This is a genomic window from Mycobacterium sp. FW102-FHT13B02 (assembly GCF_058790275.1).
Window position 1 is genome coordinate 1 of the sequence record NZ_JBYTCM010000032.1, and the last position, 43,631, is coordinate 43,631.

At 63.8% G+C, this 43,631-nt stretch carries 34 protein-coding genes and 4 pseudogenes; 24 read left to right on the top strand and 14 right to left on the bottom strand.

Annotation, left to right across the window (positions count from 1 at the left end; genetic code table 11):
• Positions 1-965: 965 nt before the first annotated feature.
• The 3 genes and pseudogenes from AC3WTE_RS30440 to AC3WTE_RS30450 form a co-directional block, all read left to right on the top strand.
• Positions 966-1,625 (top strand): annotated as a pseudogene (locus AC3WTE_RS30440) (DUF1906 domain-containing protein); the annotation flags it as partial.
• Between the two features lie 87 nt (positions 1,626-1,712).
• Complete coding sequence (locus tag AC3WTE_RS30445) at positions 1,713-3,779, top strand: DUF4185 domain-containing protein (protein ID WP_492443219.1); 2,067 nt, start codon at positions 1,713-1,715, stop codon at positions 3,777-3,779.
• Between the two features lie 503 nt (positions 3,780-4,282).
• The gene (locus AC3WTE_RS30450) at positions 4,283-4,741 is read left to right on the top strand and encodes a cupin domain-containing protein (protein ID WP_492443177.1); all 459 of its coding nucleotides are present in this window, start codon (positions 4,283-4,285) and stop codon (positions 4,739-4,741) included.
• 614 nt (positions 4,742-5,355) lie between these two features.
• On the opposite strand, the gene AC3WTE_RS30455 is transcribed toward AC3WTE_RS30450, so the two are convergent.
• Positions 5,356-8,064 (bottom strand): hypothetical protein, encoded by a 2,709-nt coding sequence (locus tag AC3WTE_RS30455; RefSeq protein ID WP_492443178.1) that lies wholly within the window; start codon positions 8,062-8,064, stop codon positions 5,356-5,358.
• A 680-nt stretch (positions 8,065-8,744) separates the two neighbouring features.
• Here AC3WTE_RS30455 and AC3WTE_RS30460 point away from each other — a divergent pair.
• Both AC3WTE_RS30460 and AC3WTE_RS30465 read left to right on the top strand, forming a co-directional pair.
• Positions 8,745-9,035: a hypothetical protein gene (locus tag AC3WTE_RS30460; protein ID WP_492443179.1), complete on the top strand. Its 291-nt coding sequence runs from the start codon at positions 8,745-8,747 to the stop codon at positions 9,033-9,035.
• A gap of 103 nt (positions 9,036-9,138) precedes the next feature.
• Positions 9,139-10,523: pseudogene (locus tag AC3WTE_RS30465) on the top strand (LLM class flavin-dependent oxidoreductase); the annotation flags it as partial.
• A 790-nt stretch (positions 10,524-11,313) separates the two neighbouring features.
• Here the strand turns inward: AC3WTE_RS30465 and AC3WTE_RS30470 are convergent.
• Positions 11,314-11,895, bottom strand: a complete 582-nt coding sequence (locus AC3WTE_RS30470) for a TetR/AcrR family transcriptional regulator (protein ID WP_492443180.1) — start codon at positions 11,893-11,895, stop codon at positions 11,314-11,316.
• Between the two features lie 315 nt (positions 11,896-12,210).
• Here AC3WTE_RS30470 and AC3WTE_RS30475 point away from each other — a divergent pair, with 315 nt between their 5' ends.
• Entirely contained in the window at positions 12,211-13,128 is a 918-nt protein-coding gene (locus tag AC3WTE_RS30475; protein WP_492443181.1) for an alpha/beta hydrolase fold domain-containing protein, read from the top strand.
• Between the two features lie 29 nt (positions 13,129-13,157).
• Positions 13,158-14,099 carry an NADP-dependent oxidoreductase gene (locus tag AC3WTE_RS30480; RefSeq protein ID WP_492443182.1) on the top strand — a complete coding sequence of 314 codons (942 nt, stop codon included), beginning with the start codon at positions 13,158-13,160 and terminating at the stop codon, positions 14,097-14,099.
• A 7-nt stretch (positions 14,100-14,106) separates the two neighbouring features.
• Here the strand turns inward: AC3WTE_RS30480 and AC3WTE_RS30485 are convergent.
• The 4 genes and pseudogenes from AC3WTE_RS30485 to AC3WTE_RS30500 all read right to left on the bottom strand — a co-directional run.
• Positions 14,107-14,261, bottom strand: a pseudogene (locus AC3WTE_RS30485) (nitroreductase family deazaflavin-dependent oxidoreductase); the annotation flags it as partial.
• A gap of 106 nt (positions 14,262-14,367) precedes the next feature.
• Complete coding sequence (locus tag AC3WTE_RS30490; RefSeq protein ID WP_492443183.1) at positions 14,368-16,239, bottom strand: GMC family oxidoreductase N-terminal domain-containing protein; 1,872 nt, start codon at positions 16,237-16,239, stop codon at positions 14,368-14,370.
• Positions 16,236-16,565 carry a hypothetical protein gene (locus tag AC3WTE_RS30495; RefSeq protein WP_492443184.1) on the bottom strand — a complete coding sequence of 110 codons (330 nt, stop codon included), beginning with the start codon at positions 16,563-16,565 and terminating at the stop codon, positions 16,236-16,238. Before AC3WTE_RS30495 ends, AC3WTE_RS30490 begins: the two co-directional genes overlap by 4 nt.
• Positions 16,562-17,518 carry a tocopherol cyclase family protein gene (locus AC3WTE_RS30500; RefSeq protein WP_492443185.1) on the bottom strand — a complete coding sequence of 319 codons (957 nt, stop codon included), beginning with the start codon at positions 17,516-17,518 and terminating at the stop codon, positions 16,562-16,564. The genes AC3WTE_RS30495 and AC3WTE_RS30500 overlap by 4 nt, the downstream gene beginning before the upstream one ends.
• Positions 17,519-17,543: 25 nt before the next feature.
• On the opposite strand from AC3WTE_RS30500, the gene AC3WTE_RS30505 reads away from it, so the two are divergent.
• The gene (locus tag AC3WTE_RS30505) at positions 17,544-18,272 is read left to right on the top strand and encodes a FadR/GntR family transcriptional regulator (protein WP_492443186.1); all 729 of its coding nucleotides are present in this window, start codon (positions 17,544-17,546) and stop codon (positions 18,270-18,272) included.
• A gap of 60 nt (positions 18,273-18,332) precedes the next feature.
• Here AC3WTE_RS30505 and AC3WTE_RS30510 read toward each other — a convergent pair whose 3' ends face one another.
• A complete protein-coding gene (locus AC3WTE_RS30510; RefSeq protein ID WP_492443187.1) occupies positions 18,333-18,542 on the bottom strand; it encodes a hypothetical protein in 210 nt (69 codons plus the stop codon).
• Between the two features lie 263 nt (positions 18,543-18,805).
• Between AC3WTE_RS30510 and AC3WTE_RS30515 the strand changes: the two genes are divergently transcribed.
• From AC3WTE_RS30515 to AC3WTE_RS30535, 5 genes are all read left to right on the top strand, one after another.
• Entirely contained in the window at positions 18,806-19,039 is a 234-nt protein-coding gene (locus tag AC3WTE_RS30515) for a hypothetical protein (protein WP_492443188.1), read from the top strand.
• Positions 19,029-19,340 carry a type II toxin-antitoxin system PemK/MazF family toxin gene (locus tag AC3WTE_RS30520; protein WP_492443189.1) on the top strand — a complete coding sequence of 104 codons (312 nt, stop codon included), beginning with the start codon at positions 19,029-19,031 and terminating at the stop codon, positions 19,338-19,340. The genes AC3WTE_RS30515 and AC3WTE_RS30520 overlap by 11 nt, the downstream gene beginning before the upstream one ends.
• Positions 19,341-19,700: 360 nt before the next feature.
• A complete protein-coding gene (locus AC3WTE_RS30525; RefSeq protein ID WP_492443190.1) occupies positions 19,701-19,907 on the top strand; it encodes a DUF2191 domain-containing protein in 207 nt (68 codons plus the stop codon).
• Complete coding sequence (locus AC3WTE_RS30530) at positions 19,898-20,323, top strand: PIN domain-containing protein (protein ID WP_492443191.1); 426 nt, start codon at positions 19,898-19,900, stop codon at positions 20,321-20,323. Before AC3WTE_RS30525 ends, AC3WTE_RS30530 begins: the two co-directional genes overlap by 10 nt.
• 568 nt (positions 20,324-20,891) lie before the next feature.
• Positions 20,892-21,686 (top strand): HAD family hydrolase, encoded by a 795-nt coding sequence (locus tag AC3WTE_RS30535; protein WP_492443192.1) that lies wholly within the window; start codon positions 20,892-20,894, stop codon positions 21,684-21,686.
• A gap of 24 nt (positions 21,687-21,710) precedes the next feature.
• Here AC3WTE_RS30535 and AC3WTE_RS30540 read toward each other — a convergent pair whose 3' ends face one another.
• The 6 genes from AC3WTE_RS30540 to AC3WTE_RS30565 form a co-directional block, all read right to left on the bottom strand.
• Complete coding sequence (locus AC3WTE_RS30540; protein ID WP_492443193.1) at positions 21,711-24,089, bottom strand: glycoside hydrolase family 65 protein; 2,379 nt, start codon at positions 24,087-24,089, stop codon at positions 21,711-21,713.
• 67 nt (positions 24,090-24,156) lie between these two features.
• The gene (locus tag AC3WTE_RS30545) at positions 24,157-26,991 is read right to left on the bottom strand and encodes an aconitate hydratase (RefSeq protein ID WP_492443220.1); all 2,835 of its coding nucleotides are present in this window, start codon (positions 26,989-26,991) and stop codon (positions 24,157-24,159) included.
• 348 nt (positions 26,992-27,339) lie between these two features.
• On the bottom strand, positions 27,340-29,208 hold the full coding sequence (locus AC3WTE_RS30550) for a transketolase (protein ID WP_492443195.1): 1,869 nt from the start codon (positions 29,206-29,208) through the stop codon (positions 27,340-27,342).
• On the bottom strand, positions 29,205-29,501 hold the full coding sequence (locus AC3WTE_RS30555; RefSeq protein ID WP_492443196.1) for an oxidoreductase C-terminal domain-containing protein: 297 nt from the start codon (positions 29,499-29,501) through the stop codon (positions 29,205-29,207). Before AC3WTE_RS30555 ends, AC3WTE_RS30550 begins: the two co-directional genes overlap by 4 nt.
• Before the next feature lie 4 nt (positions 29,502-29,505).
• The gene (locus tag AC3WTE_RS30560) at positions 29,506-29,631 is read right to left on the bottom strand and encodes a hypothetical protein (protein ID WP_492443198.1); all 126 of its coding nucleotides are present in this window, start codon (positions 29,629-29,631) and stop codon (positions 29,506-29,508) included.
• A gap of 34 nt (positions 29,632-29,665) precedes the next feature.
• Positions 29,666-31,414 (bottom strand): molybdopterin-dependent oxidoreductase, encoded by a 1,749-nt coding sequence (locus AC3WTE_RS30565; protein ID WP_492443200.1) that lies wholly within the window; start codon positions 31,412-31,414, stop codon positions 29,666-29,668.
• Between the two features lie 342 nt (positions 31,415-31,756).
• On the opposite strand from AC3WTE_RS30565, the gene AC3WTE_RS30570 reads away from it, so the two are divergent.
• From AC3WTE_RS30570 to ctaD, 10 genes and pseudogenes are all read left to right on the top strand, one after another.
• Positions 31,757-32,089: a cupin domain-containing protein gene (locus AC3WTE_RS30570; RefSeq protein ID WP_492443202.1), complete on the top strand. Its 333-nt coding sequence runs from the start codon at positions 31,757-31,759 to the stop codon at positions 32,087-32,089.
• A gap of 67 nt (positions 32,090-32,156) precedes the next feature.
• Positions 32,157-32,660, top strand: a pseudogene (locus AC3WTE_RS30575) (DUF488 domain-containing protein).
• Between the two features lie 240 nt (positions 32,661-32,900).
• Positions 32,901-33,161 carry a DUF488 domain-containing protein gene (locus AC3WTE_RS30580; protein ID WP_492443204.1) on the top strand — a complete coding sequence of 87 codons (261 nt, stop codon included), beginning with the start codon at positions 32,901-32,903 and terminating at the stop codon, positions 33,159-33,161.
• Between the two features lie 48 nt (positions 33,162-33,209).
• Positions 33,210-34,148, top strand: coding sequence for a bifunctional DNA-formamidopyrimidine glycosylase/DNA-(apurinic or apyrimidinic site) lyase (gene mutM, locus AC3WTE_RS30585; protein WP_492443205.1), 939 nt, complete (start codon positions 33,210-33,212; stop codon positions 34,146-34,148).
• 84 nt (positions 34,149-34,232) lie between these two features.
• Entirely contained in the window at positions 34,233-34,961 is a 729-nt protein-coding gene (locus AC3WTE_RS30590) for a succinate dehydrogenase cytochrome b subunit (RefSeq protein WP_492443207.1), read from the top strand.
• Positions 34,962-34,981: 20 nt separating this feature from the next.
• Positions 34,982-36,919, top strand: coding sequence for a fumarate reductase/succinate dehydrogenase flavoprotein subunit (locus AC3WTE_RS30595; RefSeq protein ID WP_492443222.1), 1,938 nt, complete (start codon positions 34,982-34,984; stop codon positions 36,917-36,919).
• Positions 36,916-37,665 (top strand): succinate dehydrogenase/fumarate reductase iron-sulfur subunit, encoded by a 750-nt coding sequence (locus AC3WTE_RS30600; RefSeq protein ID WP_492443208.1) that lies wholly within the window; start codon positions 36,916-36,918, stop codon positions 37,663-37,665. The genes AC3WTE_RS30595 and AC3WTE_RS30600 overlap by 4 nt, the downstream gene beginning before the upstream one ends.
• Before the next feature lie 172 nt (positions 37,666-37,837).
• Positions 37,838-38,194 carry a DUF488 domain-containing protein gene (locus tag AC3WTE_RS30605; RefSeq protein ID WP_492443210.1) on the top strand — a complete coding sequence of 119 codons (357 nt, stop codon included), beginning with the start codon at positions 37,838-37,840 and terminating at the stop codon, positions 38,192-38,194.
• Between the two features lie 126 nt (positions 38,195-38,320).
• On the top strand, positions 38,321-38,731 hold the full coding sequence (locus AC3WTE_RS30610) for a VOC family protein (protein WP_492443211.1): 411 nt from the start codon (positions 38,321-38,323) through the stop codon (positions 38,729-38,731).
• A 348-nt stretch (positions 38,732-39,079) separates the two neighbouring features.
• Entirely contained in the window at positions 39,080-40,774 is a 1,695-nt protein-coding gene (gene ctaD, locus AC3WTE_RS30615; RefSeq protein WP_492443213.1) for an aa3-type cytochrome oxidase subunit I, read from the top strand.
• Between the two features lie 93 nt (positions 40,775-40,867).
• Here the strand turns inward: ctaD and AC3WTE_RS30620 are convergent, their stop codons facing one another.
• Positions 40,868-41,425: a universal stress protein gene (locus tag AC3WTE_RS30620; protein WP_492443215.1), complete on the bottom strand. Its 558-nt coding sequence runs from the start codon at positions 41,423-41,425 to the stop codon at positions 40,868-40,870.
• A gap of 721 nt (positions 41,426-42,146) precedes the next feature.
• Here AC3WTE_RS30620 and AC3WTE_RS30625 point away from each other — a divergent pair.
• Positions 42,147-43,046 carry a hypothetical protein gene (locus AC3WTE_RS30625; protein ID WP_492443217.1) on the top strand — a complete coding sequence of 300 codons (900 nt, stop codon included), beginning with the start codon at positions 42,147-42,149 and terminating at the stop codon, positions 43,044-43,046.
• The last annotated feature ends 585 nt before the right edge of the window (positions 43,047-43,631 follow it).

Consider the following 43,631-nt stretch of genomic DNA (forward strand, 5'->3'; position numbering starts at 1 on the left):
GATCACCCATCCAATCTGATTGGGTGGCCTACTTTTCAGCCGTCGCGACTGGCCGGATTTTCAACCGTCGTTAACACTCGATCGACTTTGTGCACCAACTATCCGGACCATTCCGGCGAACCTGTACTTATTTGTTCTTGCGGCGACGAGGACGCCTCGTGTCGTGTCGAACCGACTGGTGCGAGGAGCGGAGTGAAGGTTCTTTGTGGTCGGTTCTTCTTGGCGCCTGCTAGCGCGCAATTCGCCGGGCGCGAGTTTCGGCCCAATCCACCTGTGGGATTGGTCGCGATGGACGATCATCATGCCCCGGCACTACTCGGGTGGCGGGGCCGCGCAACATCGCTGGCAAGTCAACAAATCGGCGACGCGGGCGATCTCCTGAATGTCGCGCGCCAGCGGTTTGGGCAACGTCCTCCGCAGCACCATGCACCGATTGATGTCGGCAGGCGCATCAATAGACTAACGACAGCGAATTGGTAGCCAGTCGCCGTAGGCATGTTGGACACAAACGCAAGTCGCACTCGCCGGCACCGCATCTGAAAGTGGTACTCACAGCCGATAATTGGGGACTTTCGACCCTTTTTCGCCGATCCGGCAGGTGGTCGGATCGGAATCGGTAACGGCTTTAGATTACCGGGGGATTAATGGTTCACTGGTTGGAGACGCTCCAGGGATGTCGTGGTGAAGAACGGCATGGGCGGTGGCTTCCGAACCGCCGCGGTTGCGAAATTCTTCGGAGACAGCGAGCCATGCGTCGCGATGGGGATGGACCCGGGCGCAAGTACATTGCCCGGTCTGGAGCTGTGCGTTCGCAAGTCATTACCACAAAATCAACGCCGCGGCGCATTCGGGAGAGGTGCGCTGCCGGTTCGTTGTCCCGCACGTCGGCTCGTGTGGCCGAAGCGTGGGCGGCAACTCCTTACGGCGCCGTCCGATGACCTGAACCGCAAGATCACGAGGTATTCATGATGAAGCTAATCGATTTTTCGGCGCGAGTGATTCCCGCGGTAGCCATCAAGTCCGCCGGATACGACGGGGTGGTCGTCTACGTCTCGGCGTCACGTCCCGGCTCCAGTTTCGGGGCGAAGCCGGTCGGACGTGACTATGCCGACGCGCTGCGCGCCGAAGGTCTGCAGATCGTAAGCAACTTCCAGTTCGGAAAATGCGGCACGTCGACACCGCCGGACTTCACCCGCGGTTTCGACGGCGGGGTCCAGGATGCGCACACTGCGCTGGAGTTCCATGAAGCCGCCGGAGGCCCGGGCACTGCCCCGATCATGTTCAGCATCGATGAAGACCTCGACCGGCCCACCTGGAATCACGTGGCCATCGACTGGTTTCGCGGTCTCAATTCCGTTCTGGGCGTTGAGCGTACCGGCATCTACGGGCACTCGAGGGTGTGTGCATGGGCGATCGAGGACGGAGTTGTGGGGCACTCTACGACACCAGGCCGACGCTGGGCATGGCAGACGAAAGCGTGGTCACTGGGCCAGCGCGAACCGGCCGCCGTCCTCTTCCAGAACGTCATCGACACCCCGTCCAACCCGGGCCCCCTGGTTGACGGCACCCCCGTCGACGTCAGCGATGTCCTCGCAGATGACTTCGGGCAGTGGGATCTCGACCGGTCGCTGAGCTCCGAGCCGACGCCACCCGACTTCGAAGAGAGCATCGAGATACGGAGCCCGTACTGCGAGCCCCGGCGCGCTCCGGTGATGTGGTTCGTGCTGCACACCCAGGAGGCAGACAGCGGTTCAGCTCGGAACTTCGCAAACTGGTTGTCGCACAACGAGCGAGAAGCTTCCTACCACTACGCCCTCGACAGCGATGGCCACTTGTACAACATCGTCGACACCGATCGCATGTCCTATTCGGTGTTTGAGCCAGGAAATTCGAAGTCCATCAACCTCGCCTTCACCGGGTCCTACGCCAAGTGGTCGCGGCAGACTTGGCTTGACCGCATGGGTCACGCGATCGACATCGCGGCGTTCGTCGCCGTTCGGGATGCGCGCCGCCACGGACTGCAGCCTCGGGTGATCAGTCCCGACGAGGCAAAACGCGGAGAGACCGGGATAACCGATCACAACGGTGTGCGGATCGCGACCGGCGTGGGTGACCATACCGACGTCGGCCCGGGCTTTCCGTGGGACTACTTCGCGCGGAAGGTTGCCGAGTTCGCCTCAGTGCCCGTCAAGTCATTGGAGCGGGCGGCTGAGCAGTCATACCCAGGTCTCGTGATTGTGCCGGGTGTCGCAGGCCGACATGTGGCGTCCCTTCAGCAGCGGTTGAACACCATTGCCAACGCGGGCTTGCTCATCGACGGTGAGTATGCGCCGCTGACAAGCCGATCGGTTATCGCGTTCCAGAAGAGTCGCGGTCTGGCCGCCGATGGCAAAGTAGGACCCAAGACTTGGACCGAGCTGTTTGCTCCAGATGGGAGAGCACTACAAGGATTTGGCGAGCGGGCGATGTCCCGGGGTATCGGCCCGCGGGAGGTCACCGGTCCGGGCATCACTTCATGCGTGGGGATGGAGGCCGCTGACCTTGGCATCCTGCGCTGGGATCCCGACCGCGGCGCAATCGCGGCGATGTTCGGGGACAACTTCCAGTTTGTCGGGATGCAAGGTGAGGGGCAATCGCCGTCAATCGTCATGTACGACAGCAACTACCAGGTCATCGGTATCCCGGACAGAGGTAACCGCATCATCATGGCCAAGCGCCGCCAGCTCTGGCCCTACGGGCATTGCAATCCCGATTACGACACGGTGCTGCCCTGTGACTTCATCCGCATCGGCGAGTGGTGGCATGTCGCGGTAATGGTGAGCAAAGGAAAGCTGGAAGCTGAGGGTGCTCAATTCAGGACCGAGTTCTGGCGCTCAAGGGACCTCGTCAGCTGGCAAGGACCGATGTTGAAACTCGATCACGTCCCTGGCCACCCGGGTGCTGGCATCCAGACCGCACATCCCGGTAACACGATGCTGACGTTCGACCAGATCGGCGAGTGGGTCTACATCTTTGGGACCGGGGGACTCATTCGCAATAAGCCGATCTGGATGTGGAGGACTCGCGCCGACGAATTCCCGCTCGGCCGCTGGGAACCCTGGGGTTGGGACGAAGAGCACGGCTGGGGCTGGGAAATCCCTAACGAGGGCCATCCGATCCTGGAGGGCGAGTACGGAGAACTGTGCTTCCGCTACATACAGGGTAATTGCGTGTTGTCCTACTTCGACCATCTCAACTACCGGCAGCAGGCCAGAACGGTGCCGTGGGTGGAGGACGACTGGCGCGACGAGGGCGCCAACGTCATCAACTATGTATCCGGATGGGACGTAGAGCGAATCTATGGGGGTTACATCTCACCGCTGAGTCGGCTCAACGACCAAAATGGCATGCACTTTTGGGTGAGTCAGTGGGTTGACAACTTCAACTACAGGGTGATGCTGTTCGAGGACACGCTGCCGGCGCGGGGGGAACTTCGCGGAATCTGTCCACCTTCGCTGGAATCATCGAGCCCATCGACTGCCATGGTCGCCGCCGGTGTAGGTGGGGGACGGCGCGGTGCATCCGCTGACCGCAGCCGGGCCGCCGTCCCTCACTCAGGCGACGGCGAAGTGAACGGCGACAAGGGGCGACGGTCTCAGGCCGGGCGCGGGGCGAAGACGGACCAACGCAAGCCGCGCGCAGCGAGTACAACCCATGCCGGGGAAGCAAAGACCGCGAAAAGCGCTACGCGGTCGAAGGCCACCACCAATACACCGGCAACGAGCACTCGACGAAAGTGAGCGTCTCGGTGATGAACGCGGGGCGCGCAGTATCGGTCGTGGCCATTTTGTCTATATGGACCACTCGGCCCCTGCTAGAAAGCTGAAAGTAGTTCGAAATGCCCGCAATACGCACGGTGACATTGCCGGATGAGCCTACTTACATCTCACCGGCAGGTGTGGCAGAGATTCGCCTGCTCCTGCAGTTTCCAGCCGGGGAACTCACGCACGCCAGAGTGCAGCCTGGGAGTACATCAAAGACCGCCTGGGTTCACCCGTGCAGCGAGTGGTACTACGTTCTCGGCGGACACGGAAACGTGTGGATCGCTGACACCGGGAAATCCGCCAGAGCCGACATTCCCGGTGTCACAGCCGATCACGACGGCGTGAGTGTCAGCCTCGTTCCGAGGCGTAGCGTCCGGATACCTCCGGGGGCGCCGTTCCGATATCACGCGTCGGGTGATCAACCGTTGAACTTCCTCGTTGCCGCGATGCCACAATGGCGCCCTGAATACCACCACGCAATGGAGGACGCCGCAGAGCTGCCCGACGCCGCCGCTACGTCATCATCCATACCGGATCCCGGGGTGGTCGTATATGACGCAGCTGCCGCCAAAACCTATGAGGCGCCGGATCATTCACGCGTTACGCTGCTGGGCAGCGAAGCGAACGGGGGCCTTGCGATATGTGAGCTGGGACCGGGCCAGGTGTCTCTCCCGGTGCGGCACAGAACTGTCGAAGAACTCTGGTACGTCGTGGCGGGCGAAGGGCAAATCAGCCGGCGCCAGAACCACTTCGACCCCTTCGTGGACAGACTGGCTCCCGGCGTCTCTGTCGATATCGGCACCGGGCTAACCTTCCAATTCCGCTGCACCAGTAACGAACCGTTAGAGATGCTCCTGTTGACCATGCCGGAATGGCCTGGAGCCGACGAGGCAATTGTCTGCCCGGAGCTCGCGACCTGGCCCGCACCGGCGCAGTAAACCGCTCTGATGGCAAGCCGGCGGATGTGCTGAGAGCGGATGGTATCCACAGTGGCGAGCGTCGATGGTAAGCATGCGACGGCGACGAGAAGATCGTCCAGTAATCAGTGCGTGCGTGGGTTCTTCAAGTTGGCCCCATGACGAATTTCGGCGGGCCGGGATGTGCTTAGAGAACTCGTCGGAGCGGCGTTCTACAGGCAGCTGTGCACAGTCAAAGTGAGTTGAGAATCGGAGGCCTACGCCCCCCTTCTTTCGGTCAATCGATCATGACGGTCAAAAAACAGTTCGGCGCGGTGCTGGCGGTGAATCAGCGCAGTGTTTAGACCCCTGATCGCTGGCCGACCGTCTCAGTTAGGCGGGTAGCGCCGCGCTGTGGTTGGCTCGGAGAGACGACGACAAGCGATTCGACCGAACGTTAAGGCGTCTCTCCGGTGGTACGGCAGGGACTAGCGGCGATGGAAGCACGGATGGTGGCACTTGGCTTCGCGTTGTCGCCCAATGCCTTTGCCCCTGAACTGGCGAGTCGGCGCCAACCCCCCTTCCGATCACCTTGATCAAACCTGACCGAGTGATCCAACCAGAAACTGATCGTTACCTCGCAGATCGGATGTCAGTTAGCCGCCGAAGGGGCGACTTTTTTTCTTCGCGATTGAGCCCAAGTGTTCCATCAGCTCTTTGGTTCGCGGTTCACTCCACATTGGCCGCCCACCGGACTTAACCGTACCGCCGACACTTCGCACCTTGTCGTAGTCGATGGGTACCAAGAGGATGGCGCACTTCTCGAAGCGATCCCACCCTTCGGGACCAGGTCCCCAGAAGAACATGGCGTCACGGTCGCGGAAGTAAGCCGCCCAGGGTCCTTTGTTCTCCCCGTCACGTAAGCGCCAGTAATCATTGGTGATGTCGTCTTCGTGGGGCAGCACAGTGTTGTGGCGACTTGCTTCTCTGGCTAGATCCGCCGCTTTCCCGAGCAGAAAATCGGCGCCGAAGCCATCCTCATCGCCGAAGCCGGGATAGAGGTGCATCCCGAACATCGCTTGGCGATTGCCCCACCTCTCTGCCAGTCGTTTCGCCCCGCTGGCCCCATTTTCCCACCAATGCCCCACATCACCCGGCGGCCAGGTGAACTCAACATCCTCAGCCCTGGCGATATCGTCGACGGCCGCCGCGCTCTGCTGAATCAGCATGGGCAGCGTCGTCTCACCAAAGCGGATTCCAGCGTTGCGGATGGTCTCCGGCGAAACCCAACCGGGATGCTTATCGGGAGGATAGGCGAACGACAGCAGACCGCTCACCCTCGCAACCTGGTCCTCGACATCGCCCGTGAGCCGCGATGGGGCACCGACCCACACAAAGTGGGGTTCGCCGTCGGCGTTGGTCGAGATAATCGGGTATAGGCGATAGGCATTTTCTCTTAGTAGGGTTTCCGCCTCAAGAGTGTCGAACGCTTTGCATTTCTGCGGGTTCTGGGGATCCCAGTATGGACATTTCGGGTAGGGATTTGCCTGTATCCAATGCTTGTTGTCGCGTTCGACGACAGCCACCACACCGAAGGGGATTCTCTTGAGCCACTCATAATTCTTGAGCCAGAACTCGTACTGCTTGCGCATCGAATACTGGGGACCGAGCCGCTTTTGCAGTTCGCGTTCCAAGTCCTCAATGACCGTGAGGTTGTTGGCCGCTTTGTCTCTCAGCCGGTCGTCGATGAGTTCGCCCACCGTTTCCAGTGCGCTGCGAAACTTATCAGCAGACCCTCGGGCATTGAGTGTTGGGCCGACGATATTAGGGTAGTTAGCGCAGTAATCCAGGTACTGTGCAAACATGCCTCTGATGGAGTACCACAGCATGGACTGGAGGAATACGACTTGGTGGCGTGTGCGAACCTTGCCGATATCCAGTTCTTCGAGTATCAGGCTCCATGGCTGATACCTGTAACCGGTGACCGCATATCCGCCCCAGTCTCCACTGCCCAAGCTTTTGTCGCCTGCGATTTCGGCGCGGGCAGCGAAGCGTGCCAGCCGCGGCGCGGCATCGCTGACCGGTGACGACCGTACGTCGGGGCTGGACGCAACGGCGGCAACAGATTGTTCGCTGATCTGCGGGTCGGTGAGCGCCAAGAGCGCTTTGTCATTGATTTGCTTCTCGGTGTGCGCCTGCGTCGCCAGTGTGGCGAGTTCATTCTGCAGGGCGACGTCCTTGTCGAGCAAATTCCCCTGCTCGTCGGTCTTGTACTTCTCGTCAAGTGTCCTGTACTGGATGGCTTTGACCGCATCGGCTAAAAGGTCCTTGGCGATCGTCGGTAAATTCAGGACGGTGTCGAGTGGGATAGATCTGATGACCGGCTCCGCGGGTGCGGTAGGGGCGTTATCAAAAGGGACTTTCCAAACCTCGGGATCCGCGCAGTCTACGATACCGTTTTGCACGAATGCGTCGTGGAATTTCATCGCCCAGTCGTGGGGGCCGCAGCCCGGTGGGCGGCCATAAGCGCGTGTGAGGAATTGCGTCGCGGCGGTGGCATTCGTCTTTTGTGAGCAGAACTTCGCCGCGAGCCCGGCGCTAAAGCCTGGAAGGTTGAGAGAGAAATCGCCTCCGATGTCCAGGTTGCTCTGCGCGTAGTTGCTGTCGCTGTGCAAGGTGCCTTCGAAAACTCCGACGGCCTGCAGTTCGATCCGGTCAACAAAGCCTGTGCCGAATTTCCCGTAAAATTCCATCAGCGCCTCGATCAGGACATCTGATAACGCCTCATTGGCAGGCTGGGATTCGAGGGCCTTAGCGGCGTCATAGACTTTTTTAACCAAACCCCTGAACAGGGGTGTTGCGCACTGCAGAAGCTGCTCTCGTTCGCCGTTTAGGAGTTCGATGTAAGCATCCCGATAGGTACTGGTTCCGCGGACTTTGACATCCGAAGATTTCGTGCACGCGTTATTAGTCTGAACAATATGAAACTTCGCGAGGGCATCAATGATTCCGAGATTCAACTCAACCCCTGCACCGACACTCCAGCCCCACGCCTCTTGCGACTCCATTGTCGCGCCAGTGCCCCACACCGACGTGTCTGCCACACCTTTGCTCACACTGAGCAATTCCTCTTGTTCGAGGGCTCCTATCTTGAACGCCACGCTATGGAGGAGTTCATTCCGATCGGCATTAATCGCCGTGCCGATGGTCAGTTCATCGAAATCCGAGGTGAACGGATTTCCATTATCGACAGAGCCACCAGTGCCGTAAATCATGATTTCCCCTATCCCCAGCCGGGACACCAATTTCGACGCTAGCGAGCCCAGGGTTTCGCGGTCAAGGGTCAAAAGTCCTGAACGCTTCACTTTGTTTTCCTAGCGGGTGGGGAACTGAAACCTTGCGTCCTGTGCGACGAACAGCCCCGAGTTGGGCCAAATTAGTGCGCACCTCCGCGTGGCCCCTTTCGTTCACGTTTCCAAGGTCGGGAGCCTCCTGGTTCTCCAGGGCGTTTCACGCCGTACCGCGACTCCGGCTTACGGCGCCGCTGGCCAGGGGCACGTGGTGCACGCCGCGAGCCTACGGCGCGGGCGGAAGCATCGCGCCAAGTGTCGGTTCGGACAGGTCATCGCGCGCGACTTGGAGTGTCGGCTGAACTTCTACCGTGTGACTTTGGCGCGCAAGTGCGAGGGCCTCGATACCGACCGTGATGCCTGTTTTCAATCCCGTCGTATTGCACATTGCTGGCATCGGACGATGCGAGCACGTCGCGACCGACGGATGAATCGTGCTTCGTGGGAAAGCGATGATGACAAGTGAGTTGGTTGACACCTGGGAGTTCAGCCAAGCGTCAACAGTTGCGCTCCGGGCGGGCCAAACCCTGGGTAGCAGAACCGTACTCATGTCTGATTACGAAGGTTTCTCGTCGAATTGAGCAGGAACGGTGGCGCGCGGGTCGCGCTCTCTTGTGAGTCGACGGGCGACAGACTCTGGGACGCGCGGCTACACATACATCGTCGCGCTTGACTGGTAGGGATATTGGTTACGCATGGCACCGAGCACAGGCACGTTGATCCACCTCGTCGCACGTGACGGCAAGCAGGACGAGGTCGCCACAATCCTCGGTCAGGCCATCGCCGGCGTCGCCCGCGACGCCCTGGCTGCCACCTGGTATGCCTACCGCATCACCAACACTGAGTTCGGCATCTTGGAGACCTCCACGGTCGACGTCAGAGACCTTGAGGTCCACGATCATCCCGTGCTGCGCGGGCTGACCGATGAGCATCTCGCGGCTGCCCCGCGCGTCGAACGCTTCGGCGTCGTCGCTGCGAAGGTCTGACGCGCCCACTTCAACCCCGATACTGCTTGGTCTCGGTCGCCTGCACGTCGCAGGTGGCGGTCCAGCGACCCCATGAGACTGTCCGTTCGACGAAAAGACTGTGATGACCTCCGAATCCGGCCGTGCAACGTCCAAGCGTGAGTTGATCCTCAGCGCGTTCGACATGGCGTGCGTGGTCCATCAAAACCCTGGAATGTGGACCGACGCCGGAGACCAGACCCACCGCTACACAGATATCGAGTACTGGATCGAACTTGGGCAGACCCTCGAGACATCAGGTTTCGACATCCTGTTCCTCGCCGATGTCCTCGGGTTCTACGACGTCTACGGCGGAAGTCGCGAGGCAGCGTTGCGCACCGCCGCTCAGGCGCCGGTCGCCGATCCGCTGATGATGATCTCCGCGATGTCGGCAGCGACCAAGACGCTGAGTTTCGGCGCGACGGTGTCCTCCACTTACGAGCTGCCGTACAAGTTCGCCAAGACGATGACGACGCTCGACCACCTGACGAAGGGTCGGGTGGCGTGGAACATCGTGACCTCGTACCAGCAGAGTGCGGCAGTCAATTGGGTCTGACGCAGCAGATCTCTCATGACGAGCGCTACGAGATCGCCGACGAGTTCATGGAGGTCTGCTACAAGCTGTGGGAATCGTCGTGGGAGGAGGACGCTGTCGTGCGCGACCGTGCTCGGGGAGTGTTCACCGAGCCGTCGAAGGTACATGACATCAACCACGAAGGCAGGTATTTCACCGTCCCCGGCGCTCACCTCGGCGAGCCGTCGCCGCAACGGACTCCGTTCCTGTTCCAGGCGGGCGCATCAGCGCGTGGACGGAAATTTGCCGCCAAGCACGCCGAGGCGGTGTTCCTTGTCGGCGTCAATCCGCACGACGTGCGGCCAATCGTCGATCAGTACCGCATGCTCGCTGCTGAGCAGGGCCGGGATCCGCGCAGCCTGAAGATCATCATGATGCTCACTCCGATCGTCGCCGATACCGACGAGGCTGCCCAGGCCAAACTGCGTCAAGTCCAGACGCACGCCCAGGTCGACGCCGCGCTGGCCCTGTGGGGCGGCTGGACTGGCGTCGACCTGTCGGGTGCCGATCCGGACAAGCCGTTGGACCAGTTTCAGGGCGACGGTATCCGCGCCTTCAGTGACATGTTGACCCGCGTCGACAGCGAGCTGGTGTGGACACCTCGCAAACTCGCCGAGTGGTTGTGCGTGGGCGGGATGAGTGCCAGCATCACCGGCTCGCCCTCGACCGTCGTCGACCACTTCGAGGAATGGGTCGAGGTCGCCGACGTCGACGGATTCAACATCGCTCGGGTGACGAACTTCGACACCTTCCGCGACTTCGGAGAACTGATCACGCCGGAGCTGCGTCGCCGCGGCCTCATTCGAGCCGAGAATCGCACCGAACCAACGACTTTGCGTGAACTTGTGCTCGGGCAACCTCGGCTACGTGATGATCACCCCGGCGCAGCGCACCGCCCCACAACTGCGGCTGCCGCACCGCGCCATGTCCCGCCAACCACCATCCGCGTCGCACCACGGAACGTCGGTCTGCTGGTCACCCTCACCGCGAAGGACGAGACCGCACCAGCATTGGAATCATGGCTTTCCGACATGCACTCCCATGCTCTGGGCGAGTCCGGCACCACTACCTGGTACGCGATCAAGCTCAGTGACACTCGGTTCGCCATCTACGACACCTTCGCCGACGAGGACGGCCGCCAAAGCCACATCCATGGCAAGATCGTCAAGTCGTTGCGCGAACGCCAGCAAGAGCTTCTCGCTGAGCCGCCCACGATCCGTCAGGTCGACCTTCTCGCGGTCAAATCCCTTCTCACCGCACGCTGATTCGCTACCCAGGTCTGTCTCCTCTGACCTCGCACGGCCAGCCAGCTCGATCGCGCCCAACATAAACGTGCTCGATGTGGGCCTTCTTCAACTTCTAGCTGCGAGACATCCACGTCTGCCCGGGGGGCGAAGCCGTCCGCATCCAGATCGAGCGACCAGTTGGCAGGAATCCGACGACCGCCAGGTCTATTGCGATTACTGCCAGATACCTTGAGACAGAACAAGGGATGATTTCAACCTCTGTGATTCATCAGCTAAAACGGTGACGATTACTGGTGGCTCACCGCATCCGACACTCACCTTTGGCGACCCCGTTGTAGAGGTCTGGGGCAGCCGACGCGAGTCCCTTCCATGGAGGTGGCAAGCGAAAACTTGTGGGCGGCAAGGTGTAACTCGTTTGAATTCGCCGCGCTAGTCACTGTCAAGGCCCTTCGCGCAGCGCTTCGATCGCGGTGTCGAGGTCTCGGAGCGCTTGCTGGACAAGCGTGGTCATGGATTTCCGATTTCCGGGTTGCAGCCAGCTTTGGAAGGCGTCGGCGAGGGCGAGTGCGCCGAAGTTGGCGGCCAGGTTCGCGACAGGCGGCTTCACCCCGCGCGCGACCAGTGCGTCAACCATCGCCGTTGTCAGGGCGGCGGCTTTGAGCAGGTCTCGCTCTTTGAGTTCGGGATTGGCGTCGATGACGGCCTGACGCTTGGCCACAAATTCGCGGCGGTCGTCTGCGAACCCGGCGGCGAACGCACCCAGTGCGGTCTCGACCGCTTCCATGGGGCCGGCTCCGTCGGGCGCACCGGCGATGGCGTCGGCGAACATGCCGCGGTAGGCATCCTGGCCGCGGAATAGAATCTCGCGCTTGTCGGCGAAGTGACGAAAGAACGTCCGTTTGGTCAACCCGGCGCGCTCTGCGATCTCGACGACCGTGACGTCCTCATATCCGCGCTCGGCGAACAATTCCACCGCCGCGGCTCCCAATCGCTCGGCCGCGTTGGGTTCCCACCGACTCATGTCCGCATTCTAAAGCGCGAGACGTTAGTGATGACACCGGGTGCCGTACTCGTGTAGTGTGATGACACCTGGTGCCGTGCCGTCGGTGCCGGAATACCGCCCTCGGCAGAAGGCAGGAATTGGAATGAAAGATCGTCACCAGCAGCGCTGCGGATCTTCTGGTTAAACACCTGATTCCGCGATCCCTGCCGTCCAAGTCGTTCGGCTGGCTACTCGATCACGCTCTCATCGAGACCGCGCCGCACGGACCGTGAGGTCGAAATAGCCTCTACTGCAGCAGATTTCGAAAGGAGTCATCCCTTGCACATTCCCGGCATGCCGGTCGATATCCCTGAAGAAATGCTCTCGGCAGTGCTCCGGCCCGAATTCGACACTCTGCCGCCGGTTGAAGTCTTCCCCGGAGTAGCGAGTTTTCTGGACCACCCATACGCCACCCGCATCGGATTTCGGCAACTCACCATGGACCTGCACATCCCGCACTACCCTGCAGCCACACCGGTTCCCGTGATCGTGTACGCACATCCGGGAGGCTTTTTCACCGGCACCAAGCAAATGGGCCCATGGCGATTCCTGCTCGAAGCCGGCCTTGCCGTGGTGTCGGTTCAGTACCGCCTCAGTGGCGAGGCCGTCTTTCCTGCCGCCATCCAAGACGTCGCTACGGCCGTGCGCTGGGTACGGACCAACGCCGATCGCTACAGCTTGGATTCTGAGCGCATCGTGGGCTTCGGTTCCAGCGCAGGGGCTTACCTCATCAGCGCCGTGGCGCTTGCCGCAGACGACAGCGACCTGGTGAGCAGCCCCGAACCCTACTCAGAGGTGTCCCGCGGTCTGATCGCTGTCGTAGAGCACTACGGACCCACCGATTTCCTCAAACACGATGAGGACGCACACCCCGACGCCATCGAACGAATGCACGGTCCCGACAGCACGCTGGCGCGCTTCTTCGGATTCGTGCCATCCAGCCAACCGCAGGTGGTTGAGCGGGGAAACCTGTGCCGCCTGGCACACCCCGGCGCGCCACCTTTCCTGATCGCCCACGGGGACAGGGATCGTCGCGTCGGCATCGAGCAGAGCCGGCGCCTGCATCGCGCACTCACAGCCGTGGGGGTCCGGGCGGACTTGGTGGAGATCGTCGGCGGCGACCACGGGTCTGCTCACTTCAACGCGGCGCCGCTGCATCACAGAACGTTGGCATTCCTCGAATCTGTTCTGGCAATGCCCATATCCCGTTGACACACGACACCACTAATCGGAGAACTCACATGCCCACGATGAAGCGAATTCAGTACCACCGCTACGGTGGACCGGACGTCATGCGGCTCGAAGACTTCGAGCCCAGGAAACTCGGCGCCGACGATGTTCTCGTCCGAGTGCGCGCGGCCGGTGCTAACCCGATGGACTTCGGTATCCGAAACGGCGCGATGAAGATGGTGACCGGCCGAACCTTCCCACGTGGGATGGGCTACGACTTCGCCGGCATTGTCGAAGCTGTCGGTGACGACGTGACTCGGCTGCGTGTGGGGGACGAGGTGCTCGGGGGATCGCCGATCAAGTGGTCAGGCGCGTTCGCCGACGTGATCGTCGCCGAAGAGAAGGGTGTCGTCACGAAGCCCGCCGCCTTGACATTCGAGGAGGCGGCCGCCGTTCCCACTGTCGGTCTGACCGCGTACCAAGCCCTGTTCAACGAACGGAAGCTGCAGCGTGGCGAGTCGGTGTTCGTGCACGGATGCCTTGGGGGAGTGGGCCGCTCGGCGGTACAACTGGCGTTGGCACACGGGGCGGCCGTGGCGGGAAGCTGCCGGGCCGGCTCGGCGGACGAGGCACGCGAGCTCGGTATCGATCCGATCGTCGACTTCGACTTCGATCCCACCGCTCTCACACGCCGATTCGATGTCGTCCTGGACTCCGCCGGCACGTTACCTGTCGGAGACGCCCGAAAGATGTTGACACCCAATGGCCGTATCGTCAGCGTCAAGCCGAGTCCAGCGAACATGCTCAGGAGCGCACTGCCTGGCCCATTCCGCGTCGTGATCGCCAAGGCAGTCACAGCCGATATCGAGGCGGTCGCGAGAGCTGCCGGCGAAGGGGTGCTGCGGCTACCCATCGCCCAAACGGTGCCACTATCGCAAGCAATCTCAGCCCTTACGCAACTCGAACAAGACGGATTCGCCAAGCGGGGCAAGCTCATCATTGTGCCTGGCTGAGCCGGCGGGTCTGGAATACCAACAGTGGCGTTTGATAGCGCTGGCCTGACTTGCGTCCGGTGTGCTCAAGCGTCCCCAGACATGGAAGCCACGGAGTCAGCGAGCGCGCCACCGGATTAGTGATGCTGCGATTGAATGTGCGACAGCACGAGGCACTCGCATGAGAGTCCGTTCTCAACGATGTTCAAGTTGTAGGTCGATACGCGGCGGTCGCACTAGGCCCGCGCACGACCAGCATGCCATCGGAGTGAGCCGGTGTGGAGGCTTGCTACCTGCAGGAGGCGACGACCTCGTCCGCCACACCGACGGCTAGCGCCATGATCGATACCTGCGGATTCACCTCGGGACAGCTGGGCAGGATGGACGCGTCGGCGACCCAAACACCGTGGCAGCCACGCAGGCGGCCGGTTCCATCGACAGGACAGCGTTGTTCGTCGCTACCGGCTGCGGCAGTGCCCGTCGGATGGAAGGCCGCTAGATGCAACGCTTTCGGGTCGACGCGCCGTAACGCGTCCTGCAGCGCCGCCAGTGTGCTGACCGTCGGTGCACCGGGGATGCCGGTAAGTACCTCGGCAGCGCCGGCAGCGAACATCAGCCGGCCCATTGCCTCGATCGCCGTGACGAGTTTGGCGGCGTCCGATGGCGTGATGTCGTAGCGCAGTACTGTGTCACCGCGCTTGGTCCGTAACACTCGTCCCGCGCCGCTGTCGGCGACCATCGCGCCGAATGTTGCCACCTTGTGCGCGTTGTCGAGCCATCCGAGTAGTTCGCGACCGTAGCCCGGAAACACCATCGATCCCATTCCGGGGGGCGTGGCCGTAGCCTCGATGAGGACACCGTGCGTCTCGTGCAGTTCCTCGACGGCGGCACTCTGCAGTACGCCGCGCCAGGCAACGATGTCCTCGTCGAATCGGCCGGCCAAAGGTGCCGAAGGATGCAGCGCCAGGTTTCGCCCGAGATGCGGGTGCGCTCGGAAGTCGCTGCGCCACAACAGTCCCGGCGTCTCCGTCGCTCCTGCTGCGATTATCACGATGGGGGCTATCACGTCAAAGGCAGAGCCGTCAGCACGGCGTGCACGAACACCCCGCGCACGGCCGCGTTCATGCAGGACCCGTTCTACCCGCGCATCGGAGACGATGCGCGCACCCGCGGCACACGCCTGAGGCAGCGCGTTGAGATGCACACCGAATTTGGCATTGCGGGGACAACCTAATGCGCATTGACAGCAGGCGCCACAACCGGGCGCGTTACGCGTGATCTGCGCCGCATGCCAGCCCAGGGCTCGTGCGCCGTCGAGCAACAACTGCCCATTACGGCCCATGAGCGGCAACGGAACCGGATGCACCTGCAGTGTGCACTCGACCTCATCAAGGAAGGGGCCCAGGCGTTCCGGACTGGCAAGGCCCAACCCGTATCGATCGCGCCAGCGCTCCTGGACCGCCATCGGCGGGCGATAGCAGGTGCCGGAGTTGACGACGGTGGTGCCGCCGACGGCCCTGCCGATCGGCAGCACCACCGGCGGCCGGCCCAGCGCGACTGTGGCACCACCGCCGCGATAGAGCCCGGCGTAGCGATCCATCGGATGCATCGTGCGGAAATCTTCGACGGTCCACCGCCGACCTTCTTCAAGCACGATCGTGTCGAGACCGGCGCGCGCGAGGGTGCGCGCCGCCATTGCGCCTCCGGCGCCCGAGCCGACGATCACCGCGTCGGCCATCAACACCGAATTGCAGCCGGCCGACGGGGTCACCGCCAGTGCGGCGTCAGGACGCGCCACTTCGTGGCGGCCGGCGGTGGCAAGCAGTTCGGAGGCGTACGTATCCGCACCATTGGCCAGCAGGACAACAGCTTTGAGGCCCTCGACTGCGGCACCGGTATCTGGGCCCAACGAGGCAATGCGATGAAGCATTCGGGCCCGCGCTTCTGGGGCAAGCCGTCGCAGGGATCGGCCCGTGCTGAGATAGCTTGCCGCAGCAAGGGAGAGCATGCCCCCGCGTATCGCCGCCCGTGTCGTCGCGGGCAGCTGGGATACATAGCGGTCGACTCGCTGGACGAGTAGAGCAGGTGGCGGACCGCCATGTTCCTCGGGCAGCAACGCGGCCCCGAAACCGGCAGTGGCGCAGTCGAAGAGCGTGGTCATACACGGCGACCGAAGCGGCGACCGAGCTTGAGAAAGAAGGGGTAGGTCGCGAAGATTGCCGCCGCCAGCGCATGCATACGCCATCCGAGGTCCCCGGTGCTCCGGTTGAAAACGCCGCTGTTCCACATGAAGTCGCGCCCACACTGCGCGCGAAACGGCCGCCACAGGATCCCGAGTCCGGGGACGTTGTGGTACAGACCGAAGGAACCACCGAAGAACATTCCGAGGACAGCGGCCTCGGCAGCGTCTCGGTCCTCCTGTGGCACCTTGCGCTCGATCAGCACACCTGAGGCCACCAGCATCGGCGGATCAAACAGAAAGCTCATGACACGGCCCTTTCGTCGACGGCCGGTGCGTCAGTGCCGCGTAGGCCGACTTCCGCGTGCCCTGTGCCGAGCACCGCCCATGTGCGGTCGCCGATCTCCACGTGGATGTCGGCCTGCTCCGTGTTGGTGCACACGCAGGTGGTGCCATCGGGATCCGTGTAGCTCAGATTCACGCACCGCGCGGGCGGCTGATCGACGCGGATGAGGACATCGCGTCCACTGATGCGGCCCTCAAGCTGCCAGTGATGCAGGCTGAGGATGGTGCGCACGCGTAGCGCCGGCAGCGGGCCCGTCGGCCAATCTCGACCGTCGACGCGTAATCGCAGGAATGCCAAAGGCTTCAGGCGACGTAAGCCCGGCCGACCGGACACCGCGGTGACGACCTCAAGCACGTCGTCATTACCCAGATCGGCGTGGATCCAGCCCCAGCGACGGGCGTTGCCATGGCCGTAGATGTGGGACACGGCACCACGCCAGCCGTCGATGCTGTGCGTCGTTTCGCCCACAGTGATCGAGCCACTGAAATGCGCGGAGGGCGCGATAACGACCTGAGCACCGGGTAGCACTTCGCGTTCCCAGGCGTACCGGGGGAACGTCCATAGCGGCGCGGAGGCATCCTGCCAATGCAAGTCCCAGGCAAACGAACCAGACTGTCCGACAATGACTTCCGGCCCAATGCTGGCACCGCCGACGCTGCACCACGGTCCGCCGATGAGAACAGGGGCGACGGGTTCCGGACCGAACCGTCGAGTACAAGGCGGTCCGTCCGACGGAAACCACGTGACCCAACCATGAGCGTAAGGCCCCGATCCGTTGACCGGGCTGACCGTCTCATAGTGCACCCACACTGCTGCATGCGTGACCGGGTCGGACAGGGTGGCGTACCAAACTTCCATTCGGCCGGGCCGCCCATTCCATCGAGGGGCTTCGGCCGTGTGGCGTTCGTCCGTCATGCCGCCTACTATATTGGTTGAGCCAATGAACCAGTCAAGCCCTCTTTCGCAACCAAATCGACAGCGCGTCGATGAGCAGATCGCCACGTCAATCACTGAGGCGGTCCTCGACGGCGCATTTCCACCGGGTACTGCGCTTCCGCCCGAACGGGAGCTTGCCGAGCAACTCGGAGTCAACCGAACCTCACTTCGGCAAGCACTCGCCAGACTTCAGCACATGGGGTTGATCGAAGCCCGGCAGGGGAGCGGCAACGTGGTGCGTGATCCGGGCACGCTCACTCACCCCGCGATGGTTGAGGCGTTGGTCCGACGATTGGGCCCTGACTTCCTACTTGAACTGCTCGAGATTCGCGAAGTCCTCGGTGCATACATCGGTCGAGTGGCTGCCGAGCGTGGGACGCCCGAGGACTTCAGCACATTACGTTCGGCGCTCGCCGCCGTCGAGGCCGCGGACTCCGCTGGTGCGCGCCAGGCCGCCGATCTTGCCTACTTCGCGGTGCTGATCCATGTCACCGGCAACCGTGCACTGGCGTTGATGTACCGCTGGGTCGAGACCGCCTTCGGTGGGCGTGAACACGAACTCACCGCCGCCTACGAGGACGCCGCAGCGATCGTTTGTGATCTCCTGAAGATCACCGACGCAATCGAAGCACACGATCCGGACAAGGCCGCTGCGGCCGTAGAGGCCTACACGCGGGCCAGCGGACAACGCATGCTCCATGCATCACAATCAGTTTGGGCAGACGGTCGCTGATTGTCGCCGATAGCGTCATCCAGTATCCGTTGCCTTAGCCGCGGCATCTTCGTGTCTGGTTCACACCACACTGCTGGCGATTGCGATAACCAGCCCGCCCAGGGTCAGCATCCCGACCATCACCGCGGCGGCGATCGCCCGCCCGCGTCGGTGCCGGCGTACGTCGCAGATCGCCACCGCGATGCCGGCCAGGATCAATGCGGCATAAGCCGCCAGCCCAAACGTCAACGCCGCCGTCGACACGGCACTCGCCAGAGTCACGTGGTGCACGCCGTCAGCCTACGGCGCGTGCGGAAGCATCCGGCCATTCGTCGACACACGTCGCGGCACCGGGAGTGAAGCCGTCAGATGCAGGGTGCGCCCAGATGAAAACGACGTACTTTATTGGATATCGGTGGTATCAATACGGGTCGTATTCGTCCCAAACCTTCCGGGCGGGTCGCACGGTCAATCAGCCAGAGGCGGGCACGGGGGTGAAAAGACGTTCATCTCGATCCGACGGTCGTCTTACGAAATGTCGTACACTGGTTGCTATGGCCGACACGATTACCTTCAGGCCCGACGAAGACACGTCGAAGGCGCTGGAGGTCTTGACCAAAGACGGCACGGCTGTGTCCGTGGCCGTTCGATCTGCTCTCATCGATGCCGCACGCCGGAAGGCCAATGCGGCGGTTCGCGCCGAGGCGGAAAGTCTTGCCGAAGACGAGTTTGACCGCGCTGAGGCCATGCAGGTGCTGCGCGATATGGAGACGTTGCGTGCGTGGTGAGGTCTTTCGGTTACACGCCCCGCGGGGGAGTCGTGGTCACGAGCAGTCCGGTTCCCGATACGCCGTAGTAGTCCAGTCAGATCAACTGCCGCTGTCGACCTGGCTGGTTGCGCCAACATCCACATCGGCTCGTGCCGCCAGTTTTCGTCCCGAAGTTGAGATCGACGGCGTGAACACCCGGGTACTTGCCGAGCAGACCGCAGCAGTTGACCCAGGCCGGCTCGGCAACCGCGCCGGATTCCTCAGCTTCGAGGAGATGCGCCGCGTTGACGCAGCGCTGCGCATCGTCCTCGATCTCTAAGCACGGCGTCGTCGCGGCCGGGCAGCATCATATGAAAACTATTGGGATGCAGCGCAATACGACACATTTAACTGGTATCCCTCAGTATTCGATTCCGCCGTATTCCTCGGCCATGTGCGGTCAAAGCGCAGCATCGATCCGCCAGCCGGTCGATAAATTGGTGAAGCTCACAGCTTGGTTACGTGACCGGATATAGACGGAGGTTGTCGACTGACGATGCATCCGATGAAAACGCAGTACTTTACTGGTAATCCTGCATATTCGATTGCTGCATATTCTCCGTTCACGGTTGGTGTAGCCGACTGAGGACGCGCGCGTATATACTCAACCAAGACTTCGTATATACGTGAGGGTGGCGAGATGACCAAGCGTTTGATTGACCTCGATGACGACCTGTTGGCCGCCGCGCAAAAGGAACTTAAGACCTCTGGCGTATCAGATACCGTCCGCATCGCGTTGCAGCAGGCCGCAGCCGCGTCTGCACGCGCTCGCCAGATCGAATGGTTGAAGTCTGGCGGTATGGGGGAGATGACTGACCCTGGTAAACGAGGTGAAGTGTGGCGGTAGTAGCGCGCTATCTCATCGACACCAGCGCCGCGGCACGGATGACAAACCCCGAGGTCGCCGACCGACTTGCTCCGCTTATCGAGGCCGGATTGGTCGCAACCACCGCTCAGCTTGATGCCGAGGCGCTCTACAGCGCCCAGTCCGCCGCGGACCACGCGCAGATATGGTCAGATCGCCGCCTCGCATACGAGTACCTACCGACCAACGATGAACACTGGCAGGCGGCGTTGGATGCGCAGCGATCGCTGGCCGGCACTGGTCGTCATCGCGCCGTCGGCATGGCCGACCTACTGATCGCCACCCTTGCCAACGCCCATGATGTGACACTGCTGCACTACGACGCCGATTTCGAGATCGCTGCCGAGGTATTGCCCTTCCAGCATCGGTGGGCGTTGGAACGGGGCACTATCAGTTAGGCCAGGGCAGGGTGCGGTGGAGTTGAAACCCGTTGGTGCGCAGTGCAATATTCAGTGGTTTGCTGGTAACCCTCCGTATTCGATTCCGCCGTATTCCTGGCGGCGGTGGCGTGCGGCGGAGGCAGGTGATCGGGCCGGCGACACCTAGTCGTAGGGCGGTGTGCAGTCGCGAGCCTGCGCGTGAATGTCTACTCGAGTTGTAGGCGATTTGTTTGCTATTCGGGGGGGCTTGCGTGACCGTGGTGTTCGGCCAAGGCACATCCATGGTTTGGGCCTGTCGGCCGAACTACCCCGGCCCTCGCAACCGACTAGGAACAAAACCCGGGGTAGTTCACTGCTCTACAAGCAACACTGTTCCCCTCGATCAGAAAGCCGATTGGTCTCACCGTGAGGCACAGTCCGGGACAGCGGGTTCGGGGGTGTGCTCGCCGCCGTTGATGGGAGGCGAATTCTTCTGCGAGGTAGGCCGTAAAGGGCGCAGACTGCTTGAGATGTCCGGGATATCGCTGCAGGCCGTGAACCGCAGCCAGGGGATACCGGCAGGGCTCCGGTCGACGGTGGAGACACGATGAACCCAGGTAGGCGTCATGGGTCGGGGGCGGTCTCGGACGGTCTGGGAGCGTTAGGCCTGCCGCAGCGGGTATCGGCGTGTTTGTTCGATCTCGACGGTGTGCTCACCGACACCGCGCGGGTGCATTCCGCAGCGTGGAAGGAGATGTTCGACTCTTTCCTGCGGGCGCGGGCGCAGCACGCCGACGTGCCGTTCGTCGCGTTCGACCCGATCGGCGACTATGACGCCTATGTCGACGGGAAGCCGCGCGCCGACGGCACGCGAGCGTTCCTGAACTCCCGGGGCATCGACCTGCCCGAAGGACATCCCGACGACCCGCCCGACGCCCAGACGGTGCAAGGTCTGGGGAACCGCAAGAACGAGATTGTGTTGCGCCGGCTGCGGCGCGACGGGGTGCAGGCATACCCGGGCTCGGTTGCCTACGTGCGAGCAGTGCGAGACGGTGGGTTGCGGCGGGCGGTGGTGTCTTCCAGCACCAACTGCCGCGACGCGCTGATCGCTGCGCACATCGAGGACCTGTTCGAACAGCGCATCGACGGCCTCACCGCGCAGCAGGAGCATCTGGCGGGCAAACCGGCACCCGACATGTTTCTTGCCGGCGCCCGCGCTCTCGGCGTCGACGCATCCTGCGCTGCGGTGTTCGAAGACGCCTTGGCCGGTGTAGCGGCCGGGCGGGCCGGCGGATTCGGTTACGTGATCGGGGTCGACCGCGTCGGACAGGCCGATGAACTCCTTGCACACGGCGCCGACACGGTCGTCACCGACCTTGGCGAGCTGATGAGCCACCGATGATCGGTCTGCGTCAGAAGGCGTCCGTCATCGATCGGTGCTCGCGTCGGGCGTCTCGACGGGCCGCCGCCTCGCAGGGGCGCGTCCGTGGGGTTGGGTGAGTGGCGGTCGGTCCGGACGGTCGGGGATCGGGTGAGCGGTCGGGTTGCCAGTGGTGACGGTGATCTGCTGGCCGTGGTGCAGCAAGGGCAAGGGTTCACCATCGAGCAGGACGTAGGACGCGCCGGCGGCGGTGACGGTGACGCGTAGCCGGCGTCCCGGTAGCCGGACGCCGAAGCTGAGCCGACTCAGAGCCTCGGGCAGGCGCGGGGCAAAGCTCAGTGTGTGGTTGTGATGGCGCATACCCCCGTATCCGGCGACAAGCGCGGTCCAGACGCCGGCCAGCGAGGCAATGTGCAGGCCGTCGCGGGTGTTGTGTTCGAGGTCGTCGAGGTCCATCAGCGCCGCTTCGCCGAGGTAGTCGTGGGCCAGATCGAGGTGACCGGTCTCAGCGGCGATGACCGCTTGGCTGCACGCCGACAGTGATGAATCGCGGACGGTGAGCCGCTCGTAGTAGGCGAAGTTGCGGACCTTCTGCTCGGCGGTGAACGCGTCGGGGCGCAGCTGCATGGCCAACACCAGATCAGCCTGTTTGACCACCTGTTTGCGATAGAGGTCGAAGTACGGAAAGTGCAGTAGCAGCGGGTACTGCTCGGGTGCGGTGTGGGTGAAATCCCACTCTTGATGGCTGGTGAAGTCGTCGGCCTGCTGATGAACCTCGAGTGCGTCGTCATAGGGGATGTGCATCGCGTGCGCCGCATCCCGCCAGGCGGCCATCTCTTCCTCGCCGAGACCGAGTTCACGGGCCTGGTCCGGGTGACGCTCACCGGCGGCCGCGGCTCCCAGCAGGTTCTGCTGCGCCATCAGATTGGTGTAGACGTTGTTGTCGGCGACAGCGCTGTACTCGTCGGGCCCGGTGACCCCGTCGATTCGGAATCGACCCTGCCTGTCGTGGTGGCCCAGCGAGCGCCACAACCGCGCGGTCTCGGTCAGCAGCTCCAGCCCGATGTCACGTTCGAAACCGTCGTCAGCGGTGGCGTCGACATAACGGATCACCGACGCGGCGATGTCCGCGCCGATATGGAAGGCCGCGGTGCTGGCCGGCCAGTAGCCCGAACATTCCTCGCCGTGGATCGTGCGCCATGGGAACGCCGCACCCGCAAGCCCGAGTTGGCGCGCGCGGTCGCGCGCTTGCGGCAGGGTGCTGTGCCGCCACCGCAAGGCGTGTGCGGTCGCGGCCGGCGCGGTGTAGGTGAGCACCGGCAGTACGAACGTCTCAGTGTCCCAAAAGCAATGACCGTCGTAGCCGGTTCCGGTGAGGCCCTTGGCCGCGATGGCCCGCCCTTCGGCGCGGGCGCCGGCCTGCAGCACGTGAAACATCGCGAACCGGACGGCTTGTTGGATCTCGGTGTCGCCCTCGACCTGGACGTCGGCGCATTCCCAGAAATCGTCGAGGTAGGCCCGGTGCTCGGCGAGCAAGCCTTCCCACCCGGTGTTCTTGGCGCCGGCCAGGGAGGCGTCGGCCTGGTCCCGCACGGCCGGCAGCGAGCGGACCGCCGACCAGCCGTACGCGACGTACTTGACCAGCCGCAAGCACTGGCCTGGTTGCAGCGTCGCTGACACCGTCACCCGGCCCAGGTGGGGGAAGCTATCGGCCAGTACGTCGGTGTCGGGTGGCCCGTCGATGTCGTGATCCATCGCCGCGGCGATCCGCAGCCTGCTGCCGCGGGTGGAGTGCTCCAGCCCGGCGCCGGCTCCCTCGGCGGCGTCGGCCTCCTCGACCAGGGGTGCCTCAAGTACCGCGGCGACGCGGGGGTCATCGGCGCAGGCCGGCAGGTCCTCGTTGGCTACCAATTCGGACTGCACCACCACCCGGGCCTGACCGTCGACGGCCTGCACCTCATAGCAGATCGCGGCGATCGAGCGCTGCACGAGCGACACCAGCCGGGTGGAGGTGACGCGCACCGCACAGCCGGCCGGGGAAACCCACTCCGCCTGGCGGTGCAGGGTCCCGGCGCGAAAGTCCAGGCACCGGTCCTGCGCCCGCAGTGTCCCGTAGCGCACGTCGAACGGCTCGTCGTTGACCAGCAACCGGATGACTTTGCCGTTGGTCACGTTGATCATCGTCTGACCCGACTCGGGGAACCCGTAACCGGCTTCGGCGTAGGGCAGCGGATGCAGCTCGTAGACGCCGTTGAGATACGAGCCAGGCAAGCCGGCCGGCTCGCCTTCATCGAGATTGCCGCGCCAGCCGATGTGTCCGTTGCACAGCGCAAACAGCGACTCAGCCTGGGCCAATACGTCCAGTTCGAGTTCGGACGCGCGCAGACACCACGGCTCGATCGTGAACGCCGGGTGATTGATCACGAACGCACCCGGCATCGGGTCGTAGCCGGGGCGCAGGCGCGATCACCGGACGGGTCACGCGGCGAGGTCACTCGTGTCCTTGGTTCTTGCCAGGATCTGGGCTCTGCGCGAGCAGCTGTCGCAGCACGTACTGCAGGATTCCGCCGTGGCGATAGTAGGCAGCCTCGGCCGGAGTATCGATCCGCACGGTGACGGCGAACTCTGTCGTGGAATCACCCGACATGGCTCGGACTGTGACCTGACGCGGTAGCGGGCCCGACGTTCCGTTGGCGGTCAGGCCGGTGATCGAGTAGACCTCCTCGCCGGTGAGCCCGAGACTATGGGCCGTCTGCCCCGACGCGAATTGCAGTGGTAGCACGCACATGCCGATCAGGTTGGACCGGTGGATTCGTTCGAACGACGTCGCCAGCACCGCTTTGACGCCCAGCAGCAGCGTGCCCTTCGCCGCCCAGTCACGTGAAGATCCGGACCCGTACTCGGCGCCGGCGAGGATGATCAGCGGCACGCCCTCGGTGGCATAGCGGGTGGCGGCGCCGAAGATGGACATTGCCTCGCCGTCGGGAAAATACCGGGTGAACCCGCCCTCGGTGCCCGGGGCCAGCAGGTTCCTCAGCCGAATGTTGGCGAACGTACCGCGAATCATCACCTCGTGGTTGCCGCGCCGGGATCCGTAGGAATTGAAATCTTTACGCGCCACCTGATGCTCTTGTAGGTAGGTGCCGGCCGGTGAGTCGGCCTTGATCGCCCCGGCCGGCGAGATGTGATCGGTGGTCACCGAATCACCCAGCACGGCAAGCACTCTCGCCCCGTTGATGTCACCCACCGGATCTGGCTCGGTGCGCATGCCGTCGAAATACGGGGGGCGACGAACATAAGTGGAGGAATCCTCCCAGGCGAAGGTCGGCCCGCTCACGATGTCAAGGCTGCGCCAGTTGTCGTCGCCGGAGAACACATCGGCATAGCCATCGGTGTACATCTGCGAACGCACGCACTCGTCGATCACCTTCTCGATTTCCTGGGTGCTCGGCCAGATGTCGCGTAGGTACACCGGCTGCCCGTCCGAGCCGGTGGCGAGCGGGTCGTGGAGGATGTCCGCCAGCATGGTGCCGGCCAACGCGTAGGCGACGACCAGGGGCGGGGAGGTGAGGAAGTTCATTTTGCATTCGGGGTGGATTCGGCCCTCGAAGTTGCGGTTGCCCGACAGCACGGAGCAGACAGTCAGATCGTGGCTGGTGACCGCGTCGGCGACTTGTGGGATCAGCGGCCCGGAGTTGCCGATGCAGGTAGTGCAGCCGTAGCCGACCAGTGCGAAGCCGAGTTTGTCCAAATAGGGGGTCAGTCCGGCGCGGTCGTAGTAGTCGGTGACCACCCGCGAGCCGGGCGCCAACGAGGTCTTCACCCACGGCTTGCGGGTCAGGCCCCGCTCGACGGCTTTCTTGGCGAGCAGTCCGGCGCCGATCATCACCGACGGGTTCGAGGTGTTGGTGCACGAGGTGATGGCCGCGATGACGACATGCCCGTGATCGACAGAAACGTCGACACCGTCGTCGAGGCACACTTGAACCGGATCGGACGGCCAGTCGTGCCGCTCGCTGCAGGCGCACGGGGCCGCGGGGCCGTCAACGTCACGATCGTGGTCGATCGCGATCGGATCGCTGGCGGGGAACGACTCGAAAGACGCCTCGTCGAGCCCGGCCGCAAGCGCGACCGACTGTGTCGCGCCACCCAACAGCGACCCGACGGCATCGGATGCGGCGGCCAACGGGATACGGTCCTGCGGGCGTTTGGGTCCGGCAATCGACGGCTCGACCGTGGCCAGGTCCAGTTCGAGGCGCTGACTGTAGACCGGTTCGTGGTCGGGGTCATGCCACATGCCCTGTTCCTTGGCGTACGCCTCGACGAGCCGAATCTGCTGTTCGGGGCGCCCGGTCAGGCGCAGGTAGGTGAGCGTCTCGCCGTCGATGGGGAAGATCGCACAGGTCGAACCGTATTCGGGGCTCATGTTGCCGATCGTCGCCCGATTCGCCACCGACACATTCGCCACGCCGGGGCCGTAGAACTCGACGAACTTGCCGACGACACCGGTCTTGCGGAGCAGTGCGGCGATCGTGAGGACCAGGTCGGTGGCTGTCGCCCCCTCGGTCAATGCGCCGGTCAGCTTGAGCCCAAGCACCTGGGGGATCAGCATGCTCATCGGCTGCCCAAGCATCGCCGCCTCCGCCTCGATCCCCCCGACGCCCCAGCCCAGCACCCCCAGCCCGTTGACCATCGGGGTGTGCGAGTCGGTGCCGACCAGGGTGTCCGGATAGGCCAGCAGAGCATCGGAGCTCTGCCGGGTGAACACGACCCGGGCCAAGTACTCGAGGTTCACCTGATGACAGATGCCGGTATCCGGCGGCACGACCTGGAAGTCGTCGAACGCCTGCTGAGCCCATCGCAGCAGTTGGTAGCGTTCTTTGTTCCGGCTGAACTCGAGATCAGCGTTGACTCGGTAGGCGTCGGGCCGGCCGAACACGTCGGCGATCACCGAATGGTCGATCACCAGCTCTGTCGGCACCAGCGGGTTGATCTTGCCGGGATCACCGCCCAGAGCGGTCATCGCCTCCCGCATCGCGACCAGATCGACCACGCAGGGAACACCGGTGAAATCCTGCATCAGGACCCGGGCCGGCGTGAACTGGATCTCGGTGTCGCTGGATTCGGTGGGCGACCACGCCGCAAGGGCGGAGATCTGCTCGGCGGTGACCGAATGGCCGTCCTCGTTTCGGAGCAAATTCTCCAACAGCACCTTGAGGCTGTAGGGCAGCCGGACGGCGGTGTCGACGGCGTCGAGGCGGTAGACGTCGTAGTTCAAGTCATCGATCGACAGTGTCGCTCGTGCGGCGAAACTGTCGGCGGTCATCGCTGCTGGCTCGGGCATGCGGCTCTCCCTTTCGCAGCGCTACCAGCCGACCGAAGTCGCGGCCCCAGCAGCGCTGACCTCACTGGTCCACGATAGTTCCGGCGCCCTTCCTTATCTGGATGGTTTGGGCGGTATTCGGTGGGGGCCGTAAGCGCCCATCTGCAGTTCTCCGGTCGCGCGACCGAACCCAACACAGGAAGCGTCAGCATGCGAAATCTCCTTCGCCTGGCGGCCGACCGACTGGGGTCGGCGTGCTATCGGAAGCGGTGATGTTGTCCAGCCACAGGCTCTGGCCCGCCTCGTGCAGTTGTTGCGTCGGCTTCATGGGAACCTCCCGGTGCGTGTGGGTTATGGCGCGACGAGCCGGCGGGCAGCGCCGGCGATGTGCAGTGCTGAGATGCCGGCGGTGTCGAGCAGTTCCGTCGGCGTGCCCGAGCCGGGCAACCCCCGCACGGCCAGGTGTGCCACCTGCAGCAGCGGCACACCGGCGTCGGCCAGCGTCTCCAGCACCGCGCTGCCCAGCCCGCCCTCGGGGTAGTGGTCCTCGGCCACCACCAGGCGGCCGCCGGTCACCAGGCAGGCGTCGATAAGGGTGGCGCGGTCGACGGGTTTGACCGAGTAGGCGTCGATGACCCGCACGGCAATGCCGGCAGCAGCGAGTTCGTCTGCGGCAGTGAGGCATTCGTGCAGCGTCACACCGGCGCCGATCAGCGCGACCTGATCATCGGGCCCGGCGCGGTGGACCTTGGACCCGCCGACCGGGAAGTCCTCGCCGGGCGGGTAGAGCACCGGGTAGGCGCCGCGGGTGGTGCGCAGGAACACGATGCCCGCGGTATCGGCCATGGTGACGACCAGGCTCGCGGTGCAGGTGGCGTCGGCCGGGTACAGCACAACGGAGCCGTGCACCGCGCGCAGGGCGGCCAGGTCCTCCAGCGCCATCTGCGACGGCCCGTCCTCACCGATCTCGACGCCAGCGTGCGAACCGACCAGGCGAATGTTGACCTGCGAGATGCCGGCCATCCGGATGAAGTCGTAGGCGCGGGAGAGGAACACGGCAAAGGTGGTGGCGAACGGGATGTAGCCGCGCACCGCGAGCCCGACCGCGGTGGCCACCAGCTGCTGCTCGGCGATGAACATCTCGAAATATCGCTGCGGGCAGACCTTCTGAAATTCGTCGGCGTGGGTGGAGTTGCCGACCTCGCCGTCGAGGACGACGACCTCCGGGCGGGTCGCCAGGGCGGCGATGGCGGCGCCGAACGCCACCCGGGTCGCGACCTTCTCGCCCAGCCGGTAGCTGGGCAGCGTGATCGTCACGCCCGGATCGGGTGTGATGACCGGCTTCCCCGCAGCCGGCTGCTGCGTCGTGATGTGCAGATCGCTGGGCCCGCCGAGGGCGGCGATGGCCCGCTCGGCCATGTCCTTGGGCAGGGCCTTGCCGTGCCAGCCGTTCTTGCCTTCGATCTCGGGCACACCCTTGGCCTTGATGGTTCGGGCCAGCAGCACCGTCGGCTGGTCCCCGCCGGTGCGCGCCTGCGTCAGCGCGTGGTCGATGTCGGGCAGGTCGTGGCCGTCGACGATCAACGGCCGGCAGCCGAAGGCGTGCATCCGAGCGGCGTAGCTCTCCAGGTCCCATTCCAGTTCGGTGGCTCCGCGCTGGCCCAGCCGGTTGATGTCGATGATGGCGGTGAGGTTGCCGAGCTGGTAGTAGCTGGCCTTGTCCAGCGCCTCCCAGATGGAACCTTCGGCGGTCTCGCTGTCCCCGCACAGCACCCACACGTGATACGGCAGCTTGTCCAGGTACTTTCCGGCCAGGCAGACGCCGACCGCGTCGGGCAGTCCCTGGCCCAGGGAGCCGGTGGCCACGTCCACCCAGGGCAGCACCGGGGTGGGGTGCCCTTGCAGCCGGGCGCCGAGCTGCCGATACGTCTTAATCAGCTCGTTCTCATCCACGACGCCGCCCGCCCGGAACATCGAGTACAGCAGCGGCGAGGCGTGGCCCTTGGAGAAGATCAGGTGGTCGTTGGCCGGCAGGTCGGGCTGCTGCCAGTCGTAGTGCAGGTGTCCGGTCATCAGGACGGCCATCAGGTCGGCGGCCGACAGTGAGGAGGTTGGGTGCCCGGAGCCGGCCTGGGTGCTGCAGCGGATCGAGTCGACCCGCAATTGGGTGGCCAGGCGGGCAGCGAGGTCGAGCTGTTGGGCGGTCATCGGCGTGGTCATCGTCGTGCTCCGGTCACCGGCACATCCGTGACCTCAGTCAGGGACACGTTCGGGTTGACGAGCTTCGCTCGGTCGACCGGCTGGCCGGAGCGGACCAGGTCGGCGATCGTGTCGGCGACGTCCCAGATGTTGACGTTCATGCCGGCCAGCACCCGACCGTCGCGCAGCCAGAAGGCGATGTACTCACCCGTGGCCAGGTCGCCGCGGAAGGCCACCTCGTCATAGTTGCCGTTGGCGACGTAGCCGGAGTACTCCATGCCCATCTCGTACTGGTCGGAGAAGAAGTAGGGCACGTGGTCATAGGTCGCCGAGCAGCACGACCCGGCCGCTGAAACCGTCGGCGCGCAGTGCCTCGGCCGCTCCGGCGCCAGCCAGCCCCGCGCCCACGATCACGATCACGAATGTTTGCTGTTCGGTAGTCATATTCGGTCCTCTTCATCTGTCGCTGGCCGGACGTCTAGATGGTCTGCCGGTAGCCGAAGAACTCGTGGTCCTGGTTGTAGCCGCCGTAGCCGCCGCCGACCTCGGAGAAGTGCGCGACGAACTCGATGCCCTTGATCCACTTCACCTGTTTGAATCCGAGTTGGATCTCATTGCGCAGCCGCAGCGGCGCGCCGTGGCCGAACGAGAGCGGTTTGTCGTTCATGTCGTAGGCGAGCATGGTGAGGTGGTTGCTCATCTGCTCGATGGGGTGCGCGTCGTAGTAGATGCCCGCGTCGGGGCCGTCGCCGAGCGAGTAGAACACCACCCATTTCGCCTCGGGCGCAGGGCGGACGAGGTCGAGGATGGTCTGCATCGACACCCCGCCCCACTTCGCGATGCCCGACCAGCCTTGGATGCAGAAGTGCTGGGTGATCTGCTCATGGTGGGCCAGCGCCCGCAGCTGGGCCAGGGTGAGCTCGAGCGGGTGCTCGACGAGGCCGTTGATCAGCAGCCGGTAGTCGGCGAAGTGACCTTCGAACAGCGCCGTGTACTCCGGTGAGTCGGGGTACTGGCCGTTGTGCCAGAAGTAGGGGGAGATGTCTTTCTCGCTGTACTGGCCCGGGGTGGCGTCGAGGTGTTCGAACAGCCGTTGCGCCGGTCCGATCAGCGCGAAACCGACCCGTTGCACCACCCGCGGGTGTCGCAGTGTGAACGGGGTGGCCGCCACCCAGCCCACGACGACCACCACCATCGACGCGGCGAAGATCGCGAAACCGATCCAGTCCGTCGCGTCGCGGCCGGCGTAGATGTGGTTGAGGTTGCGCAACAGACCCGTCGTGAAGACCAACGCGACGTGGATGGTGATGAACAGCAGGAACCACACCAGCACCAGGAAGTGCAGAGAGCGGGCCACCTGGATACTGAACAGCCTGCTGATCGGTTTGAACCGGGTCGACAGCGCCGGGGACATGCCCAACCCGGTTAGGAACGCCAGCGGGGCGGCGATGAAGACGGTGATGAAGTAGGCGATCAGCTGCAGGCTGTTATAGCTCACCCAGCCGTTCTCGACTGGCCACTGCAGCGACAGGTACTGGATGCCTACCGACACCGCGTTGGGGATCACCGACCAGCTGGTGGGTACCACGTGCCGCCATTGCCCGGTGGTGAACAGCAGCACGTAGAAGACGGCACCGTTGAGTAGCCACAAGGTGTTCACGCCCAGATGCCACCAGCGGGCCAACCCGATCGAATGCCGGATCCCGGGTAGCCCGATCTGGCCGGGCAGGCTGATGGAATCTCTCTTCGCTGTCCACAGCGGGTCGGCGGGAACAGGCTTTTGGATGCGGAACCAGTCGCGGCCCGGGGTGCTGTGCCGGGTCCAGTACAGCCGCGGATGATCACTGAGGATCTGCAGTCCGGAGCGAATGATGAAGATCAGCAGGAACAGGTTGAAGAAGTGCTGCACCCCAACCCACAGCGGCAGTCCCGGTTTGGCTAGGGCGCCGGCAGACACGATGGTGCCCGGGTAGCGGGTGATGAAGTCCTGCACCGAGGACGTGTCGCGCAGGCCCTTGGCGGCGGCTACCGCGGCGATCAGAAGTAGGAAACCGATTGGCAGCAGCCACAATAGATTGAACCAGGTGCTGTGTCCGACCCGGACGCGTGGCGCGACGCCGTGCGCGACCGGCACCGAACCGGCCCACGTGGTCGGGTCCACGACGTCCTCGCCGACGGTCAGTTGCGAACGAAAGCTCGCTGAGGCATGCGGGGTGATGCGTGTCACTGGCGGATCCGGATGGCTGTCATGGGTAAGACCTCGACTCGGTCATGGTGCGTCGTGGCAAACAAGCAGCGGTTCGGTCCCGCGCCAGGCCCTCGCAGGCGGCAGTATGGGCAAGGCACAGAACAGGATTCAGCGAAATCCGAGGCTTCCGGCGATGCGGTTTCGCTATCAGAGGCGCGGCGTGGTTGGCGGTGCCCGAGGCCCGGAACGGCTGCTGCTCAGCGAGTTCGACGCTACGCCGTTCCCATCACCGTGTCACGCAATCGATCCCCGTCCGAGAGGCGTCGGGTGCCCGCCGGCCGGGATCGCCCAGATCGGTCATCAGCAGCCATACTCAGAGCTATGCAACGGATCTCCCTTGATGCCCTGGCCACGCAGCAGCTCGAACTGGCTGCCGCCCACGGCGGGCGACCCGCCGCCGACACTGTTGTCGGCGGTCATGAACGGGTGCTGCGCCAGACCGTGGTCGGCATGCTCAAAGGCAGCGAACTGGGTGAGCACAGCAACCCCGGGGAGGCCACGGTGCACGTGTTGCGCGGGCGGGTCCGCCTAACATCGCAGGGCCAGTCCTGGGAGGGCCGGGCCGGTGATCTGCTGAAGGTGCCCGACGCCCGTCACGGCCTGGAGGCGCTGGAAGACTCGGCGATTCTGCTTACCGTAGCCAAGCTGCCGTGAGGCCAACCGTCGGCCGCGGCTCCCGGAGGTCACCTGATCGAGAATGACGCGGGCGTCCTATTGAAGTCTGGACCGCCAGCGGTTGGGCAGGCTGCTGACCGGCGCCTGCGTCGGAGTGCTGGTGGACGTGCGGCGATTCCCCGGCAGCCGCAAGAACCCGGACGCGCGACGCGAGATGCTGTCGCGGTGGCTACCGGAACTCGGGATCAGCTAGAGGTGGGAGCGCCGGCTCGGCGGTCGGCGCCGCTTGCCGGCCGGCGCAGCGAGTATCGATGTGTGGTGGACCGTTCCGGCGTTTCGTGCCTGCGCCGCTCACACGCGTACCGTCGAGTTCGCGGCGGCGCTGGACGAGGTCATGGCTGAGGCCGGTTCGGCGCGTGTCGCGCTGATGTGCGCGGAAAGCGTGTGGTGGCGTTGCCATCGGCGGCTGATCGCCGACGTCGTGATGCTGACCCGCGGCTGCGCGGTCCGGCATGTGATGCCGGACGGGCGGCTGTCCGAACATCGTGTCGCCGCAGGCGCCAGGACCGCTGATCCGGGGACTCAAGAGGCCGGGCGGTTATCGATGTGAGCCATGATGACGATCGGTGACGAGGCGGATCGTCGGTATGAATGCCCGCCGCTGTCGCAGAATTATCTGATGGGGTGCTCGGTGCTGGAGAGGTTTACGTCCATACGGAACCGTCGTGCGACGTGCATCACGCCGACTCGCGGGTGCGGACCCCAATGACCGCTCCACACGTGGCCGGCTCCACCCGGGTCGCCACCACGCGGCATTGGGTCCGCGTGATCTGCCCCGGAGCCGCGGGGCATGACGAAGGAGAAGGCGGAGTTGGACGAATGGTGCAAGACGATCGCCCCCTCCTCCGAGCTGCGCAGGTGGTACCACCACGACCCGAAGCTGTTCGCCGAGTCCGCCCGCCGCCACTACGCGGAGTTGGCCGAACCGGAACGAGCCGAGGCGCTGGCGCATCTGCGGGCACTGGCAAAGGACCGCAACATGACGTTGCTCACGGCGAGCAAGGCCGTAGACATCAGCGAGGCCACCGTGCTCGCCGAGATGTTGAGTTGACCTGCGGCGGCTGCGTTCCGTCCATACGGTCGCGCAGGCGGTCGGACGATGTTCTGCGGTGTCGTGCCGGAACTGCCTGAGGTAGAGACCATGCGGCGCGGGCTGGCCGCGACCGTCCTCGGCAAGAGCATTAAGACCGTGGACGTGTTGTGGCAGCCGTCCTTCAACGTCCCGCCGAACGTGCTCGCTAGCCTCGGCGGTAAACGGCTCCGCGCGGTCAGACGTCGCGGGAAGGTGCTCATCGTCGACCTTGACCACGGCATGCACCTGCTGGTGCACCCGATGATGACCGGACAACTGGTGGTCGTCGAGCACGCCGTGACGGTGTTCGCGGGAGGTCATCCATCCCGCAGCATGCTCGAGAGCATGCCCAACGCGACCACCCGGGTCGTCCTCGCGCTGAGTGCAGACACCGCAATCTATTTCAACGATCAACGCAAGTTTGGCTCGATCCGACTGCTCGACACCGCGATGCTGCGCACCGATCCGTTTCTGACCCGCCTCGGCCCGGAACCGCTGAGCAAGACGTTTACCACGGACGGTTTCGCGCTGCGACTCGCCGCGCATCCACGGGCGCCGATCAAGGCGGTCCTGCTCGATCAGTCGGTGGTCGCCGGCCTCGGCAACATCTACGTCGATGAATCGCTGCACCTGGCCCGCATTCACCCGCGCCGCCACGCCGGAAGCCTGACCGCGGCTGAGACCGAACGCCTGCACGACGCGATCACGGCTACCCTCCGCGCCGCCGTGAACCACGGCGGCACCAGTTTCCGCGACGACGTGAACGACTTCCGCGGCCGCGGCACCTACCTCGCGCAGGCGGCGGTGTTTCGTCGCGCCGGCCAACCCTGTCCAGGGTGTGGCACGACGATCGAGCGAATCGAGGTTGCCGGGCGAGGGACGAACGTGTGCCCCCTTTGCCAGCCGCCGCCGGAGCCGGTCGCCCTCATGCACTCGGACTCGGGCTGGCCAAGCGATGTCAGCTGACAGTGTCTCGCGGAGTTGGCTGGCCCCGGGAGTCGTTATCCGATCCCGTCGTGGCAGGCGGCGTTCGCGCGTAACGTGCGGGAGGTGACGGTCCAGTCTTGGACTGCGGCTCAGCATCGCGCGTCGGCGTTGCGGTCGACGGTCGTGCTCAAGGCGGCGACGGCGATCTCTGGTCTGGTCATGGTGCTGTTTCTGCTGGTGCATATGTACGGCAACCTCAAGGCGTTTTCGGGGCGGGCGGCGTTCGACGACTACGCGCACCATCTGCGGACTTTCGGTGAACCGTTCCTGCCCTACGCCGGTGCGCTATGGAGCGTCCGGGTCCTGCTCGTGGTCAGCGTGGTGATCCACATGGGCGCGACGCTGATCCTGTGGAGACGTGCCCGCTCGGCGACCGCGGGGCGGGGCGCCTGGCGGTATCAGAGCACCCGCGCGCGCGGCGGTGTCCAACGCAGCTACGCATCGTTCACGATGCGCTGGGGCGGGGTGACGATGGCGGCGTTCATTGTCTATCACCTGCTGCACTTGAGCACGGACACCATTCACCCGGGCGGGGCCTCGCCGAGCCCGTACGTGCGGCTGGTGAACGGCTTTCAGATCTGGTGGGTGGTCGTGAGTTACACCATCGCGCTGACCGCGGTGGGATTCCATCTGCGGCATGGGTTTTGGAGTGCGTTCGCGACGTTGGGCGCGAATACCAGCGTCCGGCGGCGTCGCCATCTCAACGTGGCCGCGGTCGTAGTCGCGGTGGTGATCACGACCGGGTTCTTGATTGTCCCGTACTCGGTGCTGTTCGGCTGGGTCGGCCAGTGAGCCCAGAGTCCGACGTGTCGATGGGCTACTACACGGTGGGGGATCCGGTTGCCGACGACAAGGCGCCGCCGGGCCCGATCGAGGAGCGCTGGGACACCCGTAAGTTTCAGGCCCGGTTGATCAGTCCGGCGAATCGACGCGCGCTGTCGGTGATCATCGTCGGCACCGGCCTGGCCGGGGCGTCGGCCGCGGCGACGCTGGGCGAGGCGGGCTATCGCGTCACCAGCTTTTGTTATCAGGACAGTCCGCGCCGCGCGCACAGCATCGCCGCGCAGGGCGGGATCAACGCTGCGAAGAATTACCGCAACGACGGTGACAGCATCTACCGGTTGTTCTACGACACCGTCAAGGGCGGAGACTTCCGTTCACGCGAATCCAACGTCTACCGTCTCGCGCAGGTCAGCGGTTCGATCATTGACCAGTGTGTCGCCCAAGGGGTGCCGTTCGCACGCGAGTACGGCGGTCTGCTGGACACTCGCTCGTTCGGCGGCGTGCAGGTCTCGCGCACCTTCTACGCCCGCGGGCAGACCGGCCAGCAACTGCTGCTCGGCGCGTACCAGGCGCTTGAGCGCCAGGTCCAGATGGGCGCGGTATACGTGCATGCGCGTCACGAAATGCTCGACCTGATCGTCGCCGACGGCAGGGCGCGGGGGGTGATCGTGCGCGACATGATCACCGGCGCGATCGAAACCCATGTCGCCGACGCCGTCGTGCTGGCCACCGGCGGCTACGGCAACGCGTATTTCCTGTCCACCAACGCGATGGGCTGCAACGTCACCGCAACCTGGCGCGCGCACCGCAGGGGCGCGCTGTTCGCCAACCCCTGCTTCACCCAGATCCACCCGACCTGCATCCCGGTCAGCGGCGAGCACCAGTCCAAGCTGACGCTGATGAGCGAGTCGCTGCGCAACGACGGGCGGATCTGGGTACCCGCCAACAGCGGCGACGACCGCCACCCCGGCGAGATTCCCGAGGCCGACCGCGACTACTACCTCGAGCGCCGATACCCGGCGTTCGGCAACCTGGTCCCGCGCGATATCGCTTCCCGTGCGGCCAAGAAGGTGTGTGACGACGGGCGCGGCGTAGGCCCCGGCGGGCTCGGTGTTTACCTCGACTTCGCCGACGCCTTGGCGCGGCTGGGCCGCCCGGTGATCGAGGACCGGTACGGCAACCTGTTCGAGATGTACCGGCAGATCACCGGCGAGGACCCGTTCCGCAGACCGATGCGAATCTACCCCGCGGTGCACTACACGATGGGCGGGCTGTGGGTCGACTACGACCTGCAGAGCTCCATTGCGGGCCTGTTCGTGGCCGGCGAGGCCAACTACTCCGACCACGGCGCCAACCGGCTGGGCGCCAGCGCGCTGATGCAGGGTCTCGCCGACGGCTACTTCGTGCTGCCCGCCACCATCACCGACTACCTGGCCGCGGCGCCGTTCGAGCCGATCGACGCCTCGCACCCGGCCGCGCGCGAGGCCGCCGACACCGTCCGCGGGCGCATCGAGGCCCTGCTATCCATCGGCGGCGACCGGACGGTGCACTCCTTCCACAAGGAACTTGGCACCATCCTCTGGGACCACTGCGGGATGGAACGCACCCGGGCGGGACTGACCGATGCCATCGAGCGGGTGCGCGAGCTCAAGGCTCAGTTCTGGCGTACCGCCACCGTGACCGGAGAGAACGCGGAGCTGAACCAGGCCCTGGAGCGGGCGGGCAGGGTGGCCGACTTTCTCGAACTGGCGGAGCTGATGTGCATCGACGCGCTGCATCGCGAAGAGTCCTGCGGGTGCCACTTCCGGGTCGAATACCAAACCGCCGACGGTGAGGCACTGCGCGACGACGACCGGTTCGCCTATGTCGCCGCTTGGGAATTCGCCGGCGCGGGCCGCCGGCCGGTGCTGCATCGCGAACACCTCGAATACCGCACCGTCGAGATGACGCAGCGGAGTTACACGTGAACCTCACGCTGCGCGTCTGGCGCCAGAAGGGGCCGGGGGAGAAGGGCGCGATGATCCCCTACCAGGTGGCCGACATCTCGCCGGACATGTCGTTCCTCGAGATGCTCGACGTCCTCAACGAACGGCTCACCCACGTCGGCGAGGATCCCATCGCGTTCGACAGCGACTGCCGCGAAGGCATCTGTGGGGCGTGCGGGCTGGTCATCAACGGCATCGCGCACGGGCCGCAGGCACTGATCACCACATGCCAGCTGTACATGCGCAGCTTCGACGACGCAGATGTGATCGACGTCGAACCATGGCGCGCCGCACCGTTCCCGGTCGTCAAGGACCTCGTCATCAACCGGGGCGCGTTGGACCGGATCATTGCGGCCGGTGGATACATCAGCGCACCGACCGGCGCCGCACCCGAAGCGCAGGCCGTGCCGGTGCCCAAAACACGCGCAGACACCGCGTTCGACGCGGCGATTTGCATCGGTTGCGGTGCCTGTGTTGCCGCTTGCCCCAACGGTTCGGCGGCGCTGTTTCTGGGCGCCAAGATCACCCACCTCGGCGACCTACCGCAGGGCCAGGCCGAACGCCACAGCCGCGCGCTCGCCATGATCGACCAGCATGACGCGGAAGGGTTCGGCGGCTGCACCCAAATCGGCGAATGTAGCGCGGTGTGCCCCAAAGATATTCAACTGGACGTGATCTCGCGCTATCACCGCGACGTACTCGCCGCCCTGATCCACCGCGAGGATTGATCAGGGCGATGCGCGGAAAGGAGGCGGCCAGCGTCAGCGCCACTGGCCAGCGCGCCGGATCAAGAGGATAGTTCAAGAGGGTCGAGAAGGCGCGGGCGCACCGTAATACGGGGCACCGCCGGCCTGACCGGCCCGGAGGTCCTCAGGCCGCCCAACTGTCAGGAGGCAGCAAATGACCACACATACGGTGCGGGTGCGCCGCGTCTACGACGACCCGGCCCGTGGGGACGGAAACCGGGTGTTGGTCGACCGGATCTGGCCTCGTGGCATGACCAAAGAGAAAGCGGAGCTGGACGAATGGTGTAAGGCGATCGCGCCCTCCACCACGTTGCGCAAGTGGTACCAGCACGACCCGCAACGGTTCACGGAGTTCACCCGCCGCTACCACGCGGAGCTGACCGAACCCGAACGGGCCGAGGCGCTGGCACATTTGCGGACACTGGCGAAGCACCGAAACCTCACCCTGCTCACGGCGAGCAAGGCCGTCGATATCAGCGAAGCCACTGTGCTCGCCGAGATGCTGAGTTAAGTGGCGACGCCAGCAGCCGATGATGCGCAGCTGATCCGCGGTGGACTCGCGCACGACCTCGTCCTGTCTCGCTGGGCGCCTTGAGGTCCCCTCAAGTTCGCGTGAGACTGATCAAAGGGGGCCCAAATGGGTGAGGCAGCAAGGGTCACGTCGTGTTTGATGCGAGTGTCCGACCTGGATCGTTCGCTGAACTTCTACCGTGATGTGTTCGGATGCCATGTGGCGCTTCGCCAACCGGAAGCGGCGCTTCTATTGACCCCGGGGGGCTTCCAGATTTATCTCCGTGCGCATGAGGCGTTCGGGACCGGCGGAATCAATGACGTAGGCGTCGAGCAGATCATCTGGTCCGCCGGCAGCGAAGCAGAGCTGCAGCGGATCGAACAGCGGATGCGTAGGCACTATCCCAGTACTTACACAAACACCCTCAACGGCATCAGATTCGTCGACGGCGTCGACCCAGACCAGAATCGCGTGTTGATCACCTACCCGGCTCCCGACCAGCTGCCACGTGAGGTCATCGACCGCCGGTTTCGCTGACGGGCCGTCCGAGCGGTTCGCGGATCCGTCCGGCGAGTCGATCAACATAATTCGTCGCTCAACGAGCGTCCCGTCGACGTGGTCCACCATTACACATCTGCACTTGGCCGCTGCGACGACGTAAAGCTCAGCCGGGCGTTATTTGTTGCCGGGAGCCGAGGTCGGCCCGGCGGTGAGCTTCGGGCCGTCGTGCACCTCTGTGACTACGTCGTTTCGTCCTACGGAATTCTGGGGGAGTGCCGCCGAAGCAGAATGCGGTCGGGCCACGGTGATTCCCTTCGAAGACAGTCGGGTCTAGCGTTGTATGAAAGACCTCAGTGATGTGCCGACGCAGTACTTAAGGTTCTCGTGACCGCAGAATCACCCCCAGTCGCACGATTGACACCGCGCAGGCCGTTCCCGGAGCGGCTGGGACCCAAGGGCAACCTGATCTACAAGCTGGTGACCACCACCGATCACAAGCTGATCGGCATCATGTACTGCGTCGCCTGCTTCACATTCTTTTTCATCGGCGGACTGCTGGCGCTGTTCATGCGCGCCGAACTCGCGACACCCGGACTGCAGTTCCTGTCGAACGAGCAGTACAACCAGCTGTTCACCATGCACGGCACGATCATGCTGCTGTTCTATGCCACCCCGATCGTCTTCGGTTTCGCGAACCTGGTGCTGCCCCTGCAGATCGGGGCCCCTGACGTCGCATTCCCACGGCTCAATGCGCTGTCGTTCTGGCTGTTCGTGTTCGGCGCGACGATCGCCATCGCCGGCTTCATCACCCCTGGCGGCGCGGCCGACTTCGGCTGGACCGCCTACACCCCGCTCAGCGACGCGATCCACAGCCAGGGCGCCGGCGGTGATCTGTGGATCATGGGCGTAGCTGTCGGCGGGCTGGGCACCATCCTGGGCGCCGTGAACATGATCACCACCGTGGTGTGTATGCGGGCACCGGGTATGACGATGTTTCGGATGCCGATCTTCACCTGGAACATCCTGGTGACTTCCATCATGGTGTTGGGGGCGTTCCCGCTGCTGACCTCCGCGCTGTTCGGGCTGGAGGCCGACCGCCGCCTGGGGGCCCACGTGTTCGACCCGGCCAATGGCGGGGCGATCCTGTGGCAGCACTTGTTCTGGTTCTTCGGCCACCCCGAGGTGTACATCGTGGCGTTGCCGTTCTTCGGCATCGTCACCGAGATCTTCCCGGTGTTCAGCCGCAAACCGACGTTCGGCTACACCACGATGATCTATGCGACGATCAGCATCGCCGCGCTCTCCACGGCGGTGTGGGCGCACCACATGTTCGCTACCGGCGCGGTGTTACTGCCGTTCTTCAGCTTCATGTCCTATCTGATCGCCATACCGACCGGCATCAAGTTCTTCAACTGGATCGGCACCATGTGGAAGGGGCAGTTGACGTTTGAGACACCGATGCTGTTTGCGGTGGGTTTCGCGGTCACGTTCCTGCTCGGCGGGTTGTCCGGGGTGATGCTGGCCAGCCCGCCGATCGACTTCCACGTCACTGACTCGTACTTCCTCATCGCGCACTTCCACTACGTGCTCTTCGGCACCATCGTGTTCGCCACTTTCGCCGGCGTCTACTTCTGGTTCCCGAAGATGACGGGCCGGCTGCTCGACGAGCGCCTGGGCAAGCTGCACTTCTGGCTGACCTTCATCGGCTTCCACACCACCTTCCTGGTGCAGCACTGGCTGGGCGACCAGGGCATGCCGCGTCGTTACGCCGACTATCTGCCCACCGACGGGTTCACCACGCTCAACGTGGTCTCCACCATTGGCGCCTTCATCCTCGGCGTCTCGATGCTGCCGTTCGTGTGGAACGTGTTCAAGAGCTGGCGCTACGGCGAGCCCGTCGTGGTCGATGACCCGTGGGGCTACGGCAACTCCCTGGAGTGGGCCACCAGCTGCCCGCCGCCGCGGCACAACTTCACCGAGCTGCCCCGGATCCGTTCGGAGCGCCCGGCGTTCGAGCTGCACTACCCGCACATGGTCGAGCGGATGCGCGCGGAATCCCATATCAACCGCTCCGCCTAACTTCGAGCAATCCCGGGCGGAAGTCCCCAGAAATCTTGTGGCTCAACAGATTCGGGCCGAGTGCCCCGGTAGGAAAATGTGGGGTGGGTCGCGCTACTGCTGCACCGCACGCTGTGGGGCAGGGACGACCACCACGGGACATGCCGAGTGGGTCACGACGTAATGGCTGATGGAACCGAGCATCGCTCCGACGAATCCGCCATGTCCGTGAGAGCCGACCACCATGATGTCGCTTCCGCTCACGCTATCGAGCAGCACTTGCGCGGGGTGGCCTTCGACAGTCTCCTGCGTGATTTGGACCGGATCAGTCGCGTTGCCTGGGTCAGCTTCGGTGACCTCGTCGATGGCGGCGTGCAATAGCCGTTTCATCGACGTAGTCGCGTTTGCGAAATCGTCTGCCGGCACGCCGTTCTCCGGCCTGTAGCCCAGCGGGAACATGCTGCCGAGGCCGGGGTCTACCCACTTCGGGTGGTACTGCCAGGCAAGGACCACATGGATGGGGATCTTGCGTGCGCGTGCCTCCCCGAGTGCCCATAGGAGGGCGTTCAACGATCCCTGCGAGGCGTCGACGCCGACCACGATGCGCCCGCTGTGCCGCGCCACATTGGCGGCGGCCGAAGGCTCCGAAGACGATCGACCAGTACCGGCCATGCGCTCATTATGTACACGCGGCCGCCGGCTTGAGAAGGGCGCCGCTATCAACGCAGCCCGTGGCCGAAGCGCCGCCGGCGAGATCGCGACTCCGTGATGACGATAGGCAATCGGGGCAGCCGCCCATCTACCGGTCTATTCCGGCGTGATCGGCTTTCAGTCCCGACGGAGCACCGGCCTGACAGTGCCGGACTGCGCCTTCTGTCCAGCTGTTACGCCGAAACTTGACTGTGACGTTACGTCACATGTCCACCATCGATGCATGAGGGTAAAGGAACTCGCAGATCTGGCGGGGACCCTCCATGATTCATCTGATGAAAACGGGCGTAGTTTACTGGTAACCCTCAGTATTCGACTCCGCCGTATTCCGGTCGCTAGTGACGCATAGCGGAGGTGGGGGAGCGGCCGCTGGCAGGCGTTGTGCCGTACCGTGAAGGCATCGAGGTATGCGCGTGCCGGTCTGTCGACTAGGACAGGGGATCGTTTGCTGGTGGTGGTTCGTGTGGCGCGGTCTTGTTGAGCGGCCCCAGGCGTGTCGGCCGAGCGCCTGAATATGTGTAGTCGGCTCTGTGGCATGGCACCGAATGGTCCGTCCGGAACCATACAGGCGACTCTGGCCTACGGGGTTGATAGCCGTCTCGGAGTTTGCTAGGTGCTGCGGCCGTACGCTTAACCCTGCCGCGGAATCGCCGGTGCGGTGTGACGATCAAAGGTGGATGTAATGACCCTTATCCAAGTCCTACTCACACCCGAATTCGTTCTCCAGGTCTCTGATCGTCGACTGAGTGCCGGAGGCGAAGCCCGTGACGACTCCTACAACAAGGCTGTGTCGTGGTGCGGCATGGTGTCGGTCGGGTTTACCGGCGGGTTCGCGCACGTGGACTATCGGTGCGAGGAGCCTGTTACAGCGTGGATTGCAGGCGTTCTCGCCTCAGCCATCACTTTGAAGGACGGGGCCGACGCTCTAGAGGAACGTATGAAGGAACTGATGGCTCGACTGTCCAAATGGCGAAAATATCGAGATCGTCGCCTGACTATCGTCATGGCTGGAATAGCTCCGGACTACGGTACGGCGTTCTTCAGGGGACTTTCCAATTTCGAAGACGGCAATCAGATTTTTCCAAATTTCAGCGACACAGAGGTGTATCGCTGGGGCCATGAGGTGCCACTGCACGGGAATCGCACCCTCTACATCACGGCCGGCGCCAGTCCCGGCAGCGAGTTGGATCGGTCGGTAGTTGGCCCTAAGTTGGCTACAGTTTCCCAAGTTGGCGGTGTCAACAACGCGGCTCGATACATGGTCAGATTGCAGCGGAGAGTCGCCGAGAGGGAGAAGAAGAAGGGTACGAACTCCGTGGGGGAAGACGCCATGGTGGTTTCTATTCCTGCGAATCTCAAGAGAGATAGACACGGAATGCTTTTGATGTCCAGCACGGATTCAGACGCAGTCCATGGCGGAAGTACGGCGAACTTCAGCTTTGTCAAAGCGGGAAGCTTCTCGAAGGACAGGTTCGCACCGATATTGGCCTGTGGTGGGCGGGTTTCGGAGTTTTCTGCCTGGGGTGACGGGGACAACCAGGTGATTACTTTCGGCGGCATCGATCCGCCAGCCGGTCGATAAATTGGTGAAGCTCACAGCTTGGTTACGTGACTGGATATAGACGGAGGTTGTCGACTGACGATGCATCCGATGAAAACGCAGTACTCTAACTGACATAATGTACCTTATCGGCACATAAAGCATGCGAGTTTCATTTAGTGAAAGAACTTGCGCCCCTGGACGACTGGCTCGATTGTCCTGGTTGTGACGGGTGTCGGTCGCCGCTGCAGCGCCCCTGATCGACCTTGGGTCTTGCGCAACGGGCCAGGTCGACGTAAGTTTCAATCACTTAATGATTGATTCGGATGTTAGGTGACGACGTTGCGAGCTTCAATGAGCGACCACTGGCATCCGGTCGGTGTGAGTTGTTTTGCGGCACCGCCCCCGCCACTGCGTGGACCGGGGTTATTGCGTCACAGTGACGAATTGCGTTCGAGGGCAAGACCATTCGGATCGCAACTCAAGTCGTCGCCAAGCCGGTTGCCGAGATCGTTCGACCATCGTCATGGCTGAGGAACTGCCCGGGTTCATTCCCCACATCCTGCGTGCCGACGATGTTTCGCTCCTGCGTGCCGATGAGACCGTGTTCAATGCGATGGTCGATGG

Bases quoted from the DNA above. Each gene is read 5' to 3' on its own strand.
- AC3WTE_RS30445 (WP_492443219.1), top strand. From the start codon at position 1,713: ATGTGGTTCGTGCTGCACACCCAGGAGGCAGACAGCGGTTCAGCTCGG.
- AC3WTE_RS30450 (WP_492443177.1), top strand. From the start codon at position 4,283: ATGGAGGACGCCGCAGAGCTGCCCGACGCCGCCGCTACGTCATCATCC.
- AC3WTE_RS30460 (WP_492443179.1), top strand. From the start codon at position 8,745: ATGGCACCGAGCACAGGCACGTTGATCCACCTCGTCGCACGTGACGGC.
- AC3WTE_RS30470 (WP_492443180.1), bottom strand. From the start codon at position 11,895: ATGAGTCGGTGGGAACCCAACGCGGCCGAGCGATTGGGAGCCGCGGCG.
- AC3WTE_RS30475 (WP_492443181.1), top strand. From the start codon at position 12,211: ATGCCGGTCGATATCCCTGAAGAAATGCTCTCGGCAGTGCTCCGGCCC.
- AC3WTE_RS30480 (WP_492443182.1), top strand. From the start codon at position 13,158: ATGCCCACGATGAAGCGAATTCAGTACCACCGCTACGGTGGACCGGAC.
- AC3WTE_RS30490 (WP_492443183.1), bottom strand. From the start codon at position 16,239: ATGACCACGCTCTTCGACTGCGCCACTGCCGGTTTCGGGGCCGCGTTG.
- AC3WTE_RS30495 (WP_492443184.1), bottom strand. From the start codon at position 16,565: ATGAGCTTTCTGTTTGATCCGCCGATGCTGGTGGCCTCAGGTGTGCTG.
- AC3WTE_RS30500 (WP_492443185.1), bottom strand. From the start codon at position 17,518: ATGACGGACGAACGCCACACGGCCGAAGCCCCTCGATGGAATGGGCGG.
- AC3WTE_RS30505 (WP_492443186.1), top strand. From the start codon at position 17,544: ATGAACCAGTCAAGCCCTCTTTCGCAACCAAATCGACAGCGCGTCGAT.
- AC3WTE_RS30515 (WP_492443188.1), top strand. From the start codon at position 18,806: ATGGCCGACACGATTACCTTCAGGCCCGACGAAGACACGTCGAAGGCG.
- AC3WTE_RS30525 (WP_492443190.1), top strand. From the start codon at position 19,701: ATGACCAAGCGTTTGATTGACCTCGATGACGACCTGTTGGCCGCCGCG.
- AC3WTE_RS30535 (WP_492443192.1), top strand. From the start codon at position 20,892: ATGAACCCAGGTAGGCGTCATGGGTCGGGGGCGGTCTCGGACGGTCTG.
- AC3WTE_RS30545 (WP_492443220.1), bottom strand. From the start codon at position 26,991: ATGACCGCCGACAGTTTCGCCGCACGAGCGACACTGTCGATCGATGAC.
- AC3WTE_RS30550 (WP_492443195.1), bottom strand. From the start codon at position 29,208: ATGACCACGCCGATGACCGCCCAACAGCTCGACCTCGCTGCCCGCCTG.
- AC3WTE_RS30560 (WP_492443198.1), bottom strand. From the start codon at position 29,631: ATGACTACCGAACAGCAAACATTCGTGATCGTGATCGTGGGCGCGGGG.
- AC3WTE_RS30570 (WP_492443202.1), top strand. From the start codon at position 31,757: ATGCAACGGATCTCCCTTGATGCCCTGGCCACGCAGCAGCTCGAACTG.
- AC3WTE_RS30580 (WP_492443204.1), top strand. From the start codon at position 32,901: ATGACGAAGGAGAAGGCGGAGTTGGACGAATGGTGCAAGACGATCGCC.
- mutM (WP_492443205.1), top strand. From the start codon at position 33,210: ATGTTCTGCGGTGTCGTGCCGGAACTGCCTGAGGTAGAGACCATGCGG.
- AC3WTE_RS30595 (WP_492443222.1), top strand. From the start codon at position 34,982: ATGGGCTACTACACGGTGGGGGATCCGGTTGCCGACGACAAGGCGCCG.
- AC3WTE_RS30605 (WP_492443210.1), top strand. From the start codon at position 37,838: ATGACCACACATACGGTGCGGGTGCGCCGCGTCTACGACGACCCGGCC.
- AC3WTE_RS30610 (WP_492443211.1), top strand. From the start codon at position 38,321: ATGGGTGAGGCAGCAAGGGTCACGTCGTGTTTGATGCGAGTGTCCGAC.
- AC3WTE_RS30620 (WP_492443215.1), bottom strand. From the start codon at position 41,425: ATGGCCGGTACTGGTCGATCGTCTTCGGAGCCTTCGGCCGCCGCCAAT.
- AC3WTE_RS30625 (WP_492443217.1), top strand. From the start codon at position 42,147: ATGACCCTTATCCAAGTCCTACTCACACCCGAATTCGTTCTCCAGGTC.